55 protein-coding genes (1 of these 55 only partly in view) are annotated in these 57,671 nt (G+C 33.3%); 24 read left to right on the top strand and 31 right to left on the bottom strand.

Annotated features, from left to right (window positions below; genetic code table 11):
- The 15 genes from trpB to ACODSB_RS07310 all read right to left on the bottom strand — a co-directional run.
- Positions 1–97, bottom strand: partial view of a tryptophan synthase subunit beta gene (trpB, locus tag ACODSB_RS07380; RefSeq protein WP_488936563.1) — the beginning only. It extends 1,085 nt beyond the left edge of the window; the window shows 97 of its 1,182 coding nt (coding positions 1–97); the start codon lies at positions 95–97; its stop codon lies off the left edge, out of view.
- 12 nt (positions 98–109) lie between these two features.
- The gene (locus tag ACODSB_RS07375) at positions 110–742 is read right to left on the bottom strand and encodes a phosphoribosylanthranilate isomerase (RefSeq protein ID WP_488936562.1); all 633 of its coding nucleotides are present in this window, start codon (positions 740–742) and stop codon (positions 110–112) included.
- A gap of 191 nt (positions 743–933) precedes the next feature.
- A complete protein-coding gene (trpC, locus tag ACODSB_RS07370) occupies positions 934–1,719 on the bottom strand; it encodes an indole-3-glycerol phosphate synthase TrpC (protein WP_488936561.1) in 786 nt (261 codons plus the stop codon).
- 84 nt (positions 1,720–1,803) lie between these two features.
- A complete protein-coding gene (trpD, locus tag ACODSB_RS07365; RefSeq protein ID WP_488936560.1) occupies positions 1,804–2,796 on the bottom strand; it encodes an anthranilate phosphoribosyltransferase in 993 nt (330 codons plus the stop codon).
- A gap of 111 nt (positions 2,797–2,907) precedes the next feature.
- Positions 2,908–3,474: an anthranilate synthase component II gene (locus ACODSB_RS07360; protein ID WP_488936559.1), complete on the bottom strand. Its 567-nt coding sequence runs from the start codon at positions 3,472–3,474 to the stop codon at positions 2,908–2,910.
- An 87-nt stretch (positions 3,475–3,561) separates the two neighbouring features.
- Positions 3,562–4,002 (bottom strand): hypothetical protein, encoded by a 441-nt coding sequence (locus tag ACODSB_RS07355; RefSeq protein WP_488936558.1) that lies wholly within the window; start codon positions 4,000–4,002, stop codon positions 3,562–3,564.
- A gap of 195 nt (positions 4,003–4,197) precedes the next feature.
- The gene (locus ACODSB_RS07350) at positions 4,198–5,598 is read right to left on the bottom strand and encodes an anthranilate synthase component I family protein (protein ID WP_488936557.1); all 1,401 of its coding nucleotides are present in this window, start codon (positions 5,596–5,598) and stop codon (positions 4,198–4,200) included.
- 299 nt (positions 5,599–5,897) lie between these two features.
- Positions 5,898–7,175: a hypothetical protein gene (locus tag ACODSB_RS07345; RefSeq protein ID WP_488936556.1), complete on the bottom strand. Its 1,278-nt coding sequence runs from the start codon at positions 7,173–7,175 to the stop codon at positions 5,898–5,900.
- Positions 7,176–7,377: 202 nt separating this feature from the next.
- The gene (locus ACODSB_RS07340; RefSeq protein WP_180858035.1) at positions 7,378–7,944 is read right to left on the bottom strand and encodes a YceI family protein; all 567 of its coding nucleotides are present in this window, start codon (positions 7,942–7,944) and stop codon (positions 7,378–7,380) included.
- Positions 7,945–7,973: 29 nt separating this feature from the next.
- Positions 7,974–8,606 (bottom strand): NAD(P)H-dependent oxidoreductase, encoded by a 633-nt coding sequence (locus ACODSB_RS07335; RefSeq protein WP_488936555.1) that lies wholly within the window; start codon positions 8,604–8,606, stop codon positions 7,974–7,976.
- A gap of 4 nt (positions 8,607–8,610) precedes the next feature.
- Positions 8,611–9,072: a MarR family winged helix-turn-helix transcriptional regulator gene (locus ACODSB_RS07330; RefSeq protein WP_180858039.1), complete on the bottom strand. Its 462-nt coding sequence runs from the start codon at positions 9,070–9,072 to the stop codon at positions 8,611–8,613.
- A 227-nt stretch (positions 9,073–9,299) separates the two neighbouring features.
- Positions 9,300–10,877, bottom strand: coding sequence for a glycerol-3-phosphate dehydrogenase/oxidase (locus ACODSB_RS07325; RefSeq protein WP_488936554.1), 1,578 nt, complete (start codon positions 10,875–10,877; stop codon positions 9,300–9,302).
- A 455-nt stretch (positions 10,878–11,332) separates the two neighbouring features.
- Entirely contained in the window at positions 11,333–11,812 is a 480-nt protein-coding gene (locus tag ACODSB_RS07320; protein ID WP_488936553.1) for a DUF6691 family protein, read from the bottom strand.
- Positions 11,813–11,822: 10 nt separating this feature from the next.
- Positions 11,823–12,392, bottom strand: a complete 570-nt coding sequence (locus tag ACODSB_RS07315) for a YeeE/YedE family protein (protein WP_488936552.1) — start codon at positions 12,390–12,392, stop codon at positions 11,823–11,825.
- A gap of 145 nt (positions 12,393–12,537) precedes the next feature.
- Complete coding sequence (locus tag ACODSB_RS07310; RefSeq protein WP_488936551.1) at positions 12,538–13,956, bottom strand: MBL fold metallo-hydrolase; 1,419 nt, start codon at positions 13,954–13,956, stop codon at positions 12,538–12,540.
- A gap of 301 nt (positions 13,957–14,257) precedes the next feature.
- On the opposite strand from ACODSB_RS07310, the gene ACODSB_RS07305 reads away from it, so the two are divergent.
- The 8 genes from ACODSB_RS07305 to ACODSB_RS07270 all read left to right on the top strand — a co-directional run bounded on the left by ACODSB_RS07305 (position 14,258) and on the right by ACODSB_RS07270 (position 21,565).
- Positions 14,258–14,848 carry an HD domain-containing protein gene (locus ACODSB_RS07305; protein WP_488936550.1) on the top strand — a complete coding sequence of 197 codons (591 nt, stop codon included), beginning with the start codon at positions 14,258–14,260 and terminating at the stop codon, positions 14,846–14,848.
- Between the two features lie 301 nt (positions 14,849–15,149).
- Positions 15,150–16,496, top strand: a complete 1,347-nt coding sequence (locus ACODSB_RS07300; protein ID WP_180858049.1) for a cytochrome ubiquinol oxidase subunit I — start codon at positions 15,150–15,152, stop codon at positions 16,494–16,496.
- Between the two features lie 2 nt (positions 16,497–16,498).
- Positions 16,499–17,575: a cytochrome d ubiquinol oxidase subunit II gene (gene cydB / locus ACODSB_RS07295; protein ID WP_488936549.1), complete on the top strand. Its 1,077-nt coding sequence runs from the start codon at positions 16,499–16,501 to the stop codon at positions 17,573–17,575.
- Positions 17,576–17,883: 308 nt separating this feature from the next.
- Positions 17,884–18,474 (top strand): Crp/Fnr family transcriptional regulator, encoded by a 591-nt coding sequence (locus tag ACODSB_RS07290; RefSeq protein WP_488936548.1) that lies wholly within the window; start codon positions 17,884–17,886, stop codon positions 18,472–18,474.
- 100 nt (positions 18,475–18,574) lie between these two features.
- Positions 18,575–19,333: an SDR family NAD(P)-dependent oxidoreductase gene (locus ACODSB_RS07285; RefSeq protein WP_488936547.1), complete on the top strand. Its 759-nt coding sequence runs from the start codon at positions 18,575–18,577 to the stop codon at positions 19,331–19,333.
- 387 nt (positions 19,334–19,720) lie between these two features.
- A complete protein-coding gene (locus tag ACODSB_RS07280; RefSeq protein ID WP_053473917.1) occupies positions 19,721–20,170 on the top strand; it encodes a Panacea domain-containing protein in 450 nt (149 codons plus the stop codon).
- Complete coding sequence (locus ACODSB_RS07275; protein WP_180858055.1) at positions 20,170–20,604, top strand: hypothetical protein; 435 nt, start codon at positions 20,170–20,172, stop codon at positions 20,602–20,604. The genes ACODSB_RS07280 and ACODSB_RS07275 overlap by 1 nt, the downstream gene beginning before the upstream one ends.
- Before the next feature lie 544 nt (positions 20,605–21,148).
- Positions 21,149–21,565: a helix-turn-helix domain-containing protein gene (locus tag ACODSB_RS07270; RefSeq protein ID WP_488936546.1), complete on the top strand. Its 417-nt coding sequence runs from the start codon at positions 21,149–21,151 to the stop codon at positions 21,563–21,565.
- A gap of 200 nt (positions 21,566–21,765) precedes the next feature.
- Here ACODSB_RS07270 and ACODSB_RS07265 read toward each other — a convergent pair whose 3' ends face one another.
- Complete coding sequence (locus tag ACODSB_RS07265; RefSeq protein ID WP_488936545.1) at positions 21,766–22,551, bottom strand: sulfite exporter TauE/SafE family protein; 786 nt, start codon at positions 22,549–22,551, stop codon at positions 21,766–21,768.
- A gap of 395 nt (positions 22,552–22,946) precedes the next feature.
- On the bottom strand, positions 22,947–23,573 hold the full coding sequence (locus tag ACODSB_RS07260) for a Crp/Fnr family transcriptional regulator (protein ID WP_053473921.1): 627 nt from the start codon (positions 23,571–23,573) through the stop codon (positions 22,947–22,949).
- A 472-nt stretch (positions 23,574–24,045) separates the two neighbouring features.
- Between ACODSB_RS07260 and ACODSB_RS07255 the strand changes: the two genes are divergently transcribed.
- The 11 genes from ACODSB_RS07255 to ACODSB_RS07205 all read left to right on the top strand — a co-directional run bounded on the left by ACODSB_RS07255 (position 24,046) and on the right by ACODSB_RS07205 (position 37,606).
- Positions 24,046–24,357, top strand: coding sequence for a rhodanese-like domain-containing protein (locus ACODSB_RS07255; RefSeq protein ID WP_053473922.1), 312 nt, complete (start codon positions 24,046–24,048; stop codon positions 24,355–24,357).
- Positions 24,358–24,431: 74 nt separating this feature from the next.
- Positions 24,432–26,012: an NADP-dependent glyceraldehyde-3-phosphate dehydrogenase gene (locus ACODSB_RS07250; protein WP_488936544.1), complete on the top strand. Its 1,581-nt coding sequence runs from the start codon at positions 24,432–24,434 to the stop codon at positions 26,010–26,012.
- 211 nt (positions 26,013–26,223) lie between these two features.
- Complete coding sequence (locus ACODSB_RS07245; protein WP_488936543.1) at positions 26,224–28,095, top strand: M1 family metallopeptidase; 1,872 nt, start codon at positions 26,224–26,226, stop codon at positions 28,093–28,095.
- Positions 28,096–28,188: 93 nt separating this feature from the next.
- On the top strand, positions 28,189–29,451 hold the full coding sequence (locus ACODSB_RS07240) for an alpha/beta hydrolase-fold protein (protein ID WP_488936542.1): 1,263 nt from the start codon (positions 28,189–28,191) through the stop codon (positions 29,449–29,451).
- A 10-nt stretch (positions 29,452–29,461) separates the two neighbouring features.
- Positions 29,462–29,854 carry an ACT domain-containing protein gene (locus ACODSB_RS07235; protein ID WP_488936541.1) on the top strand — a complete coding sequence of 131 codons (393 nt, stop codon included), beginning with the start codon at positions 29,462–29,464 and terminating at the stop codon, positions 29,852–29,854.
- An 85-nt stretch (positions 29,855–29,939) separates the two neighbouring features.
- Positions 29,940–30,557 carry a hypothetical protein gene (locus tag ACODSB_RS07230; protein WP_488936540.1) on the top strand — a complete coding sequence of 206 codons (618 nt, stop codon included), beginning with the start codon at positions 29,940–29,942 and terminating at the stop codon, positions 30,555–30,557.
- A 97-nt stretch (positions 30,558–30,654) separates the two neighbouring features.
- The gene (locus tag ACODSB_RS07225) at positions 30,655–31,065 is read left to right on the top strand and encodes a GNAT family N-acetyltransferase (protein WP_488936539.1); all 411 of its coding nucleotides are present in this window, start codon (positions 30,655–30,657) and stop codon (positions 31,063–31,065) included.
- Between the two features lie 186 nt (positions 31,066–31,251).
- Complete coding sequence (locus tag ACODSB_RS07220) at positions 31,252–31,623, top strand: hypothetical protein (protein ID WP_309839328.1); 372 nt, start codon at positions 31,252–31,254, stop codon at positions 31,621–31,623.
- 174 nt (positions 31,624–31,797) lie between these two features.
- Positions 31,798–32,880 (top strand): efflux RND transporter periplasmic adaptor subunit, encoded by a 1,083-nt coding sequence (locus tag ACODSB_RS07215; protein ID WP_180858069.1) that lies wholly within the window; start codon positions 31,798–31,800, stop codon positions 32,878–32,880.
- Between the two features lie 126 nt (positions 32,881–33,006).
- Positions 33,007–36,174 (top strand): efflux RND transporter permease subunit, encoded by a 3,168-nt coding sequence (locus ACODSB_RS07210; RefSeq protein WP_053473930.1) that lies wholly within the window; start codon positions 33,007–33,009, stop codon positions 36,172–36,174.
- On the top strand, positions 36,167–37,606 hold the full coding sequence (locus tag ACODSB_RS07205) for a TolC family protein (protein ID WP_488936538.1): 1,440 nt from the start codon (positions 36,167–36,169) through the stop codon (positions 37,604–37,606). Before ACODSB_RS07210 ends, ACODSB_RS07205 begins: the two co-directional genes overlap by 8 nt.
- Before the next feature lie 71 nt (positions 37,607–37,677).
- Here the strand turns inward: ACODSB_RS07205 and ACODSB_RS07200 are convergent, their stop codons facing one another.
- Positions 37,678–38,427, bottom strand: coding sequence for a DeoR/GlpR family DNA-binding transcription regulator (locus ACODSB_RS07200; RefSeq protein WP_488936537.1), 750 nt, complete (start codon positions 38,425–38,427; stop codon positions 37,678–37,680).
- Positions 38,428–38,515: 88 nt separating this feature from the next.
- Here ACODSB_RS07200 and ACODSB_RS07195 point away from each other — a divergent pair, with 88 nt between their 5' ends.
- Both ACODSB_RS07195 and ACODSB_RS07190 read left to right on the top strand, forming a co-directional pair.
- Positions 38,516–39,049: a 5' nucleotidase, NT5C type gene (locus ACODSB_RS07195; protein WP_180858077.1), complete on the top strand. Its 534-nt coding sequence runs from the start codon at positions 38,516–38,518 to the stop codon at positions 39,047–39,049.
- Between the two features lie 161 nt (positions 39,050–39,210).
- The gene (locus ACODSB_RS07190) at positions 39,211–39,576 is read left to right on the top strand and encodes a hypothetical protein (protein WP_488936536.1); all 366 of its coding nucleotides are present in this window, start codon (positions 39,211–39,213) and stop codon (positions 39,574–39,576) included.
- A 113-nt stretch (positions 39,577–39,689) separates the two neighbouring features.
- Here the strand turns inward: ACODSB_RS07190 and ACODSB_RS07185 are convergent, their stop codons facing one another.
- The 11 genes from ACODSB_RS07185 to ACODSB_RS07135 all read right to left on the bottom strand — a co-directional run bounded on the left by ACODSB_RS07185 (position 39,690) and on the right by ACODSB_RS07135 (position 49,262).
- Positions 39,690–41,042 (bottom strand): GH1 family beta-glucosidase, encoded by a 1,353-nt coding sequence (locus ACODSB_RS07185; RefSeq protein WP_488936535.1) that lies wholly within the window; start codon positions 41,040–41,042, stop codon positions 39,690–39,692.
- A gap of 430 nt (positions 41,043–41,472) precedes the next feature.
- Entirely contained in the window at positions 41,473–41,880 is a 408-nt protein-coding gene (locus ACODSB_RS07180; RefSeq protein ID WP_488936534.1) for a hypothetical protein, read from the bottom strand.
- 118 nt (positions 41,881–41,998) lie between these two features.
- Positions 41,999–43,054: a type I restriction endonuclease gene (locus tag ACODSB_RS07175; protein WP_053473936.1), complete on the bottom strand. Its 1,056-nt coding sequence runs from the start codon at positions 43,052–43,054 to the stop codon at positions 41,999–42,001.
- A 166-nt stretch (positions 43,055–43,220) separates the two neighbouring features.
- The gene (locus ACODSB_RS07170; RefSeq protein WP_488936533.1) at positions 43,221–44,120 is read right to left on the bottom strand and encodes a hypothetical protein; all 900 of its coding nucleotides are present in this window, start codon (positions 44,118–44,120) and stop codon (positions 43,221–43,223) included.
- A gap of 4 nt (positions 44,121–44,124) precedes the next feature.
- Positions 44,125–45,393 carry an ABC transporter permease gene (locus ACODSB_RS07165; protein WP_180858087.1) on the bottom strand — a complete coding sequence of 423 codons (1,269 nt, stop codon included), beginning with the start codon at positions 45,391–45,393 and terminating at the stop codon, positions 44,125–44,127.
- A gap of 3 nt (positions 45,394–45,396) precedes the next feature.
- The gene (locus tag ACODSB_RS07160; RefSeq protein ID WP_180858089.1) at positions 45,397–45,792 is read right to left on the bottom strand and encodes a tellurite resistance TerB family protein; all 396 of its coding nucleotides are present in this window, start codon (positions 45,790–45,792) and stop codon (positions 45,397–45,399) included.
- 18 nt (positions 45,793–45,810) lie between these two features.
- Entirely contained in the window at positions 45,811–46,017 is a 207-nt protein-coding gene (locus tag ACODSB_RS07155) for an excalibur calcium-binding domain-containing protein (RefSeq protein ID WP_488936532.1), read from the bottom strand.
- 8 nt (positions 46,018–46,025) lie between these two features.
- Positions 46,026–46,250, bottom strand: a complete 225-nt coding sequence (locus ACODSB_RS07150) for a DUF4236 domain-containing protein (protein WP_488936531.1) — start codon at positions 46,248–46,250, stop codon at positions 46,026–46,028.
- Positions 46,251–46,646: 396 nt separating this feature from the next.
- Positions 46,647–47,315 carry a response regulator gene (locus ACODSB_RS07145; RefSeq protein ID WP_256635674.1) on the bottom strand — a complete coding sequence of 223 codons (669 nt, stop codon included), beginning with the start codon at positions 47,313–47,315 and terminating at the stop codon, positions 46,647–46,649.
- Between the two features lie 6 nt (positions 47,316–47,321).
- The gene (locus ACODSB_RS07140; RefSeq protein WP_488936530.1) at positions 47,322–49,016 is read right to left on the bottom strand and encodes a tetratricopeptide repeat-containing sensor histidine kinase; all 1,695 of its coding nucleotides are present in this window, start codon (positions 49,014–49,016) and stop codon (positions 47,322–47,324) included.
- A gap of 54 nt (positions 49,017–49,070) precedes the next feature.
- A complete protein-coding gene (locus ACODSB_RS07135; protein WP_488936529.1) occupies positions 49,071–49,262 on the bottom strand; it encodes a hypothetical protein in 192 nt (63 codons plus the stop codon).
- A gap of 341 nt (positions 49,263–49,603) precedes the next feature.
- On the opposite strand from ACODSB_RS07135, the gene ACODSB_RS07130 reads away from it, so the two are divergent.
- Entirely contained in the window at positions 49,604–50,635 is a 1,032-nt protein-coding gene (locus ACODSB_RS07130; protein WP_488936528.1) for a hypothetical protein, read from the top strand.
- Positions 50,636–50,737: 102 nt separating this feature from the next.
- Entirely contained in the window at positions 50,738–51,154 is a 417-nt protein-coding gene (locus ACODSB_RS07125) for a lipocalin family protein (protein WP_488936527.1), read from the top strand.
- Between the two features lie 103 nt (positions 51,155–51,257).
- Here the strand turns inward: ACODSB_RS07125 and ACODSB_RS07120 are convergent, their stop codons facing one another.
- Together ACODSB_RS07120 and ACODSB_RS07115 are read right to left on the bottom strand one after the other, a co-directional pair.
- The gene (locus tag ACODSB_RS07120; RefSeq protein WP_488936526.1) at positions 51,258–54,905 is read right to left on the bottom strand and encodes a PAS domain-containing sensor histidine kinase; all 3,648 of its coding nucleotides are present in this window, start codon (positions 54,903–54,905) and stop codon (positions 51,258–51,260) included.
- 10 nt (positions 54,906–54,915) lie between these two features.
- Positions 54,916–55,365 (bottom strand): response regulator, encoded by a 450-nt coding sequence (locus ACODSB_RS07115; RefSeq protein WP_488936525.1) that lies wholly within the window; start codon positions 55,363–55,365, stop codon positions 54,916–54,918.
- A gap of 533 nt (positions 55,366–55,898) precedes the next feature.
- Between ACODSB_RS07115 and ACODSB_RS07110 the strand changes: the two genes are divergently transcribed.
- Positions 55,899–57,335, top strand: coding sequence for a glycosyltransferase family 2 protein (locus tag ACODSB_RS07110; protein WP_488936524.1), 1,437 nt, complete (start codon positions 55,899–55,901; stop codon positions 57,333–57,335).
- Positions 57,336–57,671 lie beyond the last annotated feature (336 nt).

The raw sequence follows: 57,671 nt of genomic DNA, 5'->3' as shown, positions 1-57,671 counted from the left end.
TTTGGCGTAATTCTTCTACATTTGGATACAGCATTTCAGGAATGTAAGCTCCTCCAAATTCTCCGTAATATCCTTTTTCGTTGACGTTAAAACTCATTTTGTTTAAAGTTTAAAAGTTGGCAACATCAAATTTGCGTTTGAAATTGCTAAATAAATTTCTGTTTTTCAGCCCTGGTTCGATTTCAAATTTACTATTTACATCGATAGCATAAATAGGTAAATTGCTTTTTGAAATTTCTTCAATGGCTTTTAATTCGTTAATTCCGATTCCGCCGCTCAAAAAGAAGGGTTTATCCGAATTGTATTTTTTTAATATCGTCCAGTCGAATGTTGTTCCGTTTCCGCCCGGTAGTTTTCCTTTTGTGTCAAATAGAAAATAATCACAGACTGGTTCGAAAGGTTTTATCACTTCAAAATCAAAGTTTTCATCAGCAGAAAATGCTTTTATGATTTCGATTTTTTTTGACAAATTATTTTTTAGTTCCGATACAAATTCAACGGTTTCATTTCCGTGTAACTGAACGGCTTGTAAATTGTATTTTGTTACTTTTTCCAGAATTTCTTCCTGACTTTGATTTACAAAAACGCCCACTTTTTTAATTGTTTTTATAAGTTCAGGAATGGTTCCGTTAAAATATCGCGCGGATTTTTCCCAGAAAATAAATCCCATATAATCGGGTAGGAGCGCTCCTACTTCGAGAATGTTTTCGGGATATTTCATACCGCATATTTTGAGTTTCATTTCGTTGTGGTTTTTTAACGCAAAGAGCGCTAAGTTTTTTTTCTTTTGTATTGTGTTTAAAATGCGAAAAAGTTCGCAAAGATTTGTGTTTGTTTTTTGCCACGAAGGCACTAAGCCACAATGGTTTTATTTTCTGCCACGAATTTCACTAATTCAATTCGTGCTAATTTGTGTAATTCGTGGCGAACTATTTAAGCTTTTAAATTATTTATAAATTCCGTTGCGGCTTGTCCGGCGTTATCGGTTTTCATGAAGTTTTCTCCAATTAAGAAACCTTTGTAGCCGTATGGTTTTAATTCCTGAATAGCTTCGATGGATGAAATACCGCTTTCGGAAACTTTTACAAAATCATCCGGAATTTTTGATGCTAATTGTTTACTGAAATCTAAACTTACTTCGAATGTTTTTAGGTTTCTGTTGTTTACACCAATCATGTCTAAAGTAGGCATAATCGATTTTTCCAATTCTTCTTGATTGTGAACTTCTAACAGAACTTCTAAACCTAGATTTTTAGCAAATTCAGATAATGATTTGATTTCTTCGCGGGTTAAAACAGCCGCGATTAGCAAAATTAAATCGGCTCCGTGTGCTTTTGCTTCCAGAATTTGGTATTCATAGACAATAAATTCTTTTCGCAAAAGCGGAATATTTACACTTGCTCTTGCTAAAAGTAAATCGTCCAAAGATCCTCCAAAATACTTTCCGTCAGTTAAAACCGAAATTCCGCAAGCTCCAGCATTTTCATAACCTTTTACAACTTCTTCAACTGTAAAGTTGTGATTAATAACTGATTTTGAAGGAGAACGGCGTTTGTGTTCTGCAATAATTCCAGTCGAACTTGCTTTTAGTTTCTGGCTTAATGAAATCGTTTCTTTTCCAAAAAACACCGAAGCTTCTAATTGAGAAACCGGAATGATTGATTTCTTGAGAACGACTTCTCTCTTTTTATCAAATATTATTTTATCTAAAATGTTCATTGTTTGTTTTGTTTCAGGTTTCAGGTTTCATGTTTCACGTTCCAACAACTTGAAACATGAAACAAAGAAAACTTGAAACTATTTTTATTTGCTTAATTCCTGTAATGTCTGCAATGCTTTTAATCCTTTTCCAGACAATAAACTTTCTTTTGCTAATTCAAATCCTTCCAACGGAGAACATTTTGTAACGGTTGCAATCGCCATTGCAGCATTTGCTAAAACTACATTGTTCTGTGCTTCGGTTCCTTTTCCAGAAATGATATTCGTAAATATTTCAGCCGATTCTTCGATGGTTTTTCCGCCTTCGATTTCTGTTTGGGATAAAAGTCTAACACCAAAATCTTCTGGCTTTAGCATTCCTTCCATGTGTGATGTAATCGTTTTGGTTGGGCCTGTTAAAGAGATTTCATCATACCCGTCAAGCGAATGTAAAATCGTGAAATTGATATCAGTATTTTGATATAAATAAGCATACATTCTGGCTAATTCTAGATTGAAAACTCCAACCAATTGATTTTGTGGAAATGATGGATTTACCATTGGTCCCAACATATTAAAGAAGGTTTTTACCGCTAATTCTTTACGAATTGGCCCAACATTTTTCATTGCTGGATGAAATAGGGGAGCATGCAAAACGCAAATTCCGGCCTTATCGATACACTTTTCTAAAAACGAAGGATCGTTGCTGAATTTAATTCCCATTTTTTCCATTACGTTGCTTGATCCAGAAATAGAAGAAACTCCGTAATTTCCATGTTTGGCAACTTTAATTCCAGCTCCAGCTGAAACAAAAGAAGCTAAAGTTGAAATATTGAAAGTGTCTTTTCCGTCACCGCCCGTTCCACATAAATCGATTGTATTGTAAGCTGATAAATCAACGCGAACACATAATTCTAATAGAGCTTCACGAAATCCCGAAAGTTCATCAATTGTAATGCTTCGCATCATAAATACGGTCAAAAATGCCGAAATCTGACTTGGATTGTATTGACCAGTTGATATATTAATCAAAACGTCTTTTGCTTCTTCTTTAGAAAGCACTTCGTGATTGATTAATTTGTTTAATATAGTTTTCATTTTTTCTTTTAAGTTGCTAAGGTTCTAAGATGCTAAGTTTCTGAGTTTTTTTACTGTGACTCTAACTGCGACTGAATACTATCCCGACATTTCGGGACTGAACACTGATCACTAACTTTTAATCCAATTCTCTAAAATCCTTTTTCCTTTTGGTGTTAAAACACTTTCAGGGTGAAACTGAACGCCTCTTACATCAAATTTTTTATGTCTTAGTGACATAATCTGCCCGTTTTCATCGATTGAAGTTGCTTCAAGAATTTCCGGTAAATTACTGTCTACAACCCATGAATGGTATCTTCCTACTTCAAATTCGTTTCCTAAACCTTCAAATAAAGTTTCGTCTGAAACTACTGTTTTTACATTTGTCGAAACGCCGTGGTACACTTTATCAAGGTTAGAAAGCGTTCCGCCAAAAACTTCTCCAATTGCCTGCTGTCCTAAACAAACACCAAGAATACTTTTTGTTGGCGCATATTTTTCGATTACTGCTTTTAATAAACCTGCTTCATCAGGGATTCCAGGCCCTGGCGAAAGTAATATTTTATCAAAAGAAGCGATTTCGTCAATTTCGAATTCATCGTTTCTGTAAACCGTTACTTCGCAGTTTAAATCTTCCAGATAGTGTACTAAATTATAAGTGAAACTATCGTAATTGTCTATAACTAATATTTTTTTCATGTCTTTTTTTGTTTCAGGTTTCAGGTTTTCTTTGTTTCACGTTCCAACAACTTGAAACCTGAAACTTTAAACTTGAAACTATTTTTTTTACTCTCGAACGTACTTCTCAGTAATAATTCTATCGATTCCTAATTTTTCTACTTTTTCAACTCCTTTTTGAGTTAAGGTGTCGTTTTTAATTTTTACTACAAATTCAAATTTTCCATTTTCCCATTGACGGTTATTGAAGTACTCCAAATTCTCGGTATAAACACTATCCTTTAAAGTGTATTTTCCGCCTCCGCCAAAGAATATTGCATTTGTTGAATCTTTACCATTATTTAAATCATGATTGAAAAAAGCAAAATGGGTATCGTTTATAATTTTAATCATTTTTGTTTTTGGATTGAAAGTCGAAAAAGTTGAATCTTTCTCAGTCGTTTCTGCTGATATAAGACGCCAGGTTCCTTTAATTGGATTCTCTTTTTTTTCCGAATTACAAGAGGTTATAGTAATGATTAAAACTAGAATTGATAATGCTTTTTTCATGGTTTTTATGGATTTGTTCTTTGTTTGTTAATTGTTTCAGATTTTACCAATCTTTGTGTTCCAACGGTTGAACCGTTGGCTATGTTTATATAGCATTCCGCATATAACTGCTTTTCAAATATTGCCCGAGATTTCAACCTCGGGAGACATTGCTGATCATTCTGTGTTACTGTGACAGAAAACTGCGACTGAAAACTATATTTTTTCTGCCATTTCCAGCGCTGTATTCAATGCTCTTAATTTATTATACACTTCCTGCATCTCGCTTTCTTCGTCAGAACTTGCTACGATTCCGGCGCCGGCTTGATAATGTAATTGATGATTTTTGCTAAGGAAAGTTCGAATCATAATCGCGTGATTAAAGTTTCCGTTAAAATCCATAAAGCCAATCGCGCCTCCGTAAAAATTACGATTTGTTTTTTCGTAATCTTCAATCAATTGCATCGCTCTGTGTTTTGGTGCGCCGCTCAAAGTTCCGGCTGGGAAAGTATCGGCAACAACCTGCATAGTTGTAGCTTTTTCATGTAAATGTCCGGTTACTTTAGAAACCAAGTGAATCACGTGCGAGAAAAACTGAACTTCTCTGTATTTCTCCACATTTACATCGTGACCGTTTCTGCTTAAATCGTTTCTTGCCAAATCGACCAGCATTACGTGTTCGCTGTTTTCTTTTTTATCTTCCGAAAGTTCTTTGGCTAAAAGTGCATCACGTTCATCATTTCCGGTTCTTTTGAAAGTTCCTGCGATGGGGTGAATTTCGGCTTTTCTGTTTTTTACGATAATTTGTGCTTCGGGCGAAGACCCAAATATTTTGAAATCTCCATAATCAAAAAAGAATAGGTAAGGAGATGGGTTGATGCTTCTCAAGGCTCTGTAAACATTAAATTCATCACCTTTAAAACCTTGCGTAAAACGACGAGATAAAACCAATTGGAAAACATCTCCGCGGAAGCAGTGTTTTTTGGCTAATGCTACATTGTGCTTGAATTCTTCATCAGTTAAATTAGAGAAACCTTCGCCTTCTTTTGAAAACTTATATGAAGCGATATTTCTGGATTGCAATAATTGTTCGATTACAGCAATGTTGTTTGTTCCATCAACGCTGTGGTAGAAAATATACGCTTCATTTTTAAAGTGATTGATGGCGATGATGTTTTGATAAACGGCATAAAAAACATCCGGAATTGAGGTTGCATTGTCTTTTTTGGCGATTGAAACTTTCTCAAAATAACGAACGGCATCGTAAGAAATGTATCCGAATAATCCGTTATTGATGAATTTAAAATCGTTTTTCTCCGATTGAAATTGGCTTGAGAATTCCTGAATTACTTCTGGAATATTTGTTGAAGCATCAATTTTAATTTGCTCCGAAGTTCCGTCAGGAAAAGTTTTTGAAATCCTTTCGTTTTCGATTTTAATCGTTGCAATCGGGTTGCAGCAAACGTAAGAGAAACTGTTGTCATTTCCGTGATAATCACTACTTTCTAATAATAAACTATTAGGGAATTTATCTCTAATTTTAAAATATATACTAACCGGCGTAATGGTGTCTGCCAGAATTTGTTTGTAATGTGTGTTAAGTATAAAAGGTTTCAAAGTATGTTGTTTTTTAGTTTTTAATATTTTTCTGCTAAAGTTTCGACCAAAAAAAAGGGCTTGTCGTGATGACAAGCCCTTTTTGTTTATAGTTTTGAAAATACCATAGGAAGCTTAGTTCACGACGTTTGACGTAAATTGTTCCACCACCAAGTATTGTTCATTAATGTTTTCATTTCTTTATTTTGATGTGACAAAGATATAAATGTAATTTGAATTAGAATACATAAAATTTCAAAAAAAACTTTTCTAATTTTCGAAATTTGTTAAATTTTAAAATCTAAAACCTACTTAAGGCCTTAATTTCCAATCGCAATCGTATTGTTTACATTTGCTCTAAAATCTGGATTTCCTTTGATATTTGGCATTGTAAACAACTCGCTGTTCTTGTATTTTGAGTATTCTATTCCAGAATTTGGATTGTAATAATTTTGAATTGCGGCATCAGAACTAGATGATTCACTTGTAATTCCGCCGTTGCAATTGTTCACAATTATATTTTTGAAACTCATTTTTGACAAGTTTTCATTTCCATCTCCAATATTGCTTTCTAATAAAACAAAAGGAGAAAAACCAGAAACAATACTGTTGGTTAAACTAAAAAAAGTATTTTCTCTAATATGAACAGATTCTCTAACCAAACCTTGGTTGTTTTCTTCAAGATTTACTAAAGTGATATTGGTTGCAGTGATTTTTGTCATTTTTTTGCTCATATCAGTATTTTGAATCTTGTCATATGAATCGACTTCAAAACATCTTGAACCAGAGATATCTGATGAAAAAGGATGACGAATAGCAATACTGTTGCTGATGCTAATTTGCGCGCCTTGCGTAAAATCGAAATCATCATCAGTTGTTCTGTATGAAATTAAGTTGTTCATATTCAAATCTCCGCCATAACATTCAAAAGAATCGTCGTTTGAAAAACTAATCTGAATATTGCTTAAAATTGTTTTTCTTCCAACACCAGCCAGTGAAAGTCCGTTAAGTTCTTTTTCAGAACTCAATTTTCTTCCTGCAAATTCTATTCTAACATATTTTAAAATACCTGAATTGTCTTCGCCATCCTGACCTCCATAATGATTTATTATTGGATCTAAAGTAAAAGGAAGTGTGTGAAGTCCGCCAAGAAAATTAATTGGCGCTTTTCCTAAAATGATAATTCCGCCCCAGTCACCCGGACGTCTGTCTGCAATTTCTTTGTTTGAAGTAAAAATGATTGGATCTGTTTCTAGACCTTCGGCTACAATTTTTGCACCATTTGAAATAACAAGAGTTCCGCAGGTTTTATCATCGCCTCGTATTACAGTTCCGGGTTCGATAGTTAAAGTGGCATTGTTTGTCACGTAAACAATACCTACTAATTGATATGTATTTCGTTTTACTAATCTGGTATCTTTATCAATTGTTCCTGCAATTATGTTGGTCGCTTCGCTATATTCTAGTTTAGACGGGTTAAAACTTGTCCAATTGTTCATCCAGTTGTTAGTACCGGTTATTCCTTTTGTTTGTTGTTGAGCTTGAAGAAAAAAAGTGCTTAGAAGTGTAATTATTGCAACACGTATTTTTGTTTTCATAACTATAATTTTAATTTCTAGTTTTGGATTTTTAATTTCCTCAAAATTAGACCCCGAATGTTAATCAATACGGGGATAGTTATTATGAAAGCGTTATTTTATCGTTAAGAATGTTATGCTTTTGAAAAGAAATAAAAAAGAAAAACCCCAATAGAATCAACTATTGGGGTTTTTCTTATATATGAATTAGGTAAGCCTGAAATTAGAATTTTAAAGCTACTGTTAATTCGAATTCGTCGCTGATAGTTTTGTCTCCTAAACCTTCGAAGAAACTTCCTGAACCGTATTTAATATCATATTTAGTTCTGTCAACTTTAAATGCAGTTGTAGCAGTGTTTCCGCTTACAGTGATATCAAAAGTTACTGGTTTAGTGATTCCTTTAATAGTTAAATCAGCAGTTACTGTGTAAACATCAGTAGATTTAGCACCAATAGTTTTGAAAACTAATTTTGAAGTTGGGAATTTTTCAGTTCCAAAGAAATCGTCAGCTTTTAAGTGACCGTTTAATTTACCTTGGTATTCTCCAGTTAAATCTGTAGAAGTTAATGAAGTCATATCAACTGTAAAGCTTCCTCCAACTAATTTTTTTCCTTTGAAAACTACAGCACCTTCTTTAAAGTTTACTGTTCCAGAGTGTTCTCCAGTTACTTTTTTACCTACCCATTTGATAGTAGACGCTTTTACGTCGATTTTTTTAGTTTGTGCGTTTACTGAGATACCAGCTGCTGCTACGAATAATGCAATTGCAATTGTCTTTAAATTTTTCATGTTGTAAAATTGAATTTGATTAATAATAATTATATAGTGATAAATAATTCCTCGTTAGATTTTCTAACTTTTTTGAAATGCTGAGTATCATCCTCATCATGTCTGTAACCTACAGCAGCAATTACTGTAGCACTTAAGCCAAGTTTGTCAAAACCTAAGATTTTGTTGAATTCTGCTGCATTGAAACCTTCCATAGGAGTAGCATCAATTTTTAATTCAGAAGCTGCAGCTAATAATGTCCCTAAAGCAATATAAGTTTGTTTTGCTGTCCATGTATTTTTAGCATCATCAGATAAGTTTGCCACTGTACCTTTCATCATATCGCCAAATCCAGCCAAAGCATCAGCAGGAATACCTCTTGTTTCGCTAATATTGTTGATATAACTGTCTACAGAATGTGCTCCAAGATTTACATCATTTGCAAATACAAATATTTGCGAAGCATCTGTAAGCTGTGTTTGTCCGTAAGCAGCAGCTTTTAATTGTTCTCTAATTTCCGGATTTTCTACAATAACAACTCTGTAAGGTTGTAATCCGTATGAAGAAGCACTTAATCTAACGGCTTCTTTAATAGTATTTAAATCTGCTGAAGAAACTTTTTTAGATGCATCATATTTTTTTGTTGCATATCTCCAGTTTAAATTATCTAATAATCTACTCATAATTTTAATTTTGTTGGGTTCGGTATTTTTCTAATAATGTGTTTAATAATTCTAATTCTTCTTGGCTTATATTCTCGGCAAATAAACGCTCGTGTTCATCTACCTTTGGGTCTAATTCTTTTAAAATATCTAATCCTTTCTGTGTAATCAAAACTTCAATTTTGCGTCGATTTCCTGGACAGACATTTCTTGTTACTAAATCTTTCAGTAATAATTTATCTACTAATCGGGTTGTGTTACTCGTTTTAGCTAACATACGCTCTTGTATCACACACATATTAGCAGGTTTTCCTTTTTGTCCTCTTAATATACGCAATACATTATATTGCTCTCCAGATAAATCATACGGTTTCATCAACTCGCTGAAATGATCCTGAATCACATTTTGTGTGTACATGATATTTAGAATAACTTTTTTCGCATTATCCATCTTAACTGTACTTTTAATAACCTCTTCAATTGTCATAGTCGTAAGTGTATAATTTGTATATACAAATGTAGAAGTTTTAATAGTTGTATATACAAATGTCATGTTAATTTTTTGTTAATTCAAAATGACATCGATTTTGAACGGAAAAAGTTAGAATAAAAATAGTTTATTTTTTATCTTCAAAATATTGATTTTTAAATATTTAACTAAAAATTAAACTTGTTCTTATAAATTCTATAAAGGTTATCGAATTAAAAAAAGATTTATTGAAATTCGGACAAAAGAAAGCCCTTTGTAGTTTTTTTGAAATTTAAAACTTCGTTATTTATCCAGTTTTCGTCATGTCCAAGTTCTTTAGCAAGAAGTTTTGCTACTTTTTCTGAAGATTGAATGGCTGCTCTTGCATCTAAAAACAATAGACGAACACGTCTCGCTAAAATATCATCTACAGTTCTTGCCATTTCATATCGAATCGCCCAAAGCACTTCTGCCATCGTAAATTCGTGATCATGATGTACTTTTTCGTTTAATTCAGGATTGTTTTGTTGTAACTCGATTATGCTAGGAATATCAGAACCATAGATATATAAATGATTTTCTCTGTCTAAAGTCGTCGTAGTTTTATTTCCATGAATGGGAAGATGTTCTGTAACGCAGGTTTTTTTTGGTAACTTACCAATAGTAATTGCTTTGTTTATAATATCTTCAGCAATTTTTCTGTACGTTGTCCATTTTCCGCCCGTAATAGTTATTAAACCCGTTTCGGATACAATAATTTTATGGCTTCGGGAAACTTCTTTGGTTTTTTTGCCTTCTTCTTCGGGCGCTGCCAAAGGACGTAAACCTGCAAAAACAGATAAAACATCTGCTCTGGTAGGTTTTTTTGCTAAAAAGTGCTGGGCTGTTTCTAGCACAAATTTGATTTCGCTTTCTAAAGCAACAGGTTCTAAACTTTGTTTTTTAATTAAAGTATCTGTTGTTCCTATTACAATTCTGTTATGCCACGGTACTGCAAATAAAACTCGTCCGTCACTTGTTTTTGGAATCATTAAAGCATGATCGCCGGGTAAAAAAGATTTATCAAACACTAGATGAATTCCCTGACTCGGAACGATATATTTTTTATAAACAGTATCGTTTAGTTTCATTATGGCATTTGTAAAAACTCCCGTAGCATTTATAATTGCAGCTCCTTTTAAGTTGTATGTATCTCCAGTTTCCTGATCTTCTATTTCAACACCAATAACTTGGTTCTTATCGTCTTTTATTAAGTTTACAACTTTTATATAGTTTAAAATGCAAGCTCCTTTTTCTGCAGCAGTTTGAGCGATATTAATGGCTAAACGCGAATCATCAAATTGTCCGTCATGATAAATTACGCCATTTATCAAATCAGCTTCTTCTACATTAGGAAGCATTTCGATTGTTTTTTTCTTCGAAATATATTTTGAACGGCCTAAACTTAAACGCCCGGCCAATAAATCATAAACAGTTAACCCAATAGTATAAATGAAAGTGCTCCACCAATTGTAGTTTGGGATCACAAAAGATTGGTTTTTGACTAAGTGACCTGCATTTTTAGCTATTAAACCTCTTTCTTTCAGTGCTTCTATAACCAAGTGAATATTTCCTTGTTCCAGATAACGTACTCCGCCATGAATTAGTTTAGTGCTTCTGCTCGAAGTTCCTTTTGCAAAATCAACCGCTTCGAGTAAAATTGTTTTGTATCCTCTGCTTGCGGCATCAAGAGCAGTTCCTAAACCGCTGGCTCCACCTCCAATTACAATTACATCCCATTTTTCAGTGTTCTTTAATATCAATAGCTGTTCTGAACGGTTCATATATTAGGTTATATTTTGGGATTTATTGTTTAAAGCAAACTTAACGAAACGAAATTAGATTTAGATGAAGAAATATCTTAGTTGTTAAAATTTGTTTCAGGTTTCAGGTTTCAAGTTGATTGACTAGACTTCAAAAATAAACCCGACAGGTTTTTAAAACCTGTCGGGTTTGATTTAAATTATATTTCGTTTAAGTTAGTCTAAAAACAATTTTAATATTCCGTTAGGAATATTTCGTCGGTAGAAAAAAAATATAATTGTTTTGCATTGTGTCCTGTAGGGACACTTGTTTCAACAGAATAAACTCTTGGCTCGTTAATCAAACGTTCCTACGGAACGTATAACCGCAACTCAATTTTAATTCTACCAACCAGACATTCCTACGGAATGAGTTTGGACTTATTTTTTTTAAGTTTCGTTAAGCAACTTGAAACATAAAACCTGAAACAAAAAAGTTAATGAGGCAATTTATCTTTTATTAAACCATAAAACCAGGTTCCTGCAATGGCACTTAATAAAGTAACAATAATTACAGTTGCTCCAGTCCCAATTTGAGCGAAAAGCGGCCCCGGACAAGCTCCGGTAATTGCCCATCCAAAACCAAATAGTAATCCACCATAGATTTGTCCTTTGCTGAAGGTTTTTGGCTGAATTTCAATTTTCTCGCCTTGAAGCGTTTTAATATTGAATTTTTTAATGATAAAAACCGAGATAACGCCAACTGCAACTGCGCTTCCAATTACGCCATACATAAAGAATGACTGCAGGTGAAACATTTCCTGAATACGAAACCAGCTGATGATTTCGGCTTTTACAAATACAATCCCGAAAAAGACTCCAACAATTAAATATTTAAGATTAGAGAATCCTGTTTCTTTTTGATGACTTGCATTGATTCCTTCTCCGTCTGTATTTTTATTTTCTAAATTGCTCATTTTTGAAATTTTAAAGTGAAAGAATATAAGGTAAAATCAAAAGTGACATTACAAAACCGCCAATCATAAAACAGATTGTAGCTACTAATGAAGGCCATTGTAAATTTGATAATCCCATTATGGCGTGTCCGCTAGTGCATCCGCCTGCGTAACGTGTCCCGAAACCAACTAAAAATCCACCCACAACAATCATGATGAATCCGCGAAGGGTTAGTAAACTTTCCCATGAAAATAATTGCGAAGGAACTAAACCAGAATGATCTGTGATTCCGTAAGAAGATAATTGCTGTGAAAGTTCCGGAGTAATTTGAACGTCATTTGGGTTTGATAGAAAGTAAGCGGCAATAACACCACCAAGAAATATTCCCAAAACAAAGAATAAATTCCAGCTTTCTTTTTTCCAGTCGTATTTAAAAAATGAAATATTCGCCGGAATACAAGCCGCACAAATATGACGAAGCGAAGAACTAATCCCGAAAGATTTATTTCCGATAATCAATAAAATAGGAACAGTCAAACCAATCAACGGGCCCGCAACGTACCAAGGCCAAGGTTCTTGAATAATTTCTAATATACTCATAATTAAAATTAAGTGTTTTGTTTTTTTACCATTAAGATATTAAGTTAATTAAGTTGGAATGCTTAATTTTTCCTAACCTTCTTTGAAAAGTTTCATTAAGCTCAAAAACTTAATTAACTTAATATCTTAATGGTAAAACTTTTATTTATGCTTTTAAAACCTTACTCTGACAAACGAAATCTGATTTTGGGATTTCAGTTTTTGCGATGGCTCCAAAACCGCCGTCAATTTCGCTAAAATTTCTGAAACCGCGTGCCTGTAAAATAGAAGCCGCAATCATACTGCGATATCCTCCGGCGCAATGCAAATAAAAATGCTCATTTGGATTAATATCTTTTACCCAGTCATTAATATAAGCGAGAGGTTTACTGTAAGCATCTTCTATATGTTCTGCTTCGTATTCAGTCTCTTTACGAACGTCAATAACTTTATCTTCTGTGATATTAAATTGATTTGCAAACTGTTCTGCCGAAATTCGGTTGACGCTATCAATTTCAAAACCGGCTTTTTCCCAAGCTTCAAAACCACCTTCTAAATGTCCGATGATAGAGTCAAAACCAACACGGCTTAAACGTGTAACTGTTTCTTCTTCAAGACCTAATTCGGTTACTAATATAATAGGCTGCTTTACATCGCCCACTAAAGTTCCAACCCACGGAGCAAAATCACCGTTGATTCCTATATTAATAGACTGCGGAATAAATCCTTTTGCAAAATCACCGCTTTTTCGGGTATCTAAAATCAAAGCTCCGGTTTCTTCGGCGACAGCCTCAAATTCTTTTGCATCAATAGCTTTCATTCCGTTATGTAAAACCGTTTCAAAACTTTCGTAACCTTGTTTGTTCATGGCAACGTTCATGCTGAAATAGGCTGGAGGAGGCAATAATCCATCTGTTACTTCTTCAATAAATTCAGCTTCTGTCATATTAGCTCGCAAAGCATAATTCGTAGCTTTTTGATTTCCAATAGTTGAAACAGTTTCTTTACTCATGTTTTTTCCGCAGGCACTTCCGGCACCGTGCGCAGGATAAACGATGACATCATCATTCAGCGTCATAATTTTATCTCTTAAAGAATGAAATAAAATTCCGGCTAATTGATCCTGAGTCATTCCTGCTGCTTTTTGAGCTAAATCCGGACGGCCAACATCACCTATAAATAAAGTATCTCCAGAAAAAATAGCATAATCTTTTCCATCCTGGTCAATCAATAAATAAGTAGTGCTTTCCATGGTATGACCCGGAGTATGCAATGCTTTTATAGTTACATTTCCGAGTTTGAATTCCTGTCCGTCTTTTGCAGAAATGCAGTCAAATTCGCAGGCAGCATTTGGTCCGTAAACAATTGGAGCTTCTGTTTCCTTGCTTAAATCGATGTGTCCGGAAACAAAATCAGCGTGAAAATGCGTTTCAAAAATGTATTTTAGTTTAACATTGTCACGTTCTAAACGATCTAAATAAGGCTGGATTTCTCTTAACGGATCAATAATAGCTGCTTCTCCGTTTGAAGTTATATAGTATGCACCTTGTGCGAGGCATCCGGTGTAAATTTGTTCTATTTTCATGATATGAATTGAAAAATATTGGGAACACAAAGATAACTCTGTTTTCTTTTAAAATAGGTGACTAATGTTACAGAAATTTGATTTTTGTGTAAAAAGAAGAAATTTAACCATATAAGTTATATAAGTAAATTTAAGGCATCACATAATTGATATTATATTAAAATGGATTTATAAGTTCGCCTGTTTTACCATATAAAAAAATCTGGCATGCATAATCGACGTTATACTAATATGAACTTATATAACTTATATGGTGCAAAAAAAAATCTATGTAATTTTACAACTGACGAAAATTATTGATATGAATACAGCAGACTTATTAGATCAGATAGCTTTTATAAAAGAAATTGATAAAGTAAAATACATTCAGAGAAAAACAAAATTATTCAACAGCGACCGATGTGAAAATGATGCCGAACACAGCTGGCATTTGGCTTTAATGGCTATTGTTTTGGCAGAACACTCCAATGAACCCATCGATGTTTTGAAAGTAGTAAAAATGGTTTTGATTCATGATATTGTAGAAATCGATGCTGGAGATGTTTTCATGTATGATACGTTGAAAAGTCATGATAATACAGATGAAGAACGATTAGCAGCGAATCGTATTTTTGGTTTACTGCCTAAAAAACAAGCTGAAGACTTTATAACTATTTGGGAAGAATTTGAAGCTGGCGAAACCAACGAAGCCAAATTTGCAAGATCTATGGACAGATTAGAGCCTTTACTACAGAATACTTCTAACAACGGCGGAACATGGAAAGAATTTGATGTAAAGTATAATAAAGTTTACGAAAAAAAGAGCGTTATAAAAAAGGGTTCAACATCTTTATGGAATTATGCCGAAGGTTTGATAAATGAAAGTGTAGAAAAAGGAATTCTAAAAAAATAATCACATTAATCCGTGTAATTAAATATAGCCTGCGGTTTCAACCGCAGGAAACGTATGGGAATATGCATCGTGTTCCCACGGTTGAAACCGTGGACTATGTTTAAATGCGCATAGCTATACATAATCTTGTCATTTAGACCGAAGGGAGAAATGACAAACTGTGGCGTAAAAAATAAGTGCAGTTTGCACATTTAAATTGTTGAAAAGTTTAACAAATATCAAGCGATAAACTTCTTTTAAAAGGCATTAATTCGGGTTGTAATGGTTAAATTTGTGAAACCTCATAAAACAATACCACTTTATGGAAGAAATGCTCTTTTATGATCGAATGCAATTCGCATTCACTATTACTTTTCATTATCTTTTTCCGCAGCTTACAATGGGTCTTTCACTCATTATTGTTTACTTCAAATGGAAATACTTAAAAACTAACGACGAACAATACAATCACGCCACTCATTTCTGGATGAAAATCTTTGCTCTCAATTTTGCAATGGGTGTTGTAACCGGAATTCCAATGGAATTTCAATTTGGGACAAACTGGGCAAAATTCTCTGAATTAACAGGCGGAATCATTGGACAAACGCTTGCAATGGAAGGAATGTTTTCCTTCTTTCTCGAATCTTCTTTTTTGGGAATATTTTTATTTGGAGAAAAACTCCTTGGTCATAAATGGCATTTTGTAACCGGATTATTAATCATGATTGGTTCCTGGGCCAGCGGATTTTTAATTATCGCAACACATTCGTGGATGCAGAATCCGGTGGGTTATGAAATCCTTGAAAACGGAAAATTTGTGCTGAATAATTTTCAGGCTTTATTTTTAAATCCGTGGCTTTGGCCTTCTTATTTGCACAATCAGGCTGCATCTTTAGTAACAAGCTCGTTTGTTGTGGCCGGAATTGGCGCTTTCTATATTTTAAGTCAGAAGAATGTTTCTTTTGGAAAATTGTTCCTAAAAACGGGAGTTATCTTCGGATTGATTTCTAGTGTTATTGTGGCAGTACCAACGGGAGATTTACTGGCCAAAAATGTTGTGAAATATCAACCTGTAACTTTCGCCGGAATGGAAGGAATTTTCCATACCGAAGAAAGAGGCTCTGAAATTGTTTTAATTGGCCAGCCCGATGTAAAAGATAAAAAACTCGATAATAAAATTGCCGTTCCTAATATTTTGAGTTTCCTGACTTACGGAAACTGGGATCAGGAAATTAAAGGCTTAGATCAGTTTGAAGAAGATTTACACCCAACAAATATTTCGGGATTGTATTATGCCTATCATATTATGGTGGGACTCGGAACTGTTTTTATTGGGTTAATGGTGCTTTCACTTTTTCAATTAATCAGAGGAAAATTATTTGAAACCAAATGGATTTTATGGTCGCTTATGTTCATGATGCCATTTCCGTATATCGCCAATACAACAGGCTGGTACACGGCCGAATTAGGAAGACAGCCCTGGCTGGTTTATAATTTACTGCGAACTGCTGCCGGAGCTTCGCCAACAGTTTCATCTGGAAATACCTTATTTACATTGCTTGGATTTATTGGTTTATACCTTTTACTGGGAATGTTGTTTTTACTTTTGGTTGGAAAAATTATCAATAAAGGGCCGCACCATGTGGAACTTTCAACAGAAAAAATATAAATATGGAATTTTTTTGGTACATAGTTTTAATGGGAATTCTGGCTGTTTATCTGGTTTTAGACGGTTATGATTTTGGGGCAGGAATTATTCATTTATTTTTTGCCGATACAGAAAAAGATAAAAAAGCAATTACAAGTGCCATTGGGCCGTTTTGGGATGCCAATGAAGTTTGGCTTATTGCTGCCGGAGGCGTTTTGTTTTTTGCTTTTCCTACTTTATACGCTTCCTCTTTCAGCGGATTTTATCTGCCTTTGATTATGATTTTATGGCTTTTGATTTTCCGTGCTATCGGATTGGAAATGCGCGGACAGATTCATAACGCCATGTGGGAAACGATTTGGGATAAAGCTTTTGGAATTGCGAGTTTACTTTTGGCACTTTTCTTCGGAATTGCTTTAGGAAATATTGTTCGTGGCGTAAATCTGGGAATGGTTCAAAATGGTGTTTCAACACAGGAAGCGCATTATTTCTTTCTGCCTTTGTGGAATCCAACTTTTAGTCCGCAGGCAAATGAATTGGGAATTATTGACTGGTTTACGCTTTTCCTTGGGATTGTGAGTACTGTTGCTTTAACAATTCACGGTGCAAACTGGATTATTTATAAAACGAATTCATCTCTAAACCCAAAACTTAAAAAAGTTGTTTTTGCATTGAATATTATTCTGTTGGTTTTAGTTTGTATTTCATTGCAGGTTTGGCATTTTATCGAACCAAAACCGTTTCATAATTTCGTTGAAAATCCTATTCTTTGGTTTTTCCCGCTTTTGACTTTCGTTGGAATTTTGGGATTATTTAAAGTGCGTTCCTTTCAAAAAGACGGTTATGGTTTTATGTTTTCTACTTTCTTTTTAGTGGGTGGATTTGCTTCAACAGCGGTTTCGATTTTTCCGAATGTTCTGCCTTCAACGAATAAAGTAAATCCGTCGCTAACGATTTATAATACTGCCGCCGGAGAATATGGATTGAACGCTGGAATGAGCTGGTTTTTTGTGGCTTTGTTTCTTGTAATCATTTATTTTATTATTCAATATCGTGTTTTTAGCGGGAAGATGGATGATATTGGGTATGGGGAACATTAATTTTTTTTAGCCACGAATTGCACTAATTTTCACGAATTAATTATATCAATAGCCGTTGGTTTTAACCAACGGTTTTTTAATTTAATAATGATGATTGATTTTGATCGTGAGATTGCTTCGTTCCTCGCAAGGACACACGCAAAGTCGTTGCGAGGAACGAAGCAATCTCACTATTATTTAAACGGAAACTGATAAGCCCAGCTGGAGGAAACGCCCAAAACAAGCCTACTCAATTTTTCACATTGATACCAATTTTTAGAATAAATTTGTGATACTGCTTATCTATTCTAAATCGTAATTTAAACTTCATGGAAGACCTGACATTGTTTATTGAAAATATTAATCAGAAAGTCGTTTTGTTGCCAGACGAAATGGATGCTTTATTGTCTGAGTTTAAAGTGCGAAAAATAAAGAAAAGACAGTTTATCGTACAGCCGGAATTTGTAAACAAACACAGAACTTATGTGCTTGAAGGAGCTTTTCGGGCTTATGTTGTAGATGAAAAAGGAAACGAACATACGATTCAGTTTGCTATCGAAGACTGGTGGATAGCCGATTATAATAGTTATATATATCAAACCCCAGCGACTATGTTTGTAGTTGCGTTAGAAGACAGCGTGATTCTCCAAATAAATCATGAAGCCGAACAGAAACTAAAATCTTTATCTCATAATCTTGAAACATTATTTCGTATAATGGCCGAAAAATCTGCTGCATTTTTTGCGCGTCGGATTATTGCAACGCTTACGCAGAATGCAGAACAACGCTATACGGAGTTTTTGGAAAAGTTTCCAAAAGTTGCGCAGCGCCTGCCACAATACGCCCTCGCATCATATCTTAATATGACTACAGAGTTTTTATCGAAAATACGTAATGAAAAAGTAAAGAAAAAAGGTTGAACTAGTTCAACCTTTTTTCCTAAGATACTTCAACTTTTCAGCCTCACTTAATACCCAACTTTGCTTTATCAATTAACAACGTATAATTAATAAAGTTAAAATGGAAAATTCACAAAAATTAAAAGGTAAAGTAGCCTTAATAACAGGTGCATCAAAAGGTATAGGTGCCGGAATCGCTAAAGCATATGCAAATCAGGGCGCAACAGTAGTTGTCAATTATGCTAGTAATAAGAATGACGCCGACAGAGTTATTGAGGAAATAACTATTAATGGCGGAAAAGCAATTGCAATACAAGGTAATGTTGAAAAAGCGGCTGATGTAAGACGCATTTTTGAAGAAATTGTAAAATCATTTGGTAAGCTTGATATTTTGGTAAATAATGCCGGTGTTTACAGTTTTGCAGGTATTGATGATATTACCGAAGAATCTTTTCATCGTATGTTTAACATTAATGTCTTGGGCAGTATATTGACGATTCAGCAAGCGGCGAAATTATTTGGTGATAAGGGTGGTGCTATTATTAATGTAGGTTCAATTGTATCAACGCTTGATATGCCAACTACATTGGTTTATACACAAACTAAATATGCTGTTGATGCCATGACACGCATTCTTGCAAAAGAATTTGGTCCGAAGAAAATACGCATCAATTCTATTAATCCCGGATTGATCGAAACGGAAGGTTCTCATAGTTCTGGAGTTATGAATGGCGATGCAGAAAAATGGCATGTATCTGAAACGCCTCTAGGTCGTGTAGGGAAACCAGAAGATATTGCAAAAGTTGCCGTATTTCTGGCTTCTGAAGATTCGTATTGGATTACTGGTGAAACAATCGCTGTTTCTGGCGGACAACGCTAAGTAATTTTGGTATAAAATTAATTGCCTCCAGTTTTAACTGGATGTTTTTTATTGATATTGAGAAGGCTTTAGCCCAAATCGTAAAGTTTGGCTAAAGCCTTTATTTATATAGATTTGTTTACCTCCAGCTTATTTATTGAAAAACTATAAGTTATTTATCCGAGGTTGCGTTAGGGATAGAAGCGGTATCCTTTTTGTTTTTTCTTTAAAAACAAAAAGATACAAGCGGATAGCCCGGCCGAAGGTAACGCCCAAAAACTTCTCATTATTTTTTAAATGTATTTTAGACTTCACGTTAAAATTTTTTTAATATAATTTTTACAAATATTGTATTTGGTTGGGATTTTCTTAGTTTTGTTAGAAGAGAAATAATTAAAATTTTAGAAAATGTATAATTGTTTTGATATAGCGAAGTACTTCATAGAATTGGCAAAAGCAGAAGGGCAGGGACTTGACCCAATGAAATTGCTAAAGCTTACTTATATTTCGGATGGATGGCATTTGGGAATTACCGGAAAACCACTTTTTGATAATGAAATTCAGGCGTGGAAATATGGCGCGGTTATTCCAGATTTGTATTATGCAATACGAATGTTTGGGAAAGATCCGGTTGATCCGTTTTTGTTGAATATTTCTGCAAAAACTCCATTAAAAGAAGAAGATAAAGAGTTCCTGAAAAAAATCTGGGATAATTACAAAGGTTTGTCGGGATTGCAGCTTTCGGCATTAACGCATGAAGAGGGAAGTCCGTGGTGGCAAACCTGGGACGGATCGCATGATGTTGTAATTGGAAATGATTTAATTAAAGAATATTATCAGCAAAAATTGAATAGTTAATGGAAAAGACTTTAGCAGAAAAATTACCCGAAAGTGCTTTAGGAAATGATATTATTAATGTTCCAAAAGATGTAACGAAAGAAGCTGAAAAAGAAGCTCATTTAATGAGACCTTACGATCCAAAAAGCCATTCGGAATATATTGAACTTAAAAGATTTGAAATCGAACAGGCAAACGAAAGTCTGGAACGAAAGCTGAGACAGGAAAATGCTAAAAAAGCTTTTATTTTTTCGTCAAGATGGGCGATTTTTATTGCTCTTGTTATTTTACTGCACGGAGCTGGCGCATCGTATAAATTCTTTATTTTATCGCAAACCGAATTTTTATTTGTTGTGGGAACTTTAACGACTTCAATTTTTACTTTTTATACTTTGGTTTTGAGGTATTTGTTTTATAGAAAACCAGCTAAAACTGCCGAGAAGAAAATAGCTTAAATAATTCAAGTTCCTAGTTAATAAAGTGTAGTCCCTACGGGACAAAAATTGACATGAATAAATTGATTTCTACCAATATGTAATCTCTCCGAGATATTTTTTTGTTACTCGTTAGGAGTTAAATATTTGTAGTAGTAGTCCCTATGGGATAAAAATTGACATGAATAAATTGGTTTCTACCAATATATAATCTCTCCGAGATATTTTTTTTGTTACTCCGTTAGGAGTTAAATATTGGTAGTAGAATAATAAAATCTACCAGAAAAAATATCCCGTAGGGATTAAACTTTTTTAGAGCCAATTTATTTATTGAATTATTAGACTAGCAACTTGAATTAAATAGTTTCATCTTTGTCAAAGTTTAAAACTTTGACAAAGATTATCTACAAGTAAAAAAGATACTATTTTTATTTAGTATTATTTTTTGTCAGAAAAATTATATTTTTGTTTGGATTGAAAGACACGAAATTGTATCGTACATAAGACAAATGTGTATTTTACCAAACCAATAATTTTTTCGGGAAATTTTAAATATCTTTGAATTATGAGCACAGAAACCAGACCCAGAAATATAGGAAGAAACATAAGCCGAATAAGAGAGCTTCGTGGAATGAAACAAGGAGCACTTGCTGATGCCATTGGCACAAGTCAGCAGACTATTTCCAGTATTGAAACCAGTGAAACTGTTGATTTTGAAAAATTGGTACAAATTGCAAAAGCACTTGGTGTTACGGTAGAAGCTATTGAAAATTTTACAGAAGAATCTGTTTTTAATTTTTTTAATAATTTTTACGATAACAGTACTGCAGGAAATGGCATATTTAATCACCCAAATCAGTGTACTTTTAATCCTTTAGATAAAGTGATCGAACTTTACGAGCGATTGGTTTTAGCTGAAAAAGAATTAGTTCAGGCCGAAAAAGAAAAGATTGAATATCTAGAAAAGCTTTTGAAAAAATAACCACAATCATTGTCATTTCGACCGAACGGAGAAATCGCACGCGGGATTCGACAAAGATTGACGACATTCTTTACGGAGCTTCTAGTGCGATTTCTCCCTTCGGTCGAAATGACAAAAATCAACTTAAACAGGAGTTTTTATCAAAATTATTTAAAGAAAAAAATCTGCATTATCTGCCAAATCTGCGGGAGAAATAATCTCTAAAACAAAACCTCTTTAGCAATTATATAAAATCCCATTACGAGAACAAACCAGCCAAAAAGCGGTTTTAATTTAGTTCCGTCGATTTTTTTAGAAAGCTGACTTCCAATTAGCATTCCGAGAAGTGCCATTCCTGAAACTCCTAATAAAAAAGTATAATCTATTGGAGTTCCTATATATAAATCTCCTCCAAAACCTATTGAAGAATTGATTGTAATAATCAATAATGAAGTTCCAACGGCTTGTTTCATAGGTAATTTTGCAAAAAACAAAAGTGCAGGAATAATCAAAAATCCGCCGCCAGCACCAAGAAATCCGGTTACAATGCCAACTAAAAATCCAATTATACTTAATTGAATATAATTGGTTTCGGTGCTTTTTGCTTCTGGAAGATTTTTCCGAATCATCGAAATTGCAGCTGTTATCATCAAAACCGAAAAGACAATCATAATCAGAAAATCTTTTGAAACCGTATAAGATGCTACAGAAAAAAGTGTCGCAGCAATTTGAGGAAATATAACTTCGCGGATTATCAGAATCGAAATTACAGAAGGAATCGCAAAATAAAGTGCCGATTTTAGTTTCAAATTCCCCATTTTATAATGACTGTAACTTCCGAATAAAGCGGTTAGTCCAACAATAAATAAGGAATAAGAAGTAGCCTGATCTGGATTTACCTTAAATAAATACACCAAAATAGGAATTGTCAATATCGATCCGCCGCCGCCAATTAAACCCAGCGAAACCCCGATAATGATTGAAGCAAAATATCCTAAATATTCCATTGCATTTATTTTTATGCAAAGTTGCTTCGGAAATTATGAATCTACAGTAACATTTATCACATAGGGAATTTTTGCCCACGGATTTTACGGATGAAACGGGTTTACACAGATTATTTGTTGCATTGAGCAGATAATTTTAACACATAGAGACATAGCTTTACTAACTCAAAAAAAGGCGTTTCACTTTTCATGAATGCACATAGCTATGTGTAAATAATGTATTATTTATTTCAATCTATTATTAAGACAAAAAAACTATGTTTCTATGTGTTTAAAATTGAAGATAAAGTTTGTCAGTTCGAGCGAAGTCGAGAACCCGCAAAGCATTTCGACTTCGCTCAATGTGACAAAACATCAGTGAAAACCCGTTTCATCAGTAAAATCTGTGGGCAATATCACTTTAATAACTCAATCTGGTTTCGGTTTAGTTTGACCAAACCTCGTTGTTCCATTTTTTTAAGTAAGCGTGAAACAACTTCTCTTGAGGTATTTAATTCGGTGGCGATTTCTTGGTGTGAAAGTTTTACTTCAGAACATCCGCAGGCATCAGAATGTCTTTTTAAATAAAACTCTAAACGCTCATCCATAGAACGGAAAGCGATATTATCGACAACTTCCAGAACTTCTTCAAAACGGCTTCGATACGTTTCAATAACAAATTCATACCACGAACGGTGTTCCATCATCCATTTGTCCATCATTTGCAGTGGAATCATCATAACTGAAACATCTTCAACAACTTTTGCCATAATTTGGCTTTTTTCACTTTTTGCGGTACAAATCATCGAAATAGCGCAGGCTTGTCCCGGCTGCAGGTAATACATTAAAAACTCGCCGCCATCTTCGCCTTCACGGTAAATTTTTATTTTCCCTTTTGTAATTAAAACCGTGTTTTTAATATACTGTCCGGTGCGCATTAAAATAGTTCCGGCCTCAAAATCCTGATGGCTTCCGTTTTCTTCAATAGTAGCAATAAGTTCGCTGGAGAAATTAGGAAAGATGGTTTTTAATGAATTTTGCATTTATTGTATTTTTTTGCCACGAATTTCACGAATTTTCACGAATTGGTTTAGTGCTTATTCTTGAATTGATGACGAATGTTTTTTTTAAATATAGAATGTCTTTACTATGTATTGAAAATTATTTTTTTGACACAGATTTCACAAAATCCCAAAAATTAATTCGTGAAAATTAGTGTAATTCGTGGCAAAACATTTTATCAAAAAGAGATTAAATACTATAATTTTTTACAAAGATAATAGATTCAGCTGTCATAAATTGTCAGAAAACTATATTTGAAGGTATTTTGAGCAAATGAAAAAATCCTATTTTCTATCGATTTTCTAGGGTGTATTTTTAAAAATAGTAAGTAAATTTGTGTTTCACTGATTATAATACTTTCTCTAAAACGTTTTCTGAGAATAATAATCGAAATCGCATTTGGTACGTTTTTAATTAATAGAAACGTCGTAATTTTACAAAAACACATTTATTATGAATTTATCACAAGAAGATTGGGTTAATCAGCTTGCTGCTGACGAGAATGCAGTTATACTGGACGTAAGAACTGAAGACGAATTTAATGATGGCTATATTGAAAATGCTTTAAACATTGATATCAATAAAGGTCAGGGTTTTATTTATGAAATCGAAGAATTAGATAAAAATAAAAACTACTACGTGTATTGTCGTTCTGGAGCCAGAAGTGCTAAAGCTTGCCAGGTTATGAATGAATTAGGCATCGAAAATGCCTATAATCTGCTAGGCGGAATTCTAGACTGGGAAGGCGAAACCGTACAACCATAAAATGAAAAAGAGGCATAAAAAAGCCTCTTTTTTCATTAAACCGCTATTAATAACCAAATAAAAATTACCAGATTATGAGTTTAATTCCAGAAGAGTTTGAAATTAAAAGCCTTATAAATCAAGACACTTATCTTGTAAATGGAGAATTAAAGCAATGGACAGGGCAAACCACACCTATTTTTTCGACTATTTCTTCTACAGAAAAATATACGCCAACATTATTAGGATCTATTCCGTTTATGGCAGAAGCAGAAGCTGCCGAAGTTGTTGAAGCTGCAAATGCGGCCTACAATAAAGGGCAGGGATTATGGCCAACTATGAAAGTAGCGGACCGTATTAAATGCATGGAGAATTTTGTTAGCCAAATGAAAGAAACCCGCGAAGAAGTTGTGAAACTTTTAATGTGGGAAATTGGAAAAAACCTTGGCGATTCTCAAAAAGAATTTGACAGAACTGTTGAATATATTTACGATACCATTGCCAGCTATAAAGAATTAAACGGACGAAGTGCACATTTTGAAAAAGTACAAGGTGTAAATGCCATGATTCGCCGCGGGCCTCTTGGCGTAGTTTTGTGTCTTGGACCTTACAATTATCCTTTAAACGAAACTTTCTCATTGTTGATTCCGGCTTTAATTATGGGTAACACTGTAATCTTTAAACCTGCCAAACATGGTGTATTATGTATTTCGCCATTGTTAGAAGCTTTTAGAAGCAGTTTTCCAAAAGGTGTTATCAATATTGTTTACGGTAGAGGTAGAGAAGTAGCTTCGCCAATTATGAAATCGGGTAAAATTGATGTTTTGGCATTAATTGGAAACAGTAAATCGGCGATTGCTTTACAAGATCAGCATCCTAATAAAAACAGACTTCGTTTAATTTTAGGATTAGAAGCTAAAAATCCTGCAATTATTCTTCCAGATGCTGATTTAGATTTGGCAATTCAGGAATGTATTACAGGAACTTTATCTTTTAACGGACAGCGTTGTACGGCATTAAAAGTTTTATATGTTCACGAATCAATTATTGAAGAGTTTAATAAAAGATTCTCTGAAAAAGTGGATGCATTACAATTTGGAAATCCGTGGGAAAAAGGAGCTGCATTAACACCGCTTCCAGAAACAGATAAACCAAAATATATTCAGGGATTAATTGACGATGCAACGAGTAAAGGCGCTAAAATCCTGAATGAAAAAGGAGGAAAACATACCGATAATTTTATTTTTCCGGCAGTTTTATATCCGGTAAACAGCAAAATGCGTGTGTATCACGAAGAGCAATTTGGACCTGTAGTTCCGGTTATTTCTTTTAAAGATATTCAGCAGCCGTTAGAAGATATGGCTGAATCTAATTACGGACAACAGGTAAGTTTGTTCGGAAAAGATATTAAAACCCTTGCACCGCTTATCGATGCTTTGGTAAACTTAGTATGCCGTGTGAACTTAAACAGTTCTTGCCAAAGAGGTCCGGATGCTTTCCCATTTACAGGTCGTAAAGATTCTGCAGTTGGTACTTTAAGTATTCCAGATGCTTTGCGTTCTTTCTCAATTCGTACGTTTGTCGCTTCAAAAGATATCGCTTATAACAATGAAATTTTGCAGGAATTGCTAAACAGCAAGGAATCAAACTTCATTAATACCGACTATATTTTGTAGTATCAAGGTTATATATTAATTGTAGATACCGTCTTTTTCTTCTTGAATTAGGCGGTTTTTCTTTTTTTAAGTTGCTGAGATTCTGAGTTGCTAAGATTCTAAGTTTGATTTTTTATAACTTGGAAGATAAATTTTATCTATTTTGTAACTTTATTTTAAAAACGCGGTCTTATATAAAACACTTAAATTTTATAAAACCAAAAACCAGCTTATGAAAAAAACATTATTTCAATTTGCATTTATAGCTTTTTTGTTTTTGGCACAAACGGGCTTTGCACAAGAGCTTTATATGCCAAGAAATATTAAAGAGGCTTACGCCAAAGGAACTCGCTCTAAAGACGGGAAACCCGGAAAAAACTATTGGCAGAACCACGGAAAATATACAATGGATATTACTGTTGATGCCAAAACAAAATTGGTAAGCGGAACAGAAACAATCGTTTACGAAAACAATAGTAACGATAGTTTAAGAAACCTTGCAATTCGGTTTGTAAACAATCTTCATAAACCTTCTTCGCCAAGAGGCGGAAGCGTAAGTGACGATTTTTTAAGTAACGGATTAACAATTACGTCTCTAAAAGTAGCTGACGTAGTTTATAAAGAAGATGCCAGAAGCTGGGGAACTGTGGGAAATGTGAAATTGAAAAAAGCAATTGCACCACATTCTAAAATCACTATTAATATTGACTGGAATTATCCTTTATCTAAAGAAAGTGGAAGAGAAGGACAAATTGACGAAACTACATTTTTTGTAGCGTATAGTTATCCTAGAGTTTCTGTTTTTGATGATTATAACGGCTGGGACAGAATATCACACACAGATCGTCAGGAATTTTACAATGATTTCAACGATTATGTTTACTCTGTAAAAGCACCAAAAAATTATGTAGTTTATGCAACCGGAGATTTCTTAAATCCAGATGAGGTTTTACAGCCTGAGGTTGCAGCACGTTTAAAAAAATCGTACGTGACTGATGAAATCATGCATATTGCAAACGAACAGGAAATGAAAAGCGGTGTCGTAACCAAACAAAACGAATGGAATGTCTGGAAATTTGAAGTTAAAAATATCTCAGATGTATGTTTTGGTTTAAGCGATCATTATTTATGGGATGCGAGCAGCGTTGTGGTAGATAAAAAAACAAATCGCCGCGCAAGTGTACAGGCAGCTTATGATGTAAAAGGAACTGATTTTGTAAATTCAATAAAAAACAATCAATATGCTTTAGACTGGTTTTCTAATAACTGGCCTGGAGTTCCGTATCCGTTTTCTAAAATGACAGCTTTTCAGGGTTTTGCAGATATGGAATACCCAATGATGTGTAACGATTCACAAATGAATGATCCAAAATTTGCTCAATTAGTTCAGGATCATGAAGTAGCACATACTTATTTTCCTTTTTATATGGGAATTAACGAAACGCGTTATGCTTTTATGGACGAAGGCTGGGCAACCACTTTTGAATATTTAATTGGAATTGCAGAACACGGAAAAGAAGCTGCAGATAAATTTTATAAAGAATTTAGAGTTGAGCAATACATTAACGATAAATCAACAGAAGAAGATCAGCCAATCATTTCAATGTCTACACAAGTTTCTGGCCCGGGTTATGGAAACAACTCTTACGGAAAAGCTTCTCTTTCTTATATAGCTTTAAAAGATTTACTTGGAGATGATTTATTCAAAAAAGCACTGCACCATTATATGGATACGTGGAACGGAAAACATCCAATTCCGTGGGATTATTTTAATTCGATGAACACAGGTTCAGGAAAAAACCTGAATTGGTTTTTCAATAACTGGTTCTTTACAAATAATTATATTGATCTTTCTGTTAAAGATGTTTCAAAAAATACAGTTGCTATAGAAAACAAAGGAGGTTTTGCCATTCCGTTTGATGTAAATATTGTTTATACTGATGATTCAACAGAAACGGTTCATCAAACTCCGGCAGTTTGGGAGAAAAATCAAAATTCAGTTTCAGTTGCTTTAAGCAGTAAAAAGCAAATTAAAAAAGTTACGCTTGATGGCGGCATTTTTATGGATGCTACGCCAGACAATAATACGTGGGCAGCCAAATAAAAAACTTAAAAGCCGTCTTTTTCTAATGATAAAGGCGGTTTTTTTATCAGTCATAAAAATCTTTTAACAATGAACCAAATAAAATAGCCAATTATGAAAAGCAGCTTAGTTAGGATTTTAATGAATAAATTAATCTTGTTTTTTGTTTTTTTAATGCTGTCTACTATTGGATTTGCTCAAAAAAACTCAAAAATCGAAATAGGAACTATCGATAGTATTTCTTCAAAAATATTAAACGAGAATCGCAAAATATGGATTCATTTGCCCAAAAGCGCTCAAAATACAGGATTTGCAAAACAAAAATATCCTGTAGTTTATCTTCTTGATGGTGATGGACATTTTAGCTCGGTTGTTGGGATAATCGAAGAACTAAGTGAAGTAAATGGAAATACAAACTGTCCGGAAATGATTGTTGTAGGGATCACAAATACAAATCGTAATCGGGATTTAACACCAACACATTCTGAAGTTGATCTTCCGTTTGTTCCTAAAAATCTCAGTGAACAATCTGGAGGCGGAGAAAAATTTGCCGATTTTCTTGAAAAAGAGCTGATTCCGTATATTGATGCTAGATATCCAACTGCGCCATACAAAACATTAGTAGGGCATTCTTTTGGCGGATTGACTGTTATGAATATTTTGACTAATCATACTTCTTTATTCAATTCATACGTATCGATAGACCCAAGTATGTGGTGGGATCATGACCAGTTTTTAAAAGAAACCACTAAAAAATTAGCCGCAAAAAACTTAACCAATATTTCCTTGTTTTTAGCAGCTGCCAATACAATGGATGATAATATGGATGTAATTAAAGTTAGAAAAGATACTACTGCTTTTACAAGACATATCAGGGCTATTTTAAATTTAAATGATTTCCTGAAGGAGCATAAAAAGAGCAATCTTAATTATGATTACAAATATTATAACGAAGATAATCATGGTTCTGTACCTTTAATTGCAAATTATGATGCGTTTCGTTTCATTTTTAAATTCAATCAATTAAAGCTTTCTATACCAGAACAGATTAATTTTAATGCAGCCGTTTTTACCAAAATTGAAAAACATTATAATGATGTTTCAAAACATTTAGGATATAAAGTATATGTGCCGGAAAATGTAGTGAATAATTTTGCCTATCAATCGCTTGGGAAAAAAGACTTAGAATTTGCCGGATATTTATTCAGGTTAAATGTTGCCAATTATCCGCAAAGCCCAAATGTATACGATTCATTAGGCGACTTTTATGAAGCAAGCGGAGATAAGAAAAATGCAATTGCAAATTATGAAAAGGTATTAGCAATGGATAAAAACTTTCCTGAAACAAAAGGGAAATTAGATAAGCTTTTAAAATAAAACAGAGAAAATGTCAGGAGAAAAAGATCTTCAAAAATTACTTAAAACAATGAAACCTGAACACAAACAGGGCGATTATGTTTTTTGTAAAGTTGATACATTAGAGAATTTCAACTTAAATGAAGTTGAAATGTTTTTTAGGGAAAAAGAGGCTATAACGGTTATTCTGAAAGAAGAAATAGCGGTAAAAATGAAACTGAATTACTTTGTAGTGATGTCGTGGATAACGCTTACGGTACATTCTTCGCTAGAAGCTGTTGGCTTAACAGCCGCATTTTCAAAGGCACTTTCAGACCATAATATAAGCTGTAATGTTGTTGCAGCATTTTATCACGACCATATTTTTGTCAATAAAAAAGATGTCACAAAAGCAATGCAAATTTTAATTTCATTTTCAAATTAAATTTAAATCAGATTAAACTTATTTTTTATTTCAATTTGTAAGAAAAATATTCTAATATTGCAAAATAAAAATAAAGTTTAAACAGATGAAAAATTATTTGATTCTTATCATTTTGCTTTTTTCAGTAAAAGGTATAGCGCAAAATGCTTCAAAGGAAACATTTCAGAAAAATAAATACGAATTAGCTCTTTCTTATTTAAAGAAATCAGAGTATGTAAAAGCTCTTGATTTGTTTTCATTGGCATCTAAAATTAAACCGGAAAGCGAAATTGGGCAAGAATCATTAAAAGAGATAGATACCTTAAAAGAAATTTTAAGAAAAGATGTTTTAGAAAAAATAAGTGGAACCTGGTTAGTTACGGGCGATAAACCAATTTGGACTCTTAAAGCTAATGAAGATTTTAAAAACCAAAAAGTTGATAAATTAGTAGAAGTAGCGCAGGATAAAATTTTATTTTATGAACAGGATCGTAAATCAAAGTTAAAAACATTAGTCAAAACGGAGGATTTACTTTATTTTAATGATGATAGATCAGATTCTTTATATTCGGCATTTATTTTATCAGATGGAAGGGTTTGGGATTGTCTTTTAAATGATAATAATAAAGTAATGCGTGCCATTAACATAGGGAAATACGGAAAAAAAGGCGTCAAGAAAATAACCGAAAATAATTCTGAAGTTTATTTTATAAGAGAGAAGTAATTCAAAAAATCAATATAATTGAAAAGGGAATCTGTTTTATGATTCCCTTTTTATTTTAAAATTGATGTAATTTTGAACTTTCAGAAATAAACATAAAATGGAAATTAAACCAATTCAGGCTTCAGAAACCTGGCAGATAAGACACGAAGTAATGTGGCCGGATCAGCCTTTTGAATTTGTACAATTAGAAGAAGACAATTCAGGATTTCATTTTGGCGTTTTTGAAGATCATCAATTAGTTTCTATAGTTTCCTGTTTTATTGAAGGAAAAGAAATGCAGTTTCGAAAATTAGCTACTTTATCAGCATTTCAGGGAAAAGGAATTGCTTCTCATCTTTTAGAATATATTTTACAATTTGCTAAAGAAAGGGATTTAGAAAAAGTTTGGTGCAATGCCAGAACCAATAAAAAGTCTTTTTATGAAAAATTTGGAATGAAAGATACTTTTAAAACTTTCACCAAAGCCGGACAGGAATATACCATTATGGAAATCAATTTATCAAAATAGATTTCCTACATTATTCTAACAATTTAATACTAAGCCGCTTATTGTCTTAAAATACTTTAAAAAACGTCATTTTTGAATGTAATTTTAATGTAATAAAAAAATGAAAACGTTTTCGTTTTATATAACTGTTAAACCTTGTTAAAAATTCTTTTTTTGTTTTGATAGTTTTACTACTTTCGCACCCAAATGAGAAAGTTAATAGTATTTTTAGTATTCATGAATTTGCTTCTGCTGGGCGGAGGCCAATATCTTAATGCAAATACTTTTTCTCATCATCATAATCTTGCACAGAAACATAGAGTTAAATTCACGAGCCAGGATCGTGGAACTTCTATAATTGAAGATGCCGATGTTGATCTTGAAGAAGATCTGTTAGGAAATGATGATGCTTTACTTACGAATAAGCTTTTTGCTGCTTCGTACAGCTTAGTAGACAATTTGTATCTGGCACTTTCAGATCAGTCTGCAGCGAATGATTCCAATCGTTTTAAAATTTTTACGCCTTCTTTAGGGCATTCAAATCCTATCTACATTACTCAACGAGTATTAAGAATTTGATTTTACAGTATACATCGGTTACCTAAGTCGTGATCTCCATATCTCGTTGATGTATATTTTTTTTACTTCTGCTTATATGAAAATTAAGTTCTGACTTCTGGCTGGCTGATGCATTTTATCATCTAAAGAAATCATTATTCCAAGCATTCAATCGCTTAATTTCCAAACTAAATCATGAAAAAAATTATCGTGTTCACGGGCTTGTTTGCCCTAGTGTGCCTAACTAGCTGTACATCTAAAAAGGAAGAAAAAGAAGAAGTAGAAAAATTCACGGTTACAAATCCGGTAAGAATTGATACTTCATTTACAAAACAATACGTTTCGCAGATAAAATCTGTTCGAAATATAGAAATCCGCGCCCAGGAAAAAGGGTTTTTACAAAACATTTATGTTGATGAAGGACAGTTTGTAAAAGCAGGGCAATTATTGTTCAGAATTATGCCAAACATGTATCAGGCAGAATTATTGAAAGCACAGGCTGAACAAAAATCAGTAGAAATTGAACTGCAAAATGCTAAATTACTGGCAGATAAAAATATCGTTTCTAAAAACGAATTGAGCGTTGCTCAGGCAAAATTGCAATCTGCAAAAGCAGAAGTTGCATTAGCAAAACTTCATTTGTCATTCACAGAAATCAGAGCTCCGTTTGACGGAACAATCGACAGAATTCCTTTAAAATTAGGCAGTCTTATCGACGAAGGCGAATTATTGACAAGCCTTTCAGACAACAGTCAAATGTTTGCTTATTTCAATGTTTCTGAGCCAGAATATCTTCAATATCAAACTAATATTAAGGATCGTGCCGGAAACAAAGTGAATTTGGTTTTAGCAAATGGAGATACTTTTAAAGAAAAAGGTAACGTAGAAGTTATCGAAAGTGAATTTGACAATGAAACAGGAAATATTGCTTTTAGAGCAAGATTCCCAAATTCAGCAAAATTACTTAGAAACGGAGAAACTGGACAAGTTCAAATGATGGTTCCTCTTAAAAATGCAATCGTAATTCCGCAAAAAGCGACTTACGAAATTCAGGATAAAAAATATGTTTTTATAGTTGATAAAAATGATAAAGTAAGTTCAAAAGAAATCACTATTACAGGAGAAATCCCTGATTTGTATGTGATTAAAACAGGACTTAATGAAAATGATAAAATCTTACTTGAAGGTGTTCAGAAAGTAAAAGAAAATGACAAAATCAAATACGAATTTGAGTCTCCTAAAAAGGTAATTAATAACCTGCGCTTAAAAGCAGAATAGTTATTTGTTTTTATAGTTTCAAGTTTCAGGTTTCAAGTTTGCACACTGAAAACCTGAAACCTTAAACTTGAAACTTGAAACCCTTTTTAAACTTCAAATAAGTTTAATCATTAAAAAAATATAAAAATGTTTAATAAATTTATTCAAAGACCCGTATTGTCGATAGTAATATCGCTGATTATTGTCTTTTTAGGAGTATTGTCGGTATTGAATTTACCAATTACCCAATTCCCTTCGATTTCTCCTCCTATGGTAAACGTTACTGCGGATTACCCTGGATCGAATGGAGAGCTTATGATTAAATCTGTTGTAATTCCATTGGAAAGAGCCTTAAACGGTGTTCCTGGAATGAAATATATGACTTCTGATGCCGGAAATGATGGTGAAGCGAGTATTCAGGTTGTATTTAACTTAGGAACAGATCCTAATCAGGCAGCGATTAACGTTCAAAACCGTGTGGCTTCGGTTACTAATAAACTTCCTCCTTTAGTAATTAGAGAGGGTATTAAGATTACACGTGAAGTTCCGAGTATGCTGATGTATGTGAACCTTTATAGCACGGACAAAAACACCGACATGAAGTTCTTGTACAACTATGCCGATATCAACGTATTATCTGAATTAAAAAGGGTGAATGGAGTTGGTTCCGGAGATATCTTAGGAACACGTGAATATGCAATGCGTATTTGGTTGAAACCAGATCGTATGTTAGCATATAAAATTTCTGCTGATGAAGTAATGGAAGCATTATCAAGTCAGAGTTTGGAAGCTTCGCCGGGTAAAACGGGAGAAAGTTCTGGTAAACGTTCTCAGGCATTTGAATATGTATTGAAATATTCAGGACGTTTTACAACGAAAGAACAATATGGAAATATTGTGGTAAGATCGAATGCTAACGGAGAACTTTTGCGATTGAAAGATATTGCAACTGTTGAATTTGGAAGCTCGATGTATGATATCTATTCTAACCTGAACGGAAAACCTTCTGCAGCGATTGTATTAAAACAATCTTTTGGAAGTAATGCGAATCAGGTTATTGAAGATGTAAAAGCGAAACTGGAAAAAATCAAGCAAAAATTCCCAAAAGGAATGAATTATGAAATCTCTTATGACGTTTCTAAATTCCTTGATGCTTCTATCGAAAAAGTAATTCACACTCTTGTTGAAGCTTTTATTTTAGTTGGTATAGTAGTTTTCCTTTTCTTAGGAGACTGGCGTTCTACGGTAATTCCAGCAATTGCGGTACCTGTTTCATTGGTTGGAACATTTGTGTTCATGACATTCTTTGATATTTCATTGAACTTAATTACGTTGTTTGCTTTAGTATTAGCAATTGGGGTCGTCGTCGATGATGCGATTGTAGTTATTGAAGCCGTTCACGCCAAGATGGAAGAAGAACATCTTTCACCATTAAAAGCGACTAAAAAAGCAATGCACGAAATTGCAGGGGCAATTATTGCGATTACGTTCCTGATGGCGGCGGTATTTATTCCGGTTGCGTTTATGTCTGGTCCTGTTGGAGTTTTCTACAGACAGTTCTCGATTACAATGGCAACAGCGATTATTCTTTCTGGTATTGTGGCGTTGACTTTAACACCTGCACTTTGTGCGATGATGTTGAAAAACAATCACGGTAAACCTAAAAAGAGAACTCCTGTAAATATATTTATTGATGGTTTTAACAACAAGTTCAACCTTGCACAAGGTAAATACCAAAATGTATTAGGTAAAATTGTAAACAGAAGAGCTGTTACAATTATCGCACTTCTTGGTTTCTGTGCCGGAACATGGTTAATTAGCAGCACGGTTCCTTCTGGATTTATCCCGAATGAGGATCAGGGAATGTTTTATGCTATTATTCAAACTCCTCCGGGTTCATCATTAGAAAGAACAAATGATGTTGCCTTGAAGCTTCAAAAAATATCAGAAACTGTAGAAGGTGTAAAATCAGTATCTGCATTGGCGGGTTATGAAATTTTGACTGAAGGTACAGGATCAAACGCGGGAACTTGTTTGATCAACTTAGAAGACTGGAACGATCGTAAACAATCTGTTCAGGAAATTATGACGGAACTGGAAGAAAAATCAAAAGATATTGCAGGTGCAAATATTGAATTTTTCCAACCGCCGGCAGTACCAGGATATGGAGCTGCAGGAGGATTTGAGCTTCGTTTACTGGATAAAACAGGTACTACAGATTTCAAAAAACTGGAAGAAGTTAATAAAGAGTTTGTTGAAGAATTGAACAAACGTCCGGAATTATCTAACGTATTCAGTTTCTTTAGTGCGAGTTTCCCTCAATACATGATGAAAGTTGATAATGATTTGGCACAGCAAAAAGGAGTTTCTATTGAAAACGCCATGAACACTTTATCAACTCTTGTGGGAAGTAACTACGAGATCAGTTTCATTAAATACGGTATTAACTATAAAGTAATCGTTCAGGCTGCTCCTGAATACCGTGCACAGCCAGATGATATCCTGAAATTGTATGTAAAAAATAATCGTGATGAAATGGTTCCTTTCTCTGCTTTTATGAAGTTAGAAAAAGTATACGGACTTTCTGAAATTACGAGACACAACATGTACACTTCTACAGAAATTAGTGGTGGACCTGCTCCGGGATACAGTTCTGGTACAGCTATTAAAATCATTCAGGAAATAGCAGCTAAAAAATTACCTAGAGGTTATGACATTGACTGGGCAGGTATTTCTGCCGATGAGGTTGCTCAGGGTAATCAGGCAATTTGGGTATTCTTAATCTGTTTAGGATTCGTTTATCTGGTATTAGCAGCTCAGTATGAAAGTTTTATTTTACCATTATCTGTAATTCTTTCTTTACCTGCGGGTATTTTTGGAGCTTTCCTTTTATTGAAAGTTGCAGGATTAGAAAACAATATTTATGCGCAGGTTGCCATGGTAATGCTTATTGGTTTATTAGGTAAAAATGCCGTATTGATTGTAGAGTTTGCGATACAAAGGCACGCAGCCGGAAGAACCGTTTTAGAAGCTGCAATGGAAGGAGCAAAAGCAAGGTTCCGTCCTATTTTGATGACTTCATTTGCGTTTATTGCGGGATTATTACCGCTTGCATTTGCAACTGGTCCGGGTAAAATTGGTAACAGAACCATTGGTACTGCGGCCGCTGGAGGTATGCTTATAGGAACTATTTGCGGAGTATTTGTAATTCCGGGCTTGTATTACATATTTGCCAAAATTGCAGAGAAACACAAACTGGTAAAACATGAAGAAGAAAATCCATTAACAGAAGAAATTGATAACAATCATGTATAAAGTTAAATTATATCAATACAGTATTGCATTGGGTTTATGTCTTGCCGTGGCAGGATGTAAAGCCCCTGCAGCTGAAACAGCAAGTACAAGCGCTCCGGTTCCGGAAGCATTTGGAAGCGTAAAATCGCAGGACACTACAAATACATCGACTTTAAAATGGAAAGATTTCTTTAAGGATCAAAACCTTGTAGAGTTGATTGATGTTGCTTTAAAAAACAATCAGGAACTGAATATGACTTTACAGGAAATTGAAATTGCAAAGAATGATATCAGAGTTCGTAAAGGTGCTTTATTGCCTACAGTTGGCGTTCGTGCCGGTGCAGGAATCGAAAAAGTTGGACGTTACACAAGCCAGGGTGCAGGTGATGCAACAACAGAAATTAAACCGGGAATTGAAACCCCAGATCCGTTACCGGATTATACAATTGCAGCTTATGCAAACTGGGAAGTAGATATCTGGAAAAAACTGCGTAATTCTAAAAAAGCAGCCGTAAACCGTTATTTAGCAACTGTTGAAGGGAAAAATTTTGTAATTACAAACCTTATCGCTGAGATCGCTGATAATTATTATGAATTATTAGCTTTAGACAGTCAATTAGAGATTGTAAAACAAACGATTACTTTACAGACAAACGCTTTAGAAATTGTAAAAATCCAAAAGCAAGCGGCAAGAGCAACTGAGCTTGGAGTTCAGAAGTTTCAGGCTGAGGTTTTAACTTCAAAAAGTTTAGAGTTTGAAATTTTGCAGAAAATAAAAGAGAACGAAAACAAAATCAACTTTTTGTTAGGACGTTATCCGCAGGATATTAAAAGAGACAAAACCAATTTTACAGATTTGCTTCCGGCAGCTGTAAACTCTGGAATTCCGTCTCAATTATTAACAAATCGTCCAGATGTTAAACAGGCAGAATTAGAATTAGTTGCTGCAAAATTAGATGTAAAAGTTGCTCGTGCTGAGTTTTATCCCTCATTAGATATTTCAGCGGCTTTTGGAGTTCAGGCTTTTAAACCATCTTATTTGTTTACATTTCCTGAATCGATTTTATATTCATTAGCCGGAGATATTGCTGCACCTTTAATTAACAGAAATGCGATTAAAGCAGAATTTTCTAGTGCTAATGCAAGACAGCTTCAGGCGTTGTACAATTACGATCGTACCATCCTGAATGCATATTTAGAAGTTTCAACTCAGCTTTCTAAAATTGATAATCTTCAAAAAGGTTACGATTTAAAATCACAGCAAGTTGATGCCTTAAATAAATCAATTGATGTTTCAAACGATTTGTTTAAATCGGCAAGAGTAGATTATTTTGAGGTTTTAATGACTCAAAGAGATGCATTAGAAGCTAAATTAGAATTAATAGATACTAAAAAAGAACAATTAAATGCTGCAGTTCATGTTTACAGAGACCTGGGCGGCGGATGGAAATAATATTGCCTGTTAATTTGTAGAGAAAAAGCCTTTCGGAAATTAAATTCTGAAAGGCTTTTTTTATTTGTTATTTAAAGAATAGTCAAACCTATTTCTTTATATGTTTTTAAAATTTCATCTTCCGGAGAAATGTTCGTCACCAAAACGTCGATATCTGTAATTGGGGAAATATAATAAGCTTCTGCAGTTCCCACTTTTTCAATAGAGCTGAGTGCTATAACAAGATTAGAATTCTGAATCATGCTCTTTTTAATTTGAGAATCATCATATAAAACGCCTGTAATACCACGCTCGTGATGAATACTGCAAATTCCCAGAATACAAACATCTGCCCTGAAATTTCGTAAAAAGTCTATCGTATCAATTCCAGAAGTGGTAAAAGAAGTTTTACTCATTAATCCTCCCGCAAAAATTAATTCGATATTTGGTAAATCTTCCACTAATAAAGCAACGGGAAAACTGTTTGTAACAACAGTTAATTTTAAATCGTAAGGAAAACTTGCAACCAATGCAACAGAAGTTGTTCCGCCATCAATAAAAACAACTTGCCCGTCTTTTAAATACGAAATCGCTTTTTCGGCAATGATCTTTTTATTTTCAACATCGTGTTTTTCTCTTTTTCTATAATGCAAAGGAATTGGCGAAGGAGCAACCGCGCCGCCGCGAACGGCTTTTAAAAGTCCCTGATCTGAAAGTTCTTTTAAATCACGTCGAATAGTATCTTCTGAAACGCTTAAATATTCACTTAATTCTATAGATGTTACGCGATGTTCTTTAGATAAATATTCTAATATAACCTGTTGACGTTCTTCCTTTTTCATTTTACTTGCGGTTTTATATTGCAAAAATAAGTTAAAAATTGCAATATATTGCAATTTTTGCATAATTTTACCGCAAAATAAATTTACAATGAGAAAGAAAACAATTGCAATAGACATGGATGGTGTACTTGCCGACATTGACGCACAATTAATTGACCATTACAATAAAGCTCACGGAACTACTTTATCAAAGGAAAGTATTAAAGGATTAACTTCTGATGTTGCTTTTAAAGAAAGAGATTTTATTCATAAACTTTTGCATTCAGAAAACTTCTTTAGGACATTGCCTGTAATGCCCGATGCTGTTGAAAGTTTACTTGAATTGGATAAAGATTTTGAAATCTTTATTGTGTCTGCCGCAACAGAATTTCCTATTTCACTTTCAGAAAAAATGGCCTGGCTTGCGGAGCATTTTCCTTTTATTAAATGGGATAATATTATTTTATGCGGCAGCAAAAGAATTATCAATACCGATTATATGATTGATGATCATTGCAAAAATTTAGATTATTGTATGGGAAAACCTATTATGTTCACTGCATTTCATAATGTGAATCAAAATCATCATATAAGAGTAAATAACTGGAAAGAAGCCGTTGCGCTTTTAAAGGAAACATTATAAGCTGTAAAGGTTATAATTTTATTGTTTTTTGAAGAGAAAAGCCTTTTAGAAGAAATTCTGAAAGGCTTTTTATATTTAAAATAGCTTTCGTGGTTATACTGAAAAATAGCAGTCAGATCAATAAAAATATTTATATTTATAAAATAATAAAGATTATTTTTATGAAAAAAGTTCTACTGTTATTAATCGTTTTTTGCCTTTTTGGATGCAAAAAATTTGTTGTTTCGTTTGAGCAGCCTACAGATATGAAGTTAAATAATTTAAAGCTGGAAGTGCTTCTGGATAAAGAGAAAGTTCAGGATATTAACTTAAAAGCGGCAAAGGGATCACCTACTTATGAAACAGCTGATTTGCCAGTTTCTGACGAAGGAAAACACCAGCTTCAGATAAAAGTAAAGGACACAGTATTTAATTATGAAATAAAATATCCTGAAGAAAGATATATTATGGTAACTGCCCATTTAAAAGCGAATGGTAAAATCCATGTCGGAATTTTAAAACAAGCTTATAAATATAGATTTCATTAATCGCAAAGTTCGCAAAGCTAATATTTAAAATAAAGCTTTGCGAACTTTTGCGGTTTCTAAAAATATTTAAATAAAATACCTTGCGATCTTTGCGTTAAAAATATTTAAGCAGGTTAAGATAAAAAATCTTTAAACCACAATCCTGAGTTTTTGATGGTTCTTTTTTGTGTTTCGAAATCAACGTGGATTAATCCAAAGCGGGCATTATAACCTTCTGCCCATTCGAAGTTATCGGTTAAGCTCCACACAAAATAACCTTCAACATTTAAACCTTCTTCTTTCGCTTTTAAGATTTGTTCTAAATGATCCTGAATATAATGCGTACGTTTTATATCGAATACTTTTCCGTTTGTAACAGTATCAGGAAAAGCGGCACCATTTTCAGTAATGATAATTTTTTTGATGCCTTTGTATTCGTTGAATTTTTTTAGAACGTGATACAATGCCGGCGGATAAACTTCCCAGCCCATATCAGTTGAAATTACGTTTCGTTTTTCGGCACTTATTAATTCGGCACCAATATACGGAACCAACATGGCCGATTTTACAACTTCACGCGTATAACATTGTAATCCGATGAAATCAAAATCAAAATCGAGATTGTTTAAATCATCTTCTAAAATATAATTATTCAGCTTTTTAAGCACCGGAAGATCTTTCTGCGGATATCCCAAACCTAAAATTGGCTCGATAAAAGTTCGGTTTAATAAAGTATCGACACGTTTTGCGGCTTCAATATCTTTTTGACTATCTGTTGCCGGTTCAATATGCGTACATGAAAATGTAGTTCCAATATTAGCATTCGGAACTTTGTTTCGCAAAATTTTCGCACCTGCAGCCGTTGCCAGCGTTACGTGATGCATGGCTTTAAGATAATTGGTAATTCCCTTTTTTCCGGGTGCATGAATACCTAAAAAATATCCCGCTCCGGTAAATACCGAAGGTTCATTAATTACCATCCAGTTTTTGACACGATCACCAAAATACTGGGCACAAACTTCAACATATTCTGAAAACCAGGAAACCGATTCGCGGTTTGTCCAGCCTCCTTTTAATTCGAGTTCATGTGGTAAATCCCAATGGTAAATCGTAATCCAGGGTTCTATTCCAGATGCAAGTAAGGAGTCGATAATTTTATTATAATGATCTATTCCGGCTTGATTTACAGGATGAGTTCCTGTGGGCATAATTCGAGGCCAGCTGATAGAGAACCTAAAATTTGGAATATTTAATTCCTTTATTAAATCAATATCACCCTGATAAGAATTATAAAAATCGCAGGCGGTTAGGGCATGATGTCCGTTTTTTATTTTTCCTTTTTGAGAAGTAAAAACGTCCCAGATAGAAGAACCTTTTCCGTCAGAATCATGTGCTCCTTCAATTTGGAAAGCGGCGGTAGAAACACCCCACAAGAAATCTTCACCAAATTGGTTTTTGTTCAAAAATGAGTTTTCAATTTTATTCATTCAATAGTACTTTCCTTTATTTTTAAACTGCTTATTAATGAAGGAAAGAAGATTGCATAGCTCTTAAAAAAAGCCATTCTTTGAATGATACTAGAAAATTTAGGTTAAAGAATTTCATAACGATTAGTTTTATTCAAATTACTAAAACTAATGTGAATTTATTGTAAAGCCATTATTATCAAATAATTAAATAAAAAATGGGAAGATAAATCAATCTTCCCATCCACAAAGAGTTAAACCAAGGCCCTGAGCTTGTTTGAGTGATGTTTTGACCACTTCCTGCCTGCAGGATGATAAACCCCGGCAATGTTCTTTATAATGATATTTTTTCGATCCGTTTGATCCGCAGATATAAACACTGCTATCCGGAGGACAAAAAGAGGTTAAAAAAACAAAAAATAAGAGTAAAGCATATTTCATTAGTGCATTTTTATTTGACAATTAAATTGTATTCGTTTCCTTTTTTATCAACAGCCTTTAATTTTCCGTATGCGATCCATTCGGTATTAATTTCTATTTCGGCAACCGTGTCGTTTAAAATTCCGGCGCCGTATTTTCCCTGTACGTTAATATTCCCAAAAACCGAATCGCCTGTTGCATTTATTCCTTTTACATCATAATTATATTCATAGTTTCCAGAATTTCCGGTTCGGTATTCATAATGATACGTTTTATTTACATGATATGTTTTTGCTTCTTCTGGCGTAATCGTTTTCCGATCGTCTGCTGTAATTACCGGTTTATAAAATGTATTGATTTGCGGCGGAGGCGGAGCAGAGACCTTTTTGCAGGAATAAAACGTAAATAATAAAAGTAAGATGAGGTAGTTTTTTGACATAGGCTTTTGTGGTATTTGGTTAGACTTAAAATCCTATTTTTAAATATTTTATAGTTTTTAAAGCAACGATAAATCTAATTAGAATTATGGTCTTTAAAATGAGTACTTATACGGGTTTTTATTCTGTTTCGTAAAGGGCAGCTGTATCTAATAATTCTTTTTCAAATTGATAAATATCGTCAATAGAAGAAATAGAAATTTTTGCTTCTGTTTTATTATCATTAAATAAGCTGATGTATTTTTTACCTCCGTTTAAATGCAGTCTGCACAAAGGTTTACGGTTGTTATCGTCCAGCAAGATTCCAAAATAAGATTGCGTATCACGATGAACAATTCGGCTGGTTGGCAGTTTTCGACGTAAAATAGCCACTACTATACGATAAGCGTCAAGTTCTTCCTCGGTAGTATTAACTTTATTATCGTCTTCAACTGTTGTAATTTCTTCGTCTTGCTGTTTAATCGTTTCTTTGGTTAAAGCAGCATTTAATCGGTCATTAATTTTGTCATTAATAAATTGACTGACAGATTTCTGAACCAAATCTTTAAATTCATCTACGACTTTTTCAGTTAATCTTCCTGTGTATATTTTACTGGCAAATACTTTTGTAAAATCGTTTGACGGACTTTCTAATTCAGCATTAATCAGCTTCTTGATTTCTTTAATGTATTTTAATGAACTGGCATTGCTTACAATATTATCTACATCGAAATTGGCTTTATGAAATTTTGCAATTTCGTTTATCGTATTTTCCTTAAGATTGCAAATGTCAAATTCTAAAAATGGTTTTTCATCCATTTTATTCTGATCGTCTAAATCAGTAAAAAACTGATAATTAATTCCATTGGTTAAAAGGGCAAATCGGGTTTTTGTAACATGGAAATAACGAAACAACTGCGAATTATGAACCGTTAGCTTTTCTTTCCAGCTTTTGCATTCAACAATTATAATTGGTTCTCCATTTTGAAAAATAGCATAATCTACTTTTTCTCCTTTTTTTAAGCCGAGATCTGCAGTAAATTCAGGAACAACTTCTAGCGGATTAAAAGCATCGTAACCCAAAATATGTATAAAAGGCAGTACAAAAGCATGTTTTGTAGATTCTTCTGTTTCGATTTTACTTTTCAGCTGATTTATTTTATCGGCTAACGATTTTAGTTGAATATTCATTTCCATTGGTTTGTAGTTTAAATTAATAATTCAAATGTAAAACCAATAAAAATCAGTGTATTATGGAAATCCGTAATGTAGTAAATTTTTTAAAAGAAGTTTTTATGAAACTTGTTTAAACAGAAAAAAGAGGACAATGAAGTTCCTCTTAAAAAAAATAGATTTTGTTTTTTTATTCTTTTTCTAAAATAAAATCTTTAATGATTTTATCCATATTTGAAGGAAGGTCGGCATTTTTAATTTCGAAATGTTTTATTTTCATATCGGCAAGCCATTTACTCCAATATTCTTTAATTACTTTTTCTTCGTATGGATTATTTTTGCTTGGATTTACCCCTAAAACTAAAACTTCAAGATTAGATAAATCTTTATCAATTTTAATAAATCCCAATTTTTTGTCCTCAAATTTTTTCTGCCAGTCGTTTGTATTTAAACCATTTTGTTTAATTAACTGCGGTGTTAAATAATTAGATAAATTTCCATCTTTGATTTGCGTTCCTTCATAAAACATATACCCGTCGGTTAAAATAATCAGGATATTTCTATAATCCTTTTCAATACATTGATCTTGTACTTTGCTGTCAAAAAAGTTCCAAATATCAGAACCAATATATTTATCATCTTTAATCGCTGATTCATAAATTGATGCCGTTTTTGATGAATAAGTATTGTTTATAGAATTGAGAAATTTTTTTGAAGCATTGTCTTTATCAACTGTAATTCTTAATTGTTTCGAAATGGAATTAATTGCAGGATTTTCAGGTTCCGGATTAAAGAACAACTGCATTTTGTCATCAATCTGTCTCATTCTTTTTGATTTTAAATGCTGTGTAAAAGCCTCAGAAACCGTTTTGATATATCCTAAATCTCTCTCATAGATTTCCATTGTTGGATTTGGATTTTTTTTAAGGCTTATTCTGTCTGATAAATCAACAAGAATACTAATGTTATAATTTTCTGAAACCGAACTTTTAACAGCGGTTTCTTTTTCTTCATTTTTGGGTTCTTCTTTGCATGAAAAAAATAAAATCAATAATAATGACATGGCCATTTTGAGTAAAGTGTTTTTCATAATATTAGTTTTTAAAATACACTAAATGTTGAAAATCGGGATCGACTAAATTTAATTTTCCAAGATGTTCTTCAGATAAATTTTCGCAGCCTTCCAGTAATTCTACTTTTTCTTTGTGAGGTAAAGCAATTTCGGTATTAATGGCCTGAAACCAGCCTTCTTTATATTGATGATGGTAATGCAGATATTCTTTTACAGGAAAAACAAAACCATCTATTTTAGATTGAAGTTCAGAGATTTTTCCATTAATGGTCACAATCTGCTGTTTGAAATCGTTGGTTTTATTGATGTATTCTGCTTTTAATTTTTCAAGGTTTAGTAAGTTCTCTTTTTTGCCTCTAATAAAAGCTCTGATTTTATCAATGTTTTCAAATTCTTTCATTACAAAATCAAACACAAGTCCCCAGATAATATAAACTACAAAACCGGCAAATATGATCATCCAGAATTCTGGCTGTCCAAGAGCGATGTTTAAATTGTATGGCGAAGACTCAGTTGTTTTATTAAACTCGTATATTTTTTTCTCAATGATGTAGGCTAAAAGCGAATCGAATAAAAAGGTAATGGCAAAAAGGGAAATTAATCTAAGTATGTTCTTGAAACCTTTTCCTTTTTGAACCATATGAATTACGTAACCTAATCCCATAAAAACAAACGGAATTGTAACCACCAAAACTCCTTCGAGCCAGCTTGCTTTAAATGCATTTGTAAAAGCATCGGCATCAAAAATTGCGGCGGTTAAACTGTCATTTGAAAATTCTTTGAAAAAAGCAGAATAAGAAGCCGAAATATAAAACACCAAAACATAAAGTGTAATGGGCAGCAACAGGATCAAACCAATATAAAATTGTGCCTTTAAACCTTTTCCTTCTTCAATTCCGTATTTATCGGGATTGCGTTTTACTTCGATAATTTCATTTTTAATCTGATCAATGTTTTCATTGACATCCTGTTCTTTCTTTTCATAAATACCAATTGCGGCTTCAGATTTTTTCAGCTCCGTTCTGTTTTTTTCCTGTTCTTCACGATAAGGCTGTTTTAACCTGTCTTGTTCCATTTTTTGTTTTCGGCATTGATCTTCAAAACTCATATATAAATTTTGAAGACAAGCTTTTAAAACAATAGGTTTTCCGGTTGCTTTTACAGATGCGGCGAAACCACTCTGATAGTACGTGATTCTAATTTGTTCTCTGTCTTCTTCATTTTCTTCTAAAATTTTAAAAGAAGAATCCTCAGATTTTTTTAAACTAAATAATTGGGTAAGTGTTTTCATAACTTAAGAGTTTAGTTGACTAATAATTTCTTCTTTTCCGATGTTTTTCTGAACGCAGCCAATAAGATAATCAGATAAATCATTGATATTTTCTTCCAGAAAATCAAATTTTCGGCAATACTTTCTAAGCATATTTAGTTCATCATCAGTAACTTTTTCATCGGCCCAAATAATTCTGGTCAGATCATACAGATATTCAATTTTTGTGTTTAAGGATTCAGGAACAATGAATTCTGTATTAACAGGATTTAAAAAAAGTTTATCCAATTCTTCTTTCGGAATTCCTCTTTCATCAGCAAAATGATACAGCATTTGAAGTTCTAATACATCAAATTGATCATCGGATAATGCCATTTGATACAATCTTAAAAAATGGCTTTTTAGTTCTAGTGTTATCATGGTTTTTGGTTGTTTATTTTATTCGCATGCAATTCCATCTCCATCAGCATCCAGATTTTTGTAACAGCTTCTGTTACTATTGAATGCCGCTTGTGCATCCGCATGAGTTGCAAAATCGCCACAAGTTTTTGTTGGACAATCTGAATCAGATTCTGAACAAGAAATTGCGAGTATAAAAATTGCTAAAATTGAAAATAAGAGTGTTGTAATTTTTTTATTTTTCATGGTTAATATTATTTTAAATGATAAATTAAAAATGTAAGAAGTCCTGTAAAAGCAAATATTACAAGACACCCGCTGCTTTGGTATCTTAATCCGGGTATACCGGTTTTGGTAGAATAACCATTTTTACTAAATGTTCCCATTTTGGTTCTAAGACTTGGAGAAATTCCGGATTTACTAATGTTTAATCCAAGTCCGCCTCCAAGTCTAATTCTTTTTTGAAATCGAAAGCTCATGATTTTTAGGTTTAGTTAATTAAAGTTTTTATTTGTTTGTAAACTTCTCTTGACTCTTCCTTTATTTCATGTCAATCGAAGTCAGAAATACGAACTACTTTCTTTTTTTGTAGTGATTGTGTGTGCTTGAGTTTTTATACTTTCCTCCTTTATGAGAACTACCTTTGCCACCTTTGTAGTGACCACTTTGAGCTTCAATACTACTTCCTAGAACAAGGAAGAACAGACTAAATAAAACGACTAATTTTTTCATAATTATAATTTAATTGATTTTAATAATTCAAACTTAAACCTATTTGAAACCAGTATTTTACGGAAATCCATAATCCATAAATTTATCTTGAAGAAATAAAAAAAGCCCCCGAAGGAGCTTGAAATAATAATATAAAAAGGAAATTAAATAATCCCCATATCTTTTGTAATAGAAACCAAATGAACGGTATTATTTGCTTTAAAAAAGTCTTTGAGTTTAGACAATCTTTTTTCTACGGCGCTTTTACTGTTGGGTTTGATATCGGTGCTTTTAAAAATTTCTATTATTTCATCTTGCGAAGTTCCGGCAGATAAAAATTTCAGAATTTTAATATCGACATCGTCAATTTCATAATTGTTTTTTTCCTGAAGAGCCGAAGCAACTTCGGGAGAAATAAATATCTGATCTGAAGTTGAAATTATATTGATTGCTTTTTTTAATTCTTCAATACTATTTAAACCTTTCAGGACAAAACCATCTATTTCGGCATTATCAAAAAGAGATTTAATACGGTAACTTTTATCTTCTACAGAATAAGCAATAATTTTAATATTAGGCTGCAGCTCACGAACTTTTTGAACCAATTCGTCTCCATTAGCAATATCCGATTTACGATGATCTGTTTTAAACGAAAGATCACTAATTAATAAGTCATAGGGTTCATTTTGCTGAATGGCAGCGCGTATTTTTAAAAACGCTTCGTCACAAAATTTAGAGTGTTGAAAATCTTCAATATTTAAATCTTTTAAAACTTGCTGAATTCCTAAGTTCATTGCATCAAGATCTTCGGCTATTATTACTTTTTTAAACATAGGCTTTTATTTAGGCATTGTTATATTTACTTTAAAACCTTTATCTGGTTCAGTTTCAAAAGTAATAGTTCCTTTTATGGCCAGAATACGGTTTTCCATATTTTGTAAACCATTTTTTATAATTTTTGATTTTTCACAGCCTTTTCCATTGTCTTTATAGTCGATCAATAAAGTGTTTTGAGCATTTTCAAACTTCAAAACAACTAATTGAGCCTCGCTGTGCTTTTTCATATTAACCATTAATTCATGTAATACACGCTGAATTGCTATCTTTTTTAAATCTTCAATAGAATCCCAATTTACCTTTTCGATATTCGTAATAATAACATTCGTGTTGTCACTATTATAGGTAGAAAGCATTTCTTTTAAATTGTCAGAGTAATTTGATCCGGTGTCAATATCATTATTTTCTCTGGAAATACCGCGCACACGACTATAAATATGATCCAGTTTTTGCAGTAAAGTTTCTTTTGTGTTTTGAATTTCCAGTGGTTGTGTCTGAGTAAAAGTTATGGTATTAAAAACATCATTGGCCAGTTCATCGTGAATGTCTTTTGCGATTCTGGTTTCGGTATCGTAGGCGGTTTTTATTTTTTCGATTCGGTTTCGGTTTTGATAAAACTTCCTTAAATATAACAATAGAAAGAAAAGCGATACAATCCCAATTATGAAAAATATTCTTTGGTATTTTACTTTTTGAAGTGATAATTCATTTTCTATTTTTTCTAATCGAAGTTTTTGATTTTCGTCTTTTTCTTTTTTAGAATCGTATTTTATTTTAGCAAACTTGTTTTTAAAGTTGTTTCTAATTTTGATTATGCTGTCATTTATTGAAATATACTGCTGGGCATATTTTGTACCGGAACCATTAGAAATTAAAAATGATAATGCCTTCAAACGTTCGTCAACGCTATTTAGATTAGTCGAAATTTCGTAAGCTTTTTTAGCATTTTCATTTGATTTTTGAATGTTTGTTTTTGCGTAAAATTCTGCTAAATGAAGATGGCTTTCAATACTTCCGTATAAATCATCTGCTTTTGTTCTTAACTCAAGACTTTCATTCATTAGCAGAACTCCTTTTTCATTTAAGCCTTTTTTAAAATAGGCAAATCCGAGATTATCAATTACTCTTGCTTTACTTTTTACAAATTTATCGAATGCTTTTGTTTCTAAAATTCCTTCCAGAATTTTAACAGCCTTGTCGTATTTTTTCTGTTTAATATAAACAACAGCAATATTGTTTAGTGGAGATTGTTTGGATGCGACATCTTTTGAGTCATTTATTGCTTGGTTATAATAAAATATGGCATCATCATAAATGGAAAGTTCTTTGTCGGCAATTCCGAAGAAATTATTGATTGCAGCACTGTAAATATCCTTTTTTTTGATAAAAGGCAAAGCCTCTGTAAATGTCTCTTTACTTCCGTAATAGTCACCGTTTATTTGTTGTATATAACCCATTTGAATTAAATTGTAGACAACATTGGTACTGTCTTTTAAATTTTCAAATGTAATTTTTGATTTATTGAAGTAGTAAAATGCACTATTGTAATTGCTTTTTTGAAATTGTTCTGTGGCTTTTTGCTGTAAAGCTTTAGCCTCTTTTTCATTCTTATTGGGTTTAAGCAATATATTTGTTTTCTCCTCGCAGGAAATAAAAAGAAGAAAGATAAAAAAACAAAAAAACGGGGATCGTAACATAAAGATTACTTTCCCCGAAATTAAACAATTATTAAAAACAACAGATTTTATTTGTTATTTTTTTGGTGGTGGAAGATTAATTGGATCATCACCAGGACCATCTGGTTCGCTTGCTTGTATGCTGTCTCGAACTACATCTTTTTGTATTTCAGTTTTTTTATTCGTTGTATCAAATTCGTCAGCAGTACAAGAAAATAATGTAGTTGACAATAGCGCGCACGCTCCCAATAAATATAATGATTTCATTTTTTTAAAATTTAAAAATTAGACATAGGCATTGCTGGCCGGAACTTTTCCGGGTTTTTGGTTGAGTGCAATACCAAATTTTGTTTGGGAAGTGAAGTGCGTAGAACAGTAAGATTTTTATTTATACTTCCCGGATAAACTCCGTCTTACGGTTTTCCACACTTTTTGAATAAACTAGTTTTGTACATTTGTTTTTGACCTGCAGATCAAAGCGCTAACTAATTTTGTTGAAGCAAAGTAACGGCGGTTTTGAGCCTGTATTTACAAGGAATTCCGGGAATTCCTAAAATGTTTAACTATTCACAGGAATTCCTAAAAATTCCTAAAAAAATAACTTGCCTATGTCTAACTTTACTATTGAAGATTATAAAAAAGCTATTCAGGAGAAATATAAAAAAGAGATTGAAGCAGATAATTTTCCAAATCCATCGCAGGCGAATCTTAGAAATTTGTGTTGGGAAATATTTAAAAGAATTGAGAATCCAAATTCAAATGATTTAATTGTCTTTAAATCTTTTTTCGGGTTTCAATTTGATCCCATAAAAAGAACCCAGTTTAGGGAACAGACAGATAGATTTAGACCTATTGGAAGTTTTTTAAGAGAAGAAACAGATCCTTTAAATGTTGAACCTGTAGAACTTGCCGCAATTCTTGTAGATTTTCAGCCGCGACCGTTTAGAAAATTTAGAGAAAAAGGTGTAATAACATATGAAACGCAGACCAATCCTGGTAATTCTACAGTTCCACAGCCATTTATTACTTATAATGAGAAGAAATTAATTTCTGAATTGAATGAGAGAAGATTGCCTGCAGTTCCTGAACCATTTATTACAACTGACAGGAAGCCATTAAATTTAGAATTTAATCAAGAAGGGGTAAATAGGGTAGATGAGTTACAAAAGTTATTTCCATCAAATGAAGTAAGTCCTCCACGTATTAATCTATTCGTAAATGCTAAAGAAAAGATTATTTACAATTTTCAGAAAAGATTAAAGAAAACAGTTGGCGCTATGATACTTGTCTTCGGTTTAATTGGCGCAGTAATTTATTTTGCCTTCTTTAAAAATCATTGCATGCAGTGGTCTGACGATCATTATGAAGTAGTAGACTGTTCTACAAAAGATAACGGGAATTTTAATGTTATAATTCCGCTTGATGAAAGCCTTTTAGATTTTAGAAAATTAAATGCTTGCGATACAACGACATGCTTTATGAAAAATGGTGAAGCTTTTGTTTGGTACGGTAAGACATCAAAAGGAGTTGATTTTTTTAATGATAATGGAAATGGCAAACATCCGGAAACGAAAGGCGCATTAAGACCAGTTACACATTATATGTTTAATAAATACTTAAAAGGTAAACCTTGTCAATAAAATGCGATTTATGTAAAATATTCGTAAAATCATGGAAATTTATGTAAGATTATACTTTTAATTTAGCATTATTAAATTAAATCAATATAAAAACAAATCGACATGAAAAGTAAAAGCATATTATTCGTATTAGCCTTAAGCCTGGGAATGTTTGCTACATCTTGTAGCAACGATGATAATGAAGGAGAAACAATTGTACCAATACAAGGGAAATATAACCTAAGCCAGACAGGAACAATTGTTAATGGAAATGAAGTATTAGTAGATGCTCCACAAAACCAAAGTGGATGCAGTAGAGATTATTTAGAACTAAAATTGAGTAACTCTGCAGTAATAGGTGACTATAATGGTGAAAATTGTGCCTTGGTAGAAACAACAGGAACTTACGTAAGATCTCATAATGATTTAACAATTACTATTGGTAACACAAGTTCTACAAGCGACATTATGAACCTTACTAATAAAGAGTTGAAAATAAAAGACAAAGCTACAGGTATAATTACAGTTTATACCAGATAAGAAATTGGTTTTAAGGTAAATTCCTAATTCGAAGAATCAGGAATAAAAACGGAAATGACTTAGTAAAGTTATTTCCGTTTTTTTTATGAATTTATTGGAAGAATTATTCCAGCGGAATGTAAATATCAAAAGAAGCTCCCTTGTTTTTTTCGCCTTTTGCTGTAATGATTCCGTTATGGTTTTCAACGATTTTTTTTACGATTGCAAGACCAATTCCGGTTCCGGTATACTGATCCCTTCCGTGTAAACGCTGGAAAACATCAAAGATTTTTTTACTGTATTGTGCTTCAAAACCAATTCCGTTGTCTGAAACAGTAATATGGCAATAGCGGGTTTCTTTAGCTAAAGCATCTGCCTTAAAATGGGAACCTTTTGCAATTTCGCTGTTAATTTTTATTACGGCCGGAATATCCGGTTTTGAAAATTTAAGTGAATTGCTGATTAAATTATAAAGCAGCTGTCTAAATTGAAACGGGATAATATTTATTTCGCCAATATCGTTGTTTTCAATCACCGCATTTTTTTGCTCCAGTTCTTCTTTAAGATCCTCTCTTACTTCATCAATTATATTTGAAAGATTCGCTTTTTCAAATATTCTTTCCTGAATATTTGTTCTCGAATACGAAAGCAAATCATTAATTAAAGTCTGCATACGCTTCGCAGCATTTTGCATTCTTTTGAATTTATCTTTTCCTGAATCTGATAAATTTTCAAATTCCTTATCTAAGATCTGTGATGCAAAAGTTTGAATTTTCCGAAGCGGTTCCTGCAAATCATGACTTGAAATATAAGCAAAAGACTGAAGCTCTTTGTTCATGTGTTCCAGTTCAGCATTTTTTTGTTCCAGCTCTAAGGCATTCCTTTCAATTTTATCGTCGGCTCTTTTTTTCTCGGTTAAGTCGTGCGTAACTTTCGAAAAACCAATTACATCATTGTTCTTATTATGAATCGCTGTGATTACAACACTAGCCCAAAATAAATTTCCGTTTTTGCGAACACGCCAGCCTTGATGCACGGCACGGCCTTTTTCTCTGGCCAATTCGAGTAAAGTATTAGGAACATTATTTTTTTGATCTTCAGGCGTATAGAAAACGCCAAAATATTTTCCGGTTATTTCTTGTGCTTTATAACCTTTAATTTTTTCGGCTCCTACATTCCAGTTTTCAACAATTCCTTTATGATTTAAATACAAGATCGCATAATCCTGAACTTCCTCGATCATTAAATGATAACGTTCTTCGCTTTTTTTAAGCGAATCATACATCTGGCTCAACTCTTTGGTTCTCGCCGTAACTTGCTGCTCAAGTTCATGTGTAAAAGCTTTTTCGGTATGAATATCCGTAAAAGCACCAACCCATTTAATGATTTTATTATTTTCATCCAGAACAGGTTCACCAATAACGGCGTGCCATCTGTAGCTTCCGTCTTTTCTTAAAACCCTTACATCAGTTCTGTAAACCTGTCCGGTTTCTAAACTGTGCGTCCAAATTTTGATATTTTCCTCATAATCATCAGGATGGATCATCGCTTTCCATTCCTTTTCTCCGGCAGGTCTTACTCCCGTGTATTCTTCCCATTTTCCAGAAGTAAATAATGCATTTCCTTTTTCATCGGTTTCCCAAATTAACTGCGGAATACTTTCTGTTAACGAGCGGAAACGTTTTTCGCTTTCTTCGATTTTTTTTCGGGTTTCAACTTTTTCCGTTACATCGATTATTGTAGCCCTGATTCCAGAAACACTATTGTCTGTTTCATATATTGGAGCATATTCAAAATCAATATAAAAAAGCTGTTCGCCATTATTTCCGTTAATAAGTATTGGCGATTCAATTTCAGAATGTGTTTTTCCCGTAGCAAAAACTTCATTTAATAATTGACTGTATTTTTGAGTGAGAAGTTCCGGGAAAATTTCAAATAGTTTTTTACCCTGAACATCACTTTCTTTTTTGTTCCAAATAGTTTCAAGTAAAGCTAAATTAGCGATTTCAACAACCATTTCGCTGCCTTTCAAAATAGCTTTTGGAACAGGAGACTGCATCACGAGATTTCGAAATCTTTTTTCACTTTGTTCTACTTCCTGCTGGTGTTTTTTCTCGGCAGTAATATCTCTAATTGTTCCAATTAATTTCTCCGGATTACCATTTTCATCGTAAAAAACTTTTCCTCTTCCTTCAATCCAGTGAATCGATTTATCTAGCCATATTGTACGTACTTCATAATGAAGTGCTCCTAAACTAAGTGCATCTTTGAAACCTTTGTTTCTAATATGCATATCATCCGGATGCAAATGCTGCAGCAATTGTTCGTGCGACAACATAATTTCTTCCTTATAGCCACCTATAATTTCAAGATATCTTTGTGAATAACGCGGTTCCCTTGTTTTTACATTCAATTCCCAGGTTCCTAATTCGCTGGCTTCAACAATAATATTTAAGCGTTCCTCGTTTTGTTCTATTTTTTTACGGGCTTCGACTTTTTCTGTTACTTCTGTTACTGTAACAATTATGCCTGTAATTTCACCATTTTCTTCTCTTAAAGGATGATAAAGAAAATCAAAATACCAAATTCCCAATTTTCCATATCGGTTTAAAGGAATGGCAACTTCATTACCATGATAAGGAATACCGGTTGTTAAAACATTTTTTAATAAGGAGTCAACAGTATCTTTAACTTCAGGCAGAGAATCAAATAATGGTCTGCCTACAAAACTTTCTTCTTCTCGTGCAACCAGTTTAAGATAATCCTCATTTGCAGATTCAACAATATAATCCGGACCCCGTAAAATAGTAATTCCAATTGGCGCCTGTTTTACAGTATCACGAAAACGTTTGTCTGCAATTTCAATTTTTTTAGAGGCAAGATGCAAATCAGTAACTTCTGCTGCTGTATTCATAACAGCATAGACATTTCCGTTTGTATCAAAAAGAGGTGTAAAACTATAATTAAAATAAAAAGTTTCAAGCTTATTATTTATCGTGATATCAATTTGAGCGTTTTTATTATGAAAAGATTTCCCGGTTTTTAAAACACCCAGAACCTGTTCAAAAACCGACTGATTGTTGAGTTCCGGCAGAATTTCGCGATAGGATTTTCCAATTACATCATGGCCTTTTCCCCAAACTTTTATGATAGATTCATTAGCGAGTTCAATACGCATTTCTTCGCCCACATAAACTGCAATAGGAAAGGGGGCATTTTCTACCAATTGTCTTATTTTTTGTTCACTTTCCTGAAGCTGCGCACGCGCTTCTACCTGATCTATAACTTCTTTTTTCTTTGCAGTAGTTTCAATAACGGTTACTAAAACGCCGCCAACTTCGCCATTTTCAATTCGTATGGGAGAATAAGAAAAATCAAAATAACAAGTTTCTACAATTCCGTTTTTATTTAAAGGAACAACAAAATCAGGAAAAGAAACTGATTTTCCCTGCATCGCCTCTTCAAACATTGGCTCTGTAATATTCCAAATTTCCGAGAATGTATCTTTGGGAGAATTTCCTAAAGCCTGAGGATGCTTTTCAGAACCAATAATTTTTAAAAAAGCATCATTGTATAACTGCGTAAAATCTTTTCCCCAGGCAATGTACATTCCAAAAGGATTATTGAGCATAACAGAAGTTATGGTTCGCAGACTTTGAGGCCAGTTTTCAGGGTCACCTAAAGGAGTTTTGCTCCAGTCTTTGGACCGAATTAATACTCCCATTTCACCGCCATCGGCTAGAAAATAATGTCCCTTATGTTCTTGGCTCATTCAAAATAAATTAGGGTTGAATTATATAATGCGCTCTTTCAGGCTGTTTAAAATTATTTTGAGAAGCTGCGATAAGTGCATTTTCAATAACGGTTTTTAGTTTTGAAAAATCGCCGGGTTTTCGAATATAAAATGTAGCGCCCATATCGTAGGTTACATCTACAATTTTGGTATCAAGAGAAGTTGAAAATATAATAATAGGGAAATCTTTTAATCTTTCAATCCGTCTGATTTCTGTAAGACATTCAGATCCATTTTTTTTAGGCATGTTTAAATCCAGAAAAAGAACATCAGGAAGATCCTTTTCAGAATTATCATCTAAAAAATTCATTAACTGAACGCCGTCATTTACAGTTACAAGAGTTGTTGCAAGCGACAGTTCATCAAGAGCTTCTTCAAAAAAAGAGCAGTCATCATCGTCGTCGTCAGCAAGTAAAATTTTGTAAATCTGTTGGTTCATGCAGTATAAAATGTTTAAAAAATAGAAACAAAAATGAATTGTTTTGTGCTAAGATAAAATTAATTTTCGCAGGAAAATTACTTATATACCTATAAAATTAACTCATTTAAATTAAAATCTGAAAAGATTCTCTCTTAATAATTTGATACATAGTTCTTTTGTAAGTAAAAGTTTTCATTTTTTTAAAATAAAATTACAATTATAAAAACTATCAAAACCAAATACAATTTTTGAATTAAGGATGCGTTTTTATATTGTGCGACACTTCTTCGCGCTTTCAAAAATCCCTTATTTTACTGCTGTTTACACACAAAAAACTGTATAAACATTCTACAAAGTGTAAAATTATTACACACCTTACTTTATGTAATAATTCGTAAACCGCTTAAATCCAGCTTAAAACCTAAATGGCACAACGCTTGCAAATTGGGAACATGTCACTCTTTAATTTTTTTGGTGTTTACTTAAGAAAAATGCAAAGAAAGACCATTTGATAAAAGCCATTTTAGAGAATTAATACAAATAAACAGGACATGGAAAGCGAAACAATTATCTCAAAACAATTTTATACAGGAGGCGATATCAGCAGCGAAGTAATCAGCCCATCTATTTTTAAAATAAACAACAACTCAACCAAAACACATATAGAAAGACCCAAAAGCCTTTTTGGTTTCATGGTTCTTGCCGCAACATTTTTATTGTTAATTGTGGGATCTCTTTTAGTTGTTCAATTGCAGCCGGATTTTGATCAGCTGCATTTAGAAAGATTAAACTCAACCGGAGGAATAATTTTTCTTGCTATTACCGTAGCATTATTTCTTTTTAAAGGCGGAATGTTTTTGTACAACGTAGTTCTGTATTTCAAATACAAACCAATCGAATCTGTATCAGATGAATTACTGCCAACTTGTACTGTAATTGTTCCGGCTTACAACGAAGGAAAATTAGTTTATGAAACTTTAATGAGTCTGGCCGAAAGTGATTTTCCGGCTCATAAATTAGAACTTTTAGCAATCGATGATGGAAGTAAAGACGATACGTGGTACTGGATTCAACAGGCAAAATTAAAATTAGGCGATCGTGTTTCTATTTTCCAACAGCCGCAAAACAAAGGAAAACGTCACGCTTTATACCGTGGATTTAATTTTGGAAAAGGAGAAATCTTTGTAACTGTCGATTCTGACTCAATCGTTAAAAAAGATACTTTAAGAAACTTGGTAAGTCCGTTTGTAGTTAACGAAAAATGTGGTGCAGTTGCAGGAAACGTTCAGGTTTTAAACAATGAAAAAGCAATTTTACCAAAAATGCTAAACGTAAGTTTTGTAATGAGTTTTGAATTCATGCGTTCTGCCGAAAGTGCATTAGGATCTGTACTTTGTACTCCTGGAGCTTTAGCAGCGTATAAAAGAACTGCCGTTTTTTCTTGCTTGCCAGAATGGATTGACCAGACTTTTATGGGACAGCCGTCAGACATTGGTGAAGACCGCGCCATGACCAATATGATTTTAAAACAAGGACATCATGTATTGTTTCAGCGTAATGCCTATGTATTGACAAACGTTCCCGAAGATTATACAGGATTGTACAAAATGTTCATTAGATGGGGAAGAAGCAATGTTCGTGAAAACATTATGATGGCAAAATATGTTTGGAAAGATTTTAGAAAAGAATCTAAAGTGGGAGCAAGACTTTTGTATACAGAACAATTTATAAGAATATTAATGACCTATCCGTTTTTTATATTCATGATCTATTTTATTGCAGTACATCCGTTATTGTTCATCAGTTCTGCACTTTTAGGAATATTGCTGGTATCAAGCTTTTCAGTTTTATTCTATGCAAAAAGATATTCATTAGGCGAAGCATTTTGGGCCTATTCCTATAGTGTTTTTTATACCTTTTCATTGTTCTGGATTGCACCTTACTCAATCATTACAGTTCGTAAAAAAGGCTGGCTTACACGAGGATAATAAATTCCACTGACTACTATTATATATTAATCCGAAAACTCCTGTTCCACTAACAGGAGTTTTTTTTGGTATTAAAAACATAAATTTTTATCATTCCATAGGAATGTTTTGTAGGTAGAAAAAAAATAAAGATCAGCCGCATTTGCGTTTCGTAGGAACGTTTGATAATTCAGATTATTAAAAAAAATGTGAATCAGACGTTCCTACGGAACGTAATCCATTATAACAATATAATTTTTCTACCGATGAAATGTTCCTACAGAACAAGGAAAGATGTAAAATAATAAAGAGGCTGTCTCAAAGTAGAGACAGCCTCTTTTTCTATAATTATTTTGT

The sequence above is a fragment of the Flavobacterium sp. FG68 genome (genome assembly GCF_057808895.1).
The sequence above is the reverse complement of the archived record's forward strand: the minus strand, read 5'-3'. Positions and strand labels throughout refer to the sequence as shown.

Coding starts and splice junctions, on each gene's coding strand:
- ACODSB_RS07375 (WP_488936562.1), bottom strand. CDS start 742: ATGAAACTCAAAATATGCGGTATGAAATATCCCGAAAACATTCTCGAA.
- trpC (WP_488936561.1), bottom strand. CDS start 1,719: ATGAACATTTTAGATAAAATAATATTTGATAAAAAGAGAGAAGTCGTT.
- trpD (WP_488936560.1), bottom strand. CDS start 2,796: ATGAAAACTATATTAAACAAATTAATCAATCACGAAGTGCTTTCTAAA.
- ACODSB_RS07360 (WP_488936559.1), bottom strand. CDS start 3,474: ATGAAAAAAATATTAGTTATAGACAATTACGATAGTTTCACTTATAAT.
- ACODSB_RS07355 (WP_488936558.1), bottom strand. CDS start 4,002: ATGAAAAAAGCATTATCAATTCTAGTTTTAATCATTACTATAACCTCT.
- ACODSB_RS07345 (WP_488936556.1), bottom strand. CDS start 7,175: ATGAAAACAAAAATACGTGTTGCAATAATTACACTTCTAAGCACTTTT.
- ACODSB_RS07340 (WP_180858035.1), bottom strand. CDS start 7,944: ATGAAAAATTTAAAGACAATTGCAATTGCATTATTCGTAGCAGCAGCT.
- ACODSB_RS07335 (WP_488936555.1), bottom strand. CDS start 8,606: ATGAGTAGATTATTAGATAATTTAAACTGGAGATATGCAACAAAAAAA.
- ACODSB_RS07330 (WP_180858039.1), bottom strand. CDS start 9,072: ATGACAATTGAAGAGGTTATTAAAAGTACAGTTAAGATGGATAATGCG.
- ACODSB_RS07325 (WP_488936554.1), bottom strand. CDS start 10,877: ATGAACCGTTCAGAACAGCTATTGATATTAAAGAACACTGAAAAATGG.
- ACODSB_RS07320 (WP_488936553.1), bottom strand. CDS start 11,812: ATGAGCAATTTAGAAAATAAAAATACAGACGGAGAAGGAATCAATGCA.
- ACODSB_RS07315 (WP_488936552.1), bottom strand. CDS start 12,392: ATGAGTATATTAGAAATTATTCAAGAACCTTGGCCTTGGTACGTTGCG.
- ACODSB_RS07310 (WP_488936551.1), bottom strand. CDS start 13,956: ATGAAAATAGAACAAATTTACACCGGATGCCTCGCACAAGGTGCATAC.
- ACODSB_RS07305 (WP_488936550.1), top strand. CDS start 14,258: ATGAATACAGCAGACTTATTAGATCAGATAGCTTTTATAAAAGAAATT.
- ACODSB_RS07300 (WP_180858049.1), top strand. CDS start 15,150: ATGGAAGAAATGCTCTTTTATGATCGAATGCAATTCGCATTCACTATT.
- cydB (WP_488936549.1), top strand. CDS start 16,499: ATGGAATTTTTTTGGTACATAGTTTTAATGGGAATTCTGGCTGTTTAT.
- ACODSB_RS07290 (WP_488936548.1), top strand. CDS start 17,884: ATGGAAGACCTGACATTGTTTATTGAAAATATTAATCAGAAAGTCGTT.
- ACODSB_RS07285 (WP_488936547.1), top strand. CDS start 18,575: ATGGAAAATTCACAAAAATTAAAAGGTAAAGTAGCCTTAATAACAGGT.
- ACODSB_RS07280 (WP_053473917.1), top strand. CDS start 19,721: ATGTATAATTGTTTTGATATAGCGAAGTACTTCATAGAATTGGCAAAA.
- ACODSB_RS07275 (WP_180858055.1), top strand. CDS start 20,170: ATGGAAAAGACTTTAGCAGAAAAATTACCCGAAAGTGCTTTAGGAAAT.
- ACODSB_RS07270 (WP_488936546.1), top strand. CDS start 21,149: ATGAGCACAGAAACCAGACCCAGAAATATAGGAAGAAACATAAGCCGA.
- ACODSB_RS07265 (WP_488936545.1), bottom strand. CDS start 22,551: ATGGAATATTTAGGATATTTTGCTTCAATCATTATCGGGGTTTCGCTG.
- ACODSB_RS07260 (WP_053473921.1), bottom strand. CDS start 23,573: ATGCAAAATTCATTAAAAACCATCTTTCCTAATTTCTCCAGCGAACTT.
- ACODSB_RS07255 (WP_053473922.1), top strand. CDS start 24,046: ATGAATTTATCACAAGAAGATTGGGTTAATCAGCTTGCTGCTGACGAG.
- ACODSB_RS07250 (WP_488936544.1), top strand. CDS start 24,432: ATGAGTTTAATTCCAGAAGAGTTTGAAATTAAAAGCCTTATAAATCAA.
- ACODSB_RS07245 (WP_488936543.1), top strand. CDS start 26,224: ATGAAAAAAACATTATTTCAATTTGCATTTATAGCTTTTTTGTTTTTG.
- ACODSB_RS07240 (WP_488936542.1), top strand. CDS start 28,189: ATGAAAAGCAGCTTAGTTAGGATTTTAATGAATAAATTAATCTTGTTT.
- ACODSB_RS07235 (WP_488936541.1), top strand. CDS start 29,462: ATGTCAGGAGAAAAAGATCTTCAAAAATTACTTAAAACAATGAAACCT.
- ACODSB_RS07230 (WP_488936540.1), top strand. CDS start 29,940: ATGAAAAATTATTTGATTCTTATCATTTTGCTTTTTTCAGTAAAAGGT.
- ACODSB_RS07225 (WP_488936539.1), top strand. CDS start 30,655: ATGGAAATTAAACCAATTCAGGCTTCAGAAACCTGGCAGATAAGACAC.
- ACODSB_RS07220 (WP_309839328.1), top strand. CDS start 31,252: ATGAGAAAGTTAATAGTATTTTTAGTATTCATGAATTTGCTTCTGCTG.
- ACODSB_RS07215 (WP_180858069.1), top strand. CDS start 31,798: ATGAAAAAAATTATCGTGTTCACGGGCTTGTTTGCCCTAGTGTGCCTA.
- ACODSB_RS07210 (WP_053473930.1), top strand. CDS start 33,007: ATGTTTAATAAATTTATTCAAAGACCCGTATTGTCGATAGTAATATCG.
- ACODSB_RS07205 (WP_488936538.1), top strand. CDS start 36,167: ATGTATAAAGTTAAATTATATCAATACAGTATTGCATTGGGTTTATGT.
- ACODSB_RS07200 (WP_488936537.1), bottom strand. CDS start 38,427: ATGAAAAAGGAAGAACGTCAACAGGTTATATTAGAATATTTATCTAAA.
- ACODSB_RS07195 (WP_180858077.1), top strand. CDS start 38,516: ATGAGAAAGAAAACAATTGCAATAGACATGGATGGTGTACTTGCCGAC.
- ACODSB_RS07190 (WP_488936536.1), top strand. CDS start 39,211: ATGAAAAAAGTTCTACTGTTATTAATCGTTTTTTGCCTTTTTGGATGC.
- ACODSB_RS07185 (WP_488936535.1), bottom strand. CDS start 41,042: ATGAATAAAATTGAAAACTCATTTTTGAACAAAAACCAATTTGGTGAA.
- ACODSB_RS07180 (WP_488936534.1), bottom strand. CDS start 41,880: ATGTCAAAAAACTACCTCATCTTACTTTTATTATTTACGTTTTATTCC.
- ACODSB_RS07175 (WP_053473936.1), bottom strand. CDS start 43,054: ATGGAAATGAATATTCAACTAAAATCGTTAGCCGATAAAATAAATCAG.
- ACODSB_RS07170 (WP_488936533.1), bottom strand. CDS start 44,120: ATGAAAAACACTTTACTCAAAATGGCCATGTCATTATTATTGATTTTA.
- ACODSB_RS07165 (WP_180858087.1), bottom strand. CDS start 45,393: ATGAAAACACTTACCCAATTATTTAGTTTAAAAAAATCTGAGGATTCT.
- ACODSB_RS07160 (WP_180858089.1), bottom strand. CDS start 45,792: ATGATAACACTAGAACTAAAAAGCCATTTTTTAAGATTGTATCAAATG.
- ACODSB_RS07155 (WP_488936532.1), bottom strand. CDS start 46,017: ATGAAAAATAAAAAAATTACAACACTCTTATTTTCAATTTTAGCAATT.
- ACODSB_RS07150 (WP_488936531.1), bottom strand. CDS start 46,250: ATGAGCTTTCGATTTCAAAAAAGAATTAGACTTGGAGGCGGACTTGGA.
- ACODSB_RS07145 (WP_256635674.1), bottom strand. CDS start 47,315: ATGTTTAAAAAAGTAATAATAGCCGAAGATCTTGATGCAATGAACTTA.
- ACODSB_RS07140 (WP_488936530.1), bottom strand. CDS start 49,016: ATGTTACGATCCCCGTTTTTTTGTTTTTTTATCTTTCTTCTTTTTATT.
- ACODSB_RS07135 (WP_488936529.1), bottom strand. CDS start 49,262: ATGAAATCATTATATTTATTGGGAGCGTGCGCGCTATTGTCAACTACA.
- ACODSB_RS07130 (WP_488936528.1), top strand. CDS start 49,604: ATGTCTAACTTTACTATTGAAGATTATAAAAAAGCTATTCAGGAGAAA.
- ACODSB_RS07125 (WP_488936527.1), top strand. CDS start 50,738: ATGAAAAGTAAAAGCATATTATTCGTATTAGCCTTAAGCCTGGGAATG.
- ACODSB_RS07120 (WP_488936526.1), bottom strand. CDS start 54,905: ATGAGCCAAGAACATAAGGGACATTATTTTCTAGCCGATGGCGGTGAA.
- ACODSB_RS07115 (WP_488936525.1), bottom strand. CDS start 55,365: ATGAACCAACAGATTTACAAAATTTTACTTGCTGACGACGACGATGAT.
- ACODSB_RS07110 (WP_488936524.1), top strand. CDS start 55,899: ATGGAAAGCGAAACAATTATCTCAAAACAATTTTATACAGGAGGCGAT.